The organism is Haemophilus paraphrohaemolyticus (assembly GCF_002015045.1).
GTDB classification, from domain to species: domain Bacteria; phylum Pseudomonadota; class Gammaproteobacteria; order Enterobacterales; family Pasteurellaceae; genus Haemophilus_A; species Haemophilus_A paraphrohaemolyticus.
Map to the genome: position 1 here is coordinate 1 of NZ_MUXX01000004.1, position 56310 is coordinate 56310.

Annotated in this window: 62 protein-coding genes and 1 pseudogene; 45 read left to right on the forward strand and 18 right to left on the reverse strand. The window is 41.9% G+C overall.

The window, feature by feature from the left end; genetic code table 11:
• Positions 1-230 precede the first annotated feature (230 nt).
• Positions 231-1502, forward strand: a complete 1272-nt coding sequence (locus tag B0184_RS03305; protein ID WP_005708092.1) for a hypothetical protein — start codon at positions 231-233, stop codon at positions 1500-1502.
• 119 nt (positions 1503-1621) lie between these two features.
• Here B0184_RS03305 and B0184_RS03310 read toward each other — a convergent pair whose 3' ends face one another.
• The gene (locus B0184_RS03310; RefSeq protein WP_005708117.1) at positions 1622-2251 is read right to left on the reverse strand and encodes a glutathione S-transferase family protein; all 630 of its coding nucleotides are present in this window, start codon (positions 2249-2251) and stop codon (positions 1622-1624) included.
• 109 nt (positions 2252-2360) lie between these two features.
• On the opposite strand from B0184_RS03310, the gene mutS reads away from it, so the two are divergent.
• The 11 genes from mutS (at position 2361) to tldD (ending at position 14975) form a co-directional block, all read left to right on the forward strand.
• Complete coding sequence (gene mutS, locus B0184_RS03315; RefSeq protein WP_005708108.1) at positions 2361-4967, forward strand: DNA mismatch repair protein MutS; 2607 nt, start codon at positions 2361-2363, stop codon at positions 4965-4967.
• A 139-nt stretch (positions 4968-5106) separates the two neighbouring features.
• Positions 5107-5421 carry a ribosome silencing factor gene (gene rsfS / locus B0184_RS03320; RefSeq protein ID WP_005708088.1) on the forward strand — a complete coding sequence of 105 codons (315 nt, stop codon included), beginning with the start codon at positions 5107-5109 and terminating at the stop codon, positions 5419-5421.
• 3 nt (positions 5422-5424) lie between these two features.
• Complete coding sequence (rlmH, locus tag B0184_RS03325; protein ID WP_005708096.1) at positions 5425-5892, forward strand: 23S rRNA (pseudouridine(1915)-N(3))-methyltransferase RlmH; 468 nt, start codon at positions 5425-5427, stop codon at positions 5890-5892.
• An 80-nt stretch (positions 5893-5972) separates the two neighbouring features.
• Positions 5973-7955 (forward strand): penicillin-binding protein 2, encoded by a 1983-nt coding sequence (mrdA, locus tag B0184_RS03330; RefSeq protein WP_005708107.1) that lies wholly within the window; start codon positions 5973-5975, stop codon positions 7953-7955.
• Positions 7948-9075: a rod shape-determining protein RodA gene (rodA, locus tag B0184_RS03335; RefSeq protein WP_005708095.1), complete on the forward strand. Its 1128-nt coding sequence runs from the start codon at positions 7948-7950 to the stop codon at positions 9073-9075. Before mrdA ends, rodA begins: the two co-directional genes overlap by 8 nt.
• Before the next feature lie 234 nt (positions 9076-9309).
• Positions 9310-9876, forward strand: a complete 567-nt coding sequence (locus B0184_RS03340; RefSeq protein WP_005708089.1) for a septal ring lytic transglycosylase RlpA family protein — start codon at positions 9310-9312, stop codon at positions 9874-9876.
• 106 nt (positions 9877-9982) lie between these two features.
• Positions 9983-11161: a D-alanyl-D-alanine carboxypeptidase family protein gene (locus B0184_RS03345; protein WP_005708111.1), complete on the forward strand. Its 1179-nt coding sequence runs from the start codon at positions 9983-9985 to the stop codon at positions 11159-11161.
• Positions 11162-11274: 113 nt separating this feature from the next.
• The gene (gene ybeD / locus B0184_RS03350) at positions 11275-11571 is read left to right on the forward strand and encodes a DUF493 family protein YbeD (RefSeq protein ID WP_005708074.1); all 297 of its coding nucleotides are present in this window, start codon (positions 11275-11277) and stop codon (positions 11569-11571) included.
• Positions 11572-11658: 87 nt separating this feature from the next.
• Positions 11659-12333, forward strand: coding sequence for a lipoyl(octanoyl) transferase LipB (gene lipB, locus B0184_RS03355; RefSeq protein WP_005708106.1), 675 nt, complete (start codon positions 11659-11661; stop codon positions 12331-12333).
• A complete protein-coding gene (gene lipA, locus B0184_RS03360) occupies positions 12333-13322 on the forward strand; it encodes a lipoyl synthase (protein WP_005708121.1) in 990 nt (329 codons plus the stop codon). The genes lipB and lipA overlap by 1 nt, the downstream gene beginning before the upstream one ends.
• A gap of 192 nt (positions 13323-13514) precedes the next feature.
• Complete coding sequence (tldD, locus tag B0184_RS03365; RefSeq protein WP_005708104.1) at positions 13515-14975, forward strand: metalloprotease TldD; 1461 nt, start codon at positions 13515-13517, stop codon at positions 14973-14975.
• A 32-nt stretch (positions 14976-15007) separates the two neighbouring features.
• Here the strand turns inward: tldD and B0184_RS03370 are convergent, their stop codons facing one another.
• Together B0184_RS03370 and azlC are read right to left on the reverse strand one after the other, a co-directional pair.
• On the reverse strand, positions 15008-15340 hold the full coding sequence (locus B0184_RS03370) for a branched-chain amino acid transporter permease (RefSeq protein WP_005708098.1): 333 nt from the start codon (positions 15338-15340) through the stop codon (positions 15008-15010).
• Positions 15337-16089 carry an azaleucine resistance protein AzlC gene (azlC, locus tag B0184_RS03375; protein WP_005708083.1) on the reverse strand — a complete coding sequence of 251 codons (753 nt, stop codon included), beginning with the start codon at positions 16087-16089 and terminating at the stop codon, positions 15337-15339. The genes B0184_RS03370 and azlC overlap by 4 nt, the downstream gene beginning before the upstream one ends.
• A 137-nt stretch (positions 16090-16226) precedes the next feature.
• Here azlC and prmA point away from each other — a divergent pair, with 137 nt between their 5' ends.
• Positions 16227-17108, forward strand: coding sequence for a 50S ribosomal protein L11 methyltransferase (gene prmA, locus B0184_RS03380; RefSeq protein ID WP_005708102.1), 882 nt, complete (start codon positions 16227-16229; stop codon positions 17106-17108).
• Positions 17109-17162: 54 nt separating this feature from the next.
• Here the strand turns inward: prmA and B0184_RS03385 are convergent, their stop codons facing one another.
• The 3 genes from B0184_RS03385 to B0184_RS03395 all read right to left on the reverse strand — a co-directional run bounded on the left by B0184_RS03385 (position 17163) and on the right by B0184_RS03395 (position 20612).
• The gene (locus B0184_RS03385; protein ID WP_005708073.1) at positions 17163-18131 is read right to left on the reverse strand and encodes a hypothetical protein; all 969 of its coding nucleotides are present in this window, start codon (positions 18129-18131) and stop codon (positions 17163-17165) included.
• A 149-nt stretch (positions 18132-18280) separates the two neighbouring features.
• Positions 18281-18748 carry a PTS sugar transporter subunit IIA gene (locus B0184_RS03390; RefSeq protein WP_005708120.1) on the reverse strand — a complete coding sequence of 156 codons (468 nt, stop codon included), beginning with the start codon at positions 18746-18748 and terminating at the stop codon, positions 18281-18283.
• Between the two features lie 79 nt (positions 18749-18827).
• The gene (locus B0184_RS03395) at positions 18828-20612 is read right to left on the reverse strand and encodes a PTS ascorbate-specific subunit IIBC (RefSeq protein WP_005708097.1); all 1785 of its coding nucleotides are present in this window, start codon (positions 20610-20612) and stop codon (positions 18828-18830) included.
• Positions 20613-21353: 741 nt separating this feature from the next.
• Between B0184_RS03395 and ulaR the strand changes: the two genes are divergently transcribed.
• On the forward strand, positions 21354-22100 hold the full coding sequence (gene ulaR, locus B0184_RS03400) for an HTH-type transcriptional regulator UlaR (RefSeq protein WP_005708091.1): 747 nt from the start codon (positions 21354-21356) through the stop codon (positions 22098-22100).
• A gap of 66 nt (positions 22101-22166) precedes the next feature.
• Positions 22167-22265: pseudogene (locus tag B0184_RS10365) on the forward strand (L-ribulose-5-phosphate 3-epimerase); the annotation flags it as partial.
• Here B0184_RS10365 and rfaD read toward each other — a convergent pair.
• Positions 22262-23188 carry an ADP-glyceromanno-heptose 6-epimerase gene (gene rfaD, locus B0184_RS03405; RefSeq protein ID WP_005708129.1) on the reverse strand — a complete coding sequence of 309 codons (927 nt, stop codon included), beginning with the start codon at positions 23186-23188 and terminating at the stop codon, positions 22262-22264. The pseudogene B0184_RS10365 and the gene rfaD sit on opposite strands and share 4 nt — an antisense overlap.
• Positions 23189-23199: 11 nt before the next feature.
• On the opposite strand from rfaD, the gene B0184_RS03410 reads away from it, so the two are divergent.
• Positions 23200-23460: a hypothetical protein gene (locus tag B0184_RS03410; protein WP_005708127.1), complete on the forward strand. Its 261-nt coding sequence runs from the start codon at positions 23200-23202 to the stop codon at positions 23458-23460.
• A gap of 221 nt (positions 23461-23681) precedes the next feature.
• On the opposite strand, the gene def is transcribed toward B0184_RS03410, so the two are convergent.
• Positions 23682-24194, reverse strand: coding sequence for a peptide deformylase (gene def / locus B0184_RS03415; protein ID WP_005708112.1), 513 nt, complete (start codon positions 24192-24194; stop codon positions 23682-23684).
• Positions 24195-24296: 102 nt separating this feature from the next.
• On the opposite strand from def, the gene dprA reads away from it, so the two are divergent.
• The 25 genes from dprA to rplQ all read left to right on the forward strand — a co-directional run bounded on the left by dprA (position 24297) and on the right by rplQ (position 39814).
• A complete protein-coding gene (gene dprA, locus B0184_RS03420) occupies positions 24297-25442 on the forward strand; it encodes a DNA-processing protein DprA (protein ID WP_005708079.1) in 1146 nt (381 codons plus the stop codon).
• A gap of 120 nt (positions 25443-25562) precedes the next feature.
• Complete coding sequence (gene secE / locus B0184_RS03425; protein ID WP_005708071.1) at positions 25563-25970, forward strand: preprotein translocase subunit SecE; 408 nt, start codon at positions 25563-25565, stop codon at positions 25968-25970.
• Positions 25971-25984: 14 nt separating this feature from the next.
• A complete protein-coding gene (gene nusG, locus B0184_RS03430) occupies positions 25985-26551 on the forward strand; it encodes a transcription termination/antitermination protein NusG (protein ID WP_005708110.1) in 567 nt (188 codons plus the stop codon).
• A gap of 199 nt (positions 26552-26750) precedes the next feature.
• On the forward strand, positions 26751-27179 hold the full coding sequence (gene rplK, locus B0184_RS03435) for a 50S ribosomal protein L11 (RefSeq protein WP_005542594.1): 429 nt from the start codon (positions 26751-26753) through the stop codon (positions 27177-27179).
• 4 nt (positions 27180-27183) lie between these two features.
• Positions 27184-27873, forward strand: a complete 690-nt coding sequence (gene rplA / locus B0184_RS03440; protein ID WP_005708068.1) for a 50S ribosomal protein L1 — start codon at positions 27184-27186, stop codon at positions 27871-27873.
• A 213-nt stretch (positions 27874-28086) separates the two neighbouring features.
• On the forward strand, positions 28087-29754 hold the full coding sequence (locus B0184_RS03445) for an anaerobic C4-dicarboxylate transporter (protein WP_005708099.1): 1668 nt from the start codon (positions 28087-28089) through the stop codon (positions 29752-29754).
• Between the two features lie 360 nt (positions 29755-30114).
• On the forward strand, positions 30115-30609 hold the full coding sequence (gene rplJ, locus B0184_RS03450) for a 50S ribosomal protein L10 (protein ID WP_005705978.1): 495 nt from the start codon (positions 30115-30117) through the stop codon (positions 30607-30609).
• A gap of 54 nt (positions 30610-30663) precedes the next feature.
• Positions 30664-31032 (forward strand): 50S ribosomal protein L7/L12, encoded by a 369-nt coding sequence (rplL, locus tag B0184_RS03455; RefSeq protein ID WP_005708114.1) that lies wholly within the window; start codon positions 30664-30666, stop codon positions 31030-31032.
• Positions 31033-31271: 239 nt separating this feature from the next.
• The gene (gene rplN / locus B0184_RS03460; RefSeq protein ID WP_005619403.1) at positions 31272-31643 is read left to right on the forward strand and encodes a 50S ribosomal protein L14; all 372 of its coding nucleotides are present in this window, start codon (positions 31272-31274) and stop codon (positions 31641-31643) included.
• Between the two features lie 10 nt (positions 31644-31653).
• Entirely contained in the window at positions 31654-31965 is a 312-nt protein-coding gene (rplX, locus tag B0184_RS03465) for a 50S ribosomal protein L24 (protein WP_005708126.1), read from the forward strand.
• Between the two features lie 19 nt (positions 31966-31984).
• Positions 31985-32524: a 50S ribosomal protein L5 gene (gene rplE / locus B0184_RS03470; RefSeq protein WP_005708082.1), complete on the forward strand. Its 540-nt coding sequence runs from the start codon at positions 31985-31987 to the stop codon at positions 32522-32524.
• Between the two features lie 11 nt (positions 32525-32535).
• Entirely contained in the window at positions 32536-32841 is a 306-nt protein-coding gene (gene rpsN / locus B0184_RS03475) for a 30S ribosomal protein S14 (RefSeq protein ID WP_005708075.1), read from the forward strand.
• 36 nt (positions 32842-32877) lie between these two features.
• Positions 32878-33270: a 30S ribosomal protein S8 gene (gene rpsH / locus B0184_RS03480; protein WP_005705955.1), complete on the forward strand. Its 393-nt coding sequence runs from the start codon at positions 32878-32880 to the stop codon at positions 33268-33270.
• Between the two features lie 16 nt (positions 33271-33286).
• Positions 33287-33820, forward strand: a complete 534-nt coding sequence (rplF, locus tag B0184_RS03485; RefSeq protein WP_005708081.1) for a 50S ribosomal protein L6 — start codon at positions 33287-33289, stop codon at positions 33818-33820.
• Between the two features lie 14 nt (positions 33821-33834).
• Entirely contained in the window at positions 33835-34188 is a 354-nt protein-coding gene (gene rplR / locus B0184_RS03490; protein WP_005706001.1) for a 50S ribosomal protein L18, read from the forward strand.
• Positions 34189-34202: 14 nt separating this feature from the next.
• A complete protein-coding gene (gene rpsE, locus B0184_RS03495) occupies positions 34203-34703 on the forward strand; it encodes a 30S ribosomal protein S5 (RefSeq protein ID WP_005705945.1) in 501 nt (166 codons plus the stop codon).
• A 6-nt stretch (positions 34704-34709) separates the two neighbouring features.
• Entirely contained in the window at positions 34710-34886 is a 177-nt protein-coding gene (rpmD, locus tag B0184_RS03500) for a 50S ribosomal protein L30 (RefSeq protein WP_005705941.1), read from the forward strand.
• Positions 34887-34890: 4 nt separating this feature from the next.
• Positions 34891-35325, forward strand: a complete 435-nt coding sequence (rplO, locus tag B0184_RS03505; RefSeq protein ID WP_005708122.1) for a 50S ribosomal protein L15 — start codon at positions 34891-34893, stop codon at positions 35323-35325.
• Between the two features lie 3 nt (positions 35326-35328).
• Positions 35329-36654 (forward strand): preprotein translocase subunit SecY, encoded by a 1326-nt coding sequence (secY, locus tag B0184_RS03510; protein ID WP_005705999.1) that lies wholly within the window; start codon positions 35329-35331, stop codon positions 36652-36654.
• Between the two features lie 20 nt (positions 36655-36674).
• Positions 36675-36788 carry a 50S ribosomal protein L36 gene (gene rpmJ / locus B0184_RS03515; protein WP_005705974.1) on the forward strand — a complete coding sequence of 38 codons (114 nt, stop codon included), beginning with the start codon at positions 36675-36677 and terminating at the stop codon, positions 36786-36788.
• Positions 36789-36923: 135 nt separating this feature from the next.
• Positions 36924-37280: a 30S ribosomal protein S13 gene (rpsM, locus tag B0184_RS03520; protein WP_005705966.1), complete on the forward strand. Its 357-nt coding sequence runs from the start codon at positions 36924-36926 to the stop codon at positions 37278-37280.
• A gap of 15 nt (positions 37281-37295) precedes the next feature.
• Positions 37296-37685 carry a 30S ribosomal protein S11 gene (gene rpsK / locus B0184_RS03525; protein WP_005705959.1) on the forward strand — a complete coding sequence of 130 codons (390 nt, stop codon included), beginning with the start codon at positions 37296-37298 and terminating at the stop codon, positions 37683-37685.
• Between the two features lie 28 nt (positions 37686-37713).
• Positions 37714-38340 carry a 30S ribosomal protein S4 gene (gene rpsD, locus B0184_RS03530; protein ID WP_005705947.1) on the forward strand — a complete coding sequence of 209 codons (627 nt, stop codon included), beginning with the start codon at positions 37714-37716 and terminating at the stop codon, positions 38338-38340.
• Between the two features lie 64 nt (positions 38341-38404).
• A complete protein-coding gene (locus B0184_RS03535; protein ID WP_005708109.1) occupies positions 38405-39394 on the forward strand; it encodes a DNA-directed RNA polymerase subunit alpha in 990 nt (329 codons plus the stop codon).
• A 36-nt stretch (positions 39395-39430) separates the two neighbouring features.
• Positions 39431-39814: a 50S ribosomal protein L17 gene (gene rplQ / locus B0184_RS03540; RefSeq protein WP_005708118.1), complete on the forward strand. Its 384-nt coding sequence runs from the start codon at positions 39431-39433 to the stop codon at positions 39812-39814.
• Between the two features lie 711 nt (positions 39815-40525).
• On the opposite strand, the gene ilvC is transcribed toward rplQ, so the two are convergent.
• Together ilvC and gshAB are read right to left on the reverse strand one after the other, a co-directional pair.
• Complete coding sequence (gene ilvC, locus B0184_RS03545) at positions 40526-42010, reverse strand: ketol-acid reductoisomerase (protein ID WP_005708080.1); 1485 nt, start codon at positions 42008-42010, stop codon at positions 40526-40528.
• A 168-nt stretch (positions 42011-42178) separates the two neighbouring features.
• Positions 42179-44464: a bifunctional glutamate--cysteine ligase GshA/glutathione synthetase GshB gene (gene gshAB / locus B0184_RS03550; protein WP_005708115.1), complete on the reverse strand. Its 2286-nt coding sequence runs from the start codon at positions 44462-44464 to the stop codon at positions 42179-42181.
• 212 nt (positions 44465-44676) lie between these two features.
• Here gshAB and B0184_RS03555 point away from each other — a divergent pair, with 212 nt between their 5' ends.
• Positions 44677-45057, forward strand: a complete 381-nt coding sequence (locus B0184_RS03555; RefSeq protein ID WP_005708066.1) for a cupin domain-containing protein — start codon at positions 44677-44679, stop codon at positions 45055-45057.
• A 72-nt stretch (positions 45058-45129) separates the two neighbouring features.
• Here B0184_RS03555 and B0184_RS03560 read toward each other — a convergent pair whose 3' ends face one another.
• The 7 genes from B0184_RS03560 to napF all read right to left on the reverse strand — a co-directional run bounded on the left by B0184_RS03560 (position 45130) and on the right by napF (position 51443).
• Positions 45130-45747: a NapC/NirT family cytochrome c gene (locus tag B0184_RS03560; RefSeq protein ID WP_005708067.1), complete on the reverse strand. Its 618-nt coding sequence runs from the start codon at positions 45745-45747 to the stop codon at positions 45130-45132.
• Between the two features lie 11 nt (positions 45748-45758).
• On the reverse strand, positions 45759-46187 hold the full coding sequence (locus tag B0184_RS03565) for a nitrate reductase cytochrome c-type subunit (RefSeq protein WP_005708072.1): 429 nt from the start codon (positions 46185-46187) through the stop codon (positions 45759-45761).
• Positions 46188-46206: 19 nt separating this feature from the next.
• Positions 46207-47103: a quinol dehydrogenase ferredoxin subunit NapH gene (napH, locus tag B0184_RS03570; protein WP_005708085.1), complete on the reverse strand. Its 897-nt coding sequence runs from the start codon at positions 47101-47103 to the stop codon at positions 46207-46209.
• Entirely contained in the window at positions 47103-48008 is a 906-nt protein-coding gene (napG, locus tag B0184_RS03575; RefSeq protein ID WP_005708078.1) for a ferredoxin-type protein NapG, read from the reverse strand. Before napG ends, napH begins: the two co-directional genes overlap by 1 nt.
• Positions 48009-48114: 106 nt before the next feature.
• Positions 48115-50616 (reverse strand): nitrate reductase catalytic subunit NapA, encoded by a 2502-nt coding sequence (napA, locus tag B0184_RS03580; protein WP_005708076.1) that lies wholly within the window; start codon positions 50614-50616, stop codon positions 48115-48117.
• A 17-nt stretch (positions 50617-50633) separates the two neighbouring features.
• A complete protein-coding gene (locus B0184_RS03585) occupies positions 50634-50897 on the reverse strand; it encodes a chaperone NapD (protein WP_005708087.1) in 264 nt (87 codons plus the stop codon).
• Positions 50898-50912: 15 nt separating this feature from the next.
• Entirely contained in the window at positions 50913-51443 is a 531-nt protein-coding gene (gene napF, locus B0184_RS03590; protein ID WP_005708090.1) for a ferredoxin-type protein NapF, read from the reverse strand.
• Positions 51444-51628: 185 nt separating this feature from the next.
• Here napF and B0184_RS03595 point away from each other — a divergent pair, with 185 nt between their 5' ends.
• The 3 genes from B0184_RS03595 (at position 51629) to rppH (ending at position 54526) form a co-directional block, all read left to right on the forward strand.
• Positions 51629-52420 carry a sulfite exporter TauE/SafE family protein gene (locus B0184_RS03595; protein ID WP_005708100.1) on the forward strand — a complete coding sequence of 264 codons (792 nt, stop codon included), beginning with the start codon at positions 51629-51631 and terminating at the stop codon, positions 52418-52420.
• A gap of 136 nt (positions 52421-52556) precedes the next feature.
• Positions 52557-53351 carry a prolipoprotein diacylglyceryl transferase gene (gene lgt / locus B0184_RS03600; RefSeq protein WP_005708123.1) on the forward strand — a complete coding sequence of 265 codons (795 nt, stop codon included), beginning with the start codon at positions 52557-52559 and terminating at the stop codon, positions 53349-53351.
• A gap of 518 nt (positions 53352-53869) precedes the next feature.
• Positions 53870-54526, forward strand: a complete 657-nt coding sequence (gene rppH, locus B0184_RS03605; RefSeq protein WP_005708116.1) for an RNA pyrophosphohydrolase — start codon at positions 53870-53872, stop codon at positions 54524-54526.
• 67 nt (positions 54527-54593) lie between these two features.
• Here the strand turns inward: rppH and rimO are convergent, their stop codons facing one another.
• Complete coding sequence (gene rimO / locus B0184_RS03610) at positions 54594-55925, reverse strand: 30S ribosomal protein S12 methylthiotransferase RimO (RefSeq protein WP_039851109.1); 1332 nt, start codon at positions 55923-55925, stop codon at positions 54594-54596.
• Between the last annotated feature and the right edge of the window lie 385 nt (positions 55926-56310).

The window sequence follows — 56310 nt, forward strand, 5'->3', positions numbered from 1 at the left end:
TAACCCCGTATCGTAAGGTGCGGGGTTTTTGCTTTTGTGGATTTTTATGTTTGTTTCTCAAGTTGGAAAACAACGACCTTTGTTAATTGCATTTTAAATGGAAATAGTATAAATTTTGCTTGTAAAAATGAAATGGAATAGAATTCTACTGCTTTTAGAATTTGGAATAATGGCGAGCTAGGTAATTCTCTCATAAAAAGTAACATTTATCCGCTTCAAGGACGTTCACCATGAGCCATCAAAAACAAGAAAGACTAGATCTAATTGATAAATTTAAGAGACTTGAACCTTTTTATCAGCAATATATGAAAGAGGATAGTGCATTTAGAAATTATCAAAATAATCTCGCAAACAGAGAACATAATCGCCAAATTATTAATAATTTACAGCAATATATTGAGAATGAAAATTTAGAACAAAAAGCCAAATTAGTTAAAAGTATTCGTGGAAATGGCTGGAAACGCTCTAAATATGTATTATTTAGATCTATTGTATTGTTTTTTATATTTTATAGTTTTTGGGGATTTTTGGGGTATGAACTGTTGAGTTTTTTACCACAGGATTTTGTTTATACCGAAACAATAAACTATAGAAATGAAAATTATACTTCGAGTACTTTATATCTGAAAGAATCTGTATCTTTTTATGGCTTTATTATTTGGGTATTTTTATCTATGTTATTGTCTATATATCTACCTATCTCTTATTATAATAGACATAACCTTGGCAAAGGTACATATTCGAATAAAAATATAAAAGGTTTTATTATATTGTTTATATTGTTAAGTGTAGTTATATCATTAGCCTATATTTACAAGTACAATTTCTCATTAGATACGCTGCTGTATTATCCGCTGGCTTATCTACAGTGGATGATATTGAATCCATATTTAATCGCTGCAGTTGTAGTGCAGGTTATTTATCTAAGTTATTTAGCTAAAAAAGTAGAGTCAAATTCTTATTATTCAAATAAACCGTATGATGGTTCTTTAGGTAGTTCTATAGAACAAGACTATCATTCTTCAATTAACAGACTTCAAGAAGCAAAAAAATGGTTTAATATCTACGATGATTATTGTAAAAAATATGAAGAGAGAAATGGAACTTCAATTTATGAAAACATATTGAACCATCCTATGTATAAAGAAATAAAGGATTCAATTCCTGAGTATTATTTACATCATAGTGCTTATGGAGATACTATTAAAGTTTCATCATCGTGGTTATCTGAGATCCTTTTTATATTACAGACTGGAAGAGCAGATACATTAAAAGAGGCGATCAATGTAAAAATAAGTGATGATAATAGAGATGAAATGCTAGGTAAGATTAAAGCGGCTGAAAGTGCTGCTAGTAGTGCTCAACGTCGAGCTATTCAAGCTGAATTAGATGCTGCTCGTGCAAGAAATGAGGCCCGTAATGCTCAAAATGCGGCGGATGCTGCTAATAGAAGAGCAAGTGATGCTGAGTGGAAAGCAAATCAATCCTATTACAGACAATAATAAACCTTACTCCAATGCTCGATATTTTCTTATTATCGAGCATTATTTATAATTAACGCCCATTATTTTATATACTTCAAATGAGAAACGAGTGAAAAAATTTATGTTTTAAAGTAGTTTTACCCCTTCAATCCTTCAATCTCTCTTACATTTTCTACCGCTTGATCAGCTTCAATGCGTTGCATAAAAGGTGAAAGTTGCGTTAAATGGTTGAAATCAATCCCTACTACACGACACCAATTCAGCATAATGTAAAGATACGCATCCGCAACCGAAATTGCTTCGCCAAAATAGATATGGCTTTCTAAATGCTCATTAGCAACCGCAAGTTGATCTAAAATCTGCTCTACTGCTTGTTGGCGAATGGTTTTGGTTAATTCCTCATTATCTTTTGCATAACTTGGTAAACGAAATAATGGTACGAATGATTTATGAATATCTGAATTGAAAAACGCTAACCAGCGAGCGGCTTTGGCTTTATCGCGGACGGTTTTACTACCAAACAGTTTTGCATTTGGATAAAGCTCATCCAAATAGTGCAAAATTGCCTGATTTTGTGAAAGCACTAAATCGCCATCGACCAATACTGGCACAGCCCCCCTCGGATTTAATGCTAAAAATTCAGGCGATTTAATTAATTCACGTGTTACCGCTTCAAATTCATAATCTGCATTTTCACGTGCTTTTAACCATTCTAATGCTACGTGCGGTACAAACGAGCATGCACCTGGTAAACCATATAATTTCATAAACACTCCTTCTGTTTACTCTAATAAATTGTCCAAATTATACTGCTTTGTACAGAGAATGGCTAATCTGATAAAATAGCTCTATTCTATCATTTCAATTACGCAAACTATGACCGTAACTCAAGACCTCTCTAACCACACGCCGATGATGGTGCAATATCTGCAGCTTAAAGCCCAAAATCCTGATATTTTACTCTTCTATCGAATGGGCGACTTTTATGAGCTTTTTTATGATGATGCGAAGAAAGCTGCAGCATTATTGGATATTTCACTGACCAAGCGTGGGCAATCAGCGGGCGAACCGATCCCTATGGCTGGTGTGCCGTATAATGCGGTAGAAGGTTATTTGGCAAAATTGGTCGCATTGGGGGAGAGCGTGGCAATTTGCGAACAGATTGGCGATCCCGCAGCATCGAAAGGTCCTGTGGAACGTAAAGTAGTTCGTATCGTCACACCAGGTACGGTGAGCGATGAGGCGTTACTGCCTGAGCGACAAGACAACCTCGTTGCGGCAATTTATGAGCACAAAGGCACTTTTGCGATTGCCACGCTCGATATGGCATCGGGGCGTTTTTTGATTAGTGAATTGCCAAGCCAAGAGGCGTTAAGTGCGGAATTGCAACGCTTGCAGCCTGCAGAAATTTTGTATGCGGAAGATTTTGCCTACGCAGGTATTCTCAATAATTACAAAGGCTTACGCCGTCGTCCAGTGTGGGAGTTTGAACTGACTACGGCAATTCAGTTGCTCAATCGTCAATTTGGGACGCAAAGTTTAGCAGGTTTTGGTGTGGAAAAAGCCACCACAGCGCTGTGTGCCGCAGGTTGTTTATTGCATTACGCCCAAGAAACGCAACGCACCGCCTTGCCGCATATCAACAGTATTCATCTTTCGCAAAATAGCGAAACAGTCTTGCTTGATGCCGCAACCCGTCGCAACTTAGAACTCACTCAAAACCTTGCAGGCGGTACGGAAAATACCCTTGCTTCTGTCTTAGATAAATGCGTGACCCCAATGGGCAGCCGTTTGTTAAAACGCTGGATTCATCAACCAATTCGTGATGTAAAAAAGCTCAAAGAGCGGCAGGATATTATTGAAAGTTTGCAAAAAAGCGAGCAAATTGCACCGCTTCAACAGGCGTTACAAAACGTAGGCGATATGGAGCGAATTTTGGCACGTGTGGCGTTGCGTTCGGCACGTCCACGTGATTTCACACGCTTGCGTTCAGCCTTGCAACAAATCCCTGAAATTAAACAACTTTCGCAACAATTAGCTCCAAATTTAGATCATTTATTAGCACAATTAGCCGATTTTGATGAACTAGCTGACTTACTCAAGCGGTCGATTATTGATAATCCTCCGCAACTGATCCGTGACGGTGGCGTAATTGCTGAAGGCTATAGTGCAGAGTTAGACGAATGGCGTTCGCTTTCCGCTGGGGCAACACAATATTTGGAAGATTTGGAAATCCGCGAGCGGGAAGCAACGGGCATTGATACGCTGAAAATCGGCTTTAATGCGGTACACGGCTATTACATTCAAATCAGCCAAGGGCAAGCACATAAAGCGCCGATTCACTATGTGCGTCGCCAAACGCTTAAAAATGCCGAGCGTTATATTATCCCTGAGTTGAAGACCTACGAAGACAAAGTGTTGAAAGCGAAAGGAGCATCATTGGCGTTGGAGAAGCAACTTTATGATGAGTTGTTTGACTTGTTAATGCCTCGCTTGGGCGAATTGCAATTAGCCGCGATGGTGCTTGCTGAATTGGATGTGTTGGTAAACCTTGCCGAACGTGCGGAGAATCTTGGGTATGTCCGTCCAACCTTTAGACCGCAACGCATTATCAATATCAAAGAGGGTCGCCATCCTGTAGTGGAACGGGTGATTAAAGATCCGTTTATTGCTAATCCTGTTTATCTGAACGCTCAACGTCATTTGTTGGTGGTAACTGGTCCGAATATGGGGGGAAAAAGTACCTATATGCGTCAAATTGCGTTAATCTCGTTGATGGCATATATTGGCAGTTTTGTACCAGCAGAGAGTGCGGAAATTGGGGTGATTGACCGTATTTTCACCCGCATTGGGGCAAGTGATGATTTGGCTTCGGGACGTTCGACCTTTATGGTGGAGATGACCGAAATGGCGAACATTCTCCATCAAGCCACAGAAAACAGCCTGGTACTGATTGATGAAATTGGGCGTGGCACGTCCACCTACGACGGGCTTTCGCTAGCGTGGGCGTGTGCAGAATGGTTGGCGAAGAAAACCCAATCATTGACCCTGTTTGCGACCCATTATTTTGAGCTAACCAGCTTGCCGAATCAGCTTAAAGGTGTCGCGAACGTGCATTTAGATGCCCGTGAACATAATGACACCATTGCCTTTATGCACTGCGTGCAAGAGGGGGCAGCAAGCAAAAGTTACGGCTTGGCAGTCGCGGCATTGGCAGGTGTGCCTAAGCCTGTTATTGCCTTGGCAAAACAGCGTTTGGCACATTTGGAAATTCTTTCCGAACAACAAAAAGTAGGCGAAGAAAACCCGCAGGCGGATTTACTCTTTTCGCAAGATGTTGTTGAAAATCCACCGTTTGTCGCACGAGAAAGTGCCGTAGAATTGGCATTGAGTGAGATTGACCCAGATGAGCTTACGCCCCGTCGAGCATTAGACGAATTGTATAAATTGAAGAGGTTGTTAAAAGGAGAGTTTCTTCGTTAATCACTTAACACTACCCATCATTTTACTCGTAAGCGGTCGAATTATGTAAAAGTTTTGCAAAATTCGACCGCTGATTTTTTTATCCCTTTTTAATCTATGGTAGAATTCCAAACTTTTACAGAATAATAATGGAAAAACAATGGAACGAAACTTAGTCGAATTTTTAACTAAAACTTTAGATGATTTAAAAGCGCAAGATATTTTGGCAATTGATGTGAAGGGTAAATCAAGCATTACCGATGCGATGATTATTGCTACAGGAACCTCGGTGCGTCACGTGGCTTCAACTGCAGATCGTTTAGCTCAAGAGGCAAAACAAGCGGGCTTTGAAGTGTTTGGTGATGAAGGTAAAGCGGTTGCCGATTGGATTGTAGTGGATTTCGGTCAGGCAATTGTACATTTATTGCAAGCAGATGCGCGTGAAATGTATCAACTTGAGAAACTCTGGGCGTAAGCGATGAAAATTCAGCTAATTGCTGTGGGCACAAAAATGCCCGATTGGGTGAAAACGGGCTTTGAGGAATATCAGCGTCGTTTTCCGAAAGATATGCCGTTTGAGCTGATTGAAATTCCTGCGGGCAAGCGGGGCAAAAATGCCGACATTAAACGTATTTTAGAACAAGAAGGCAAGGCGATGTTGGCAGCCGCAGGCAAAGGGAAAGTGATTACGCTAGATATTCCTGGAAAACCGTGGACAACCGAGCAATTAGCCAGCCAATTAGAAAGCTGGAAAAACGATGGGCGTGATGTGTGCTTGTTGATTGGTGGGCCTGAAGGTTTGTCGCTAGAGTGTAAACAAGTCGCAGAACAGAGCTGGTCGCTTTCACCGCTGACCTTACCTCACCCTATGGTGCGTGTGATTGTGGCGGAAAGTCTGTATCGTGCGTGGTCTCTGACGACGAATCATCCGTATCATCGAGAGTAAATCTTGCTCCCTCCGTAAATGGAGGGAGGGAATATAACAAGCGGTTAAAATCTTAGGAAATTCTGCAACCTGAGCAAAATATGTTTGGAAAACTAGTAAAATTAATGTCGCCAAAACCGAATGAAAAGGTGCGAAATGGGCAAGCGGAGAGCAATTTGTTTATCCGCCGTGCGGTGATTGCGTTCATTGGTGTGTTGGCATTAACGGGCGTGTTGCTTGCGAACCTCTATCACCTGCAAATCAGCAGTTATGAGGACTACCAAACACGCTCGAACGGTAATCGTATTAAGTTGTTGCCTGTGCCACCGACGAGGGGGCTTATTTATGACCGAAATGGGAAGGTGCTTGCCGAAAATATTACCTATTTTGGGCTGTTTATTGTACCTGAAAAAACGCAGGATTTAGAACAGACGTTAGTTGAGCTCAAAAGTATAGTGGGATTAACGGATGATGATATTGAAAACTTCCATAAAGAGAAAAAACTTGCTTCGCGCTATACCCCGATTTTGCTTAAAGCGGATATGAATGAAGAGCAGATAGCACGTTTTGCGGTGAACCAATATCGCTTCCCAAGTTTAGATGTGCAGGCGTATTACAAACGGAATTATCCCTATGGTGAAACGCTGACCCATATTTTGGGATATGTCGCGAAAATTAACGAAAAAGATAAGAAAAAGCTACAAGAAGACGGAAAATTCGGTAATTATGCGGGTTCGCACGATATGGGGAAACTCGGCATTGAGAAATATTACGAAGACCAATTGCACGGGCAAACCGGTTTTGAAGAGGTAGAGATTAACAATCGCGGTAAGGTGATCCGCAAGCTGCGAGACCAAGAGGGCGTAGCGGGCAGTTCCTTACGTTTAACCATTGATATTGAGTTACAACAATACGTTCAAGATTTATTGAAAGGGCAGAAAGGCTCGGTGGTGGTGTTGGATGCTCGTGACAGCAGCGTATTAGCGATGGTGACCAGCCCAAGCTACGACAACAATTTATTCGTGGGCGGTATTTCGGGCAAAGATTACAAAGCTTTGTTAGAAGATCCTGCTCGCCCGCTTTATAGCCGTGCGACACAAGGAACTTACCCACCTGCTTCTACCGTTAAGCCGTTCTATGCGGTAATGGGCTTGGCAGAGGGCAAAATTACGCCAAATACGACAGTGTTTGACCCTGGTTTCTGGATTTTACCGGGCACAACTCAGCGTTATCGTGACTGGAAGAAATCAGGGCACGGTTCAACCAATGTGAATAAGGCGATTACTGAGTCTTCTGATACGTTCTTCTACCAGCTTGCTTACGATACAGGAATCGACAAAATGGCGGAGTGGATGACCAAATTCGGCTTTGGGCAGAAAACGGGCATTGATTTGTTTGAGGAGTCAGCAGGCGTTTATCCAACCCGCGACTGGAAGCGAGCTCGCTACAAAAAACTATGGGTACAAGGCGATACTATCCCTGTTGGGATTGGGCAAGGTTACTGGATTGCTACGCCATTACAAGTGGCGAAAGCTTTGGCTGTATTGGTCAATAATGGGCGAGTGAATACACCGCATTTAATGAAAGAGATTATTCATGCGAACTCGGTTGAGCTGTATAAAGATCCGCTGCTTTACGAAGATATTACGAGCGTGCCAGAGCGTTTTTGGAACGTGGCGAAACTGGGCATGTATAACGTCATTAATGCAGGTAATGGTACGGGTAAAAAGGCGGGAGGCTCGTTCTACCGTGCGGCAGGGAAATCGGGGACAGCACAAGTGTTCAACTTGAAAGGTGGAAAATATGATAAAAACGCCTTGAAGAAAGAGTTGCACGATCACGCGTGGTTTATTGCTTACGCACCTTATGATAATCCGAAAGTTGTGGTTGCGACCATTTTAGAAAACGCAGGCGGTGGCGGAGCGAATGCAGCACCTGTGGTGCGCCAAGTGATGGATTTTGCTTTAACGCATACACTGAAAAATGAGGGTAATTTGCAATCTTCACCACAAAATTCACCGATTGTGTCTCCTGTACCTGCGTCCTCTGTGCCAGAAACGACTAAGGAAAATGTGAATGAGTAACCGATTTAGAAAGGTCTTTTGGAAAGTTTTTTCGCTCGATTTATGGCTCTTGTTGGGGTTGTTTGCGATTACGGGCTATGGCTTGTTGGTGTTGTATAGTGCCAGTGGTGGTAGCGAAAAAATGTTCACTAACCGTGTAATGCAGGTGTCTTTAGGCTTGGGAGTGATGTTTGTGATGGCGATGATCCCGCCTCGCACCTATAAGCAAATTTCGCCCTATTTGTATGCGGTCACTATCGTTATGTTGGTAATGGTGGATGTGTTCGGGGAAACCAGTAAAGGGGCTCAGCGTTGGCTGAATTTGGGCTTTGTCCGCTTTCAGCCGTCGGAGATTGCAAAATTGGCTGTGCCGCTGATGGTGGCGACTTTCTTGAGTAATCGACCGCTTCCACCGAATTTCCGCGACACAGCTATTGCGTTGGCGATTATTGTTTTTCCAACCTTACTTGTGGCAGCACAACCTGATTTGGGAACCTCAATTTTGGTTTGTGCCGCAGGAATTTTTGTGCTTTTCTTGGCAGGATTAAGCTGGAAATTGATTTCTGCAGGTGTGGTCTTTTTGGCGGGATTTATTCCGATAATGTGGTTTTTTTTGATGCACGATTATCAAAAAACGCGGGTAATGACCTTGATTGACCCTGAGAAAGATCCACTTGGTGCGGGCTACCATATTATTCAATCGAAAATTGCGATTGGTTCGGGAGGCTTGCACGGCAAGGGCTGGATGGAAGGCACTCAATCACAGCTGGAATTTCTGCCAGAACCGCATACCGACTTTATTTTTGCGGTGTTAAGCGAAGAGCTTGGAATGATAGGGGTGCTGATTCTGCTCGGCATTTATCTCTTTATCATTGCACGTGGTTTAATGCTAGGGGCGAAGTCAGATAATGCGTTTGGGCGCATTCTTTCGGGCGGCACGGCATTACTCTTTTTTGTGTATGTTTTTGTAAATATTGGGATGGTGAGTGGCATTTTGCCCGTAGTTGGTGTACCCTTACCGCTGTTTAGCTATGGTGGAACGTCTTATGTGACGTTGATGGCGGCGTTTGGATTGATGATGTCAAGCTATGTACATCGTAAAAAAACACACAGCGACAACCCCTATAATAAGCTAAAATAGTAAGAAAAACAAAGGCTTGGCTTACGTTGCCTTGAAGCTCGGCTTTTGTTTTTTGAATAAATTTAATCAAACATTAAACTTTTGCTTTTTTGCGGTATCAAAAAGCATAGACAAGGTCAGTTATCGATTAGATTAACAGTCACTATTTTCTCTATCAGTGATAACTTGTTGAGAAAATGGGCAATACAAACATCGTTACAAGCGAAACGATATCAAAATGAGGAATACATACTTATGCGATTAAGTAAAATTGTAACCCTGTTGTTAGCTGGATTCTTCACATTCGGAACATTGAATTCTGTTGCAGCAACTAAACACGCAAAAACGGCGATTGTGTCAAAACAGACAAAGGCACAAACTCCAAAGAAGACGCTAAAAGACGCTTCGAAAGCGACAAAACAAGCGGTGAAATCCGCAAAGAAAAATGTAAAGAAAACCCTTTCTTTAGCAGACAAGCATAAAGATACGCCACGTTCTCATTATCAATCTGGTATGGCAAGTTATTATGCGGATGAATTTAACGGTCGTCGCACAGCAAATGGTGAGCGTTTTGATAATACAGCGATGACAGCTGCTCATCCGTCTTTACCTTTTGGCACATTGATTGAAGTGACCAATATGCGTAACGGTAAGAAAGTTGTTGTTCGTGTGAATGATCGTGGTCCTTATACTCACGCTCGAGTGTTAGATTTATCGAGAAATGCAGCACGCCAATTAGGTATGCATAACACCGGCACAGCCAAAGTGAAAGTGGCTGTGTTAGACAAAAACAAACGCCTAGAATTAGCAGAAAAGAGTTAATTTTACGTAATTTGTTTTAATTCATCATAAAAGGGGTTGTTGAGCATTCAACAAGCCCTTGATTAGTTTATAGAGATTTTCAACCCAACGTTATCGGACACTTTATATGAAAAAAAGATTATTAAAACTTGCCGGCCTTTCTGCCTTAATCCTTTCTTCAACCGCTTTGGCAGATGCCACTACGGATTTTGGCATTGCCGCACCGCAATTGAATGCGCAAACTTATATTTTAATGGATTACAACTCTGGTGCGGTATTAGCGAGTCTTAATCCCGATCAACGTCAATATCCTGCCTCATTAACGAAAATGATGACCGCTTATGTTGTGGGTGAAGCAATAAAACAAGGAAAAGTACACAATAGTGATGTTTACACCGTGAATGAAAATTCATGGGCACAAAAATTCCCAGGTTCATCACTGATGTTCTTAGACTTGAATAAACAGGTGACTGTGGGCGAGTTAATGAGAGGCTTAATCATCGTTTCAGGTAACGATGCGGCAGTGGCTTTAGCAGAGCATACTTCAGGATCGCAAGCTTCTTTCATTGATGAAATGAATAAGCATGCTCAACGTTTCGGCTTACAAAACACGCACTTTACCACCGTGCACGGTTTGGATGACCCAAACCAATACTCTTCAGCACGAGATATGGCGATTATCGGCACTCATGTGATCCGCGATCAGCCAGAGGAGTACAAAATTTATTCAGAAAAAGAGTTCCAATATAACGTGAAAAAACCACAGCCAAACCGTAACGGTTTATTGTGGGATAAAACCATGAACGTGGATGGAATGAAAACAGGGCATACCGATAAAGCTGGCTATAACTTGGTGGCGTCAGCGACCAATTCAAATATGCGTTTGATTTCTGTGGTAATGGGCGTGCCGACTTATAAAGGTCGTGAAGTGGAAAGCAAAAAATTACTTCAATGGGGTTTTGCGAACTTTGAAACGGTGAAATCTCTACCAGCAGGTAAGGCGGTAAAAGAAGAGAGCGTGTACTACGGTGACGTAAACAAGGTACAATTAGGTTCTGTGCAAGATAGTTTTATCACGATTCCAAAAGGCAAAGCGGGCGAGCTTAAAGCACGTTATGAATTAGACAATAAAGGCTTAGAAGCCCCACTTACGCAAGGTCAAGTCGTTGGCAAAGTGATTTACCAATTAGATGGCAAAGATATTGCTTCAACACCACTTCAAACCTTACAAGCCGTAGGCGAAGCGGGTATTTTTGGTCGTGCGTGGGACTGGGTCGTACTCACTGTGAAAAGCTTGTTTAACTAATCAGCTCTTGCAACAGAAAATTTAGACCTTATATAGGCACGCAACAAGCGGTAGGATTTTTGCAAAAGTTTGCTAAAATCTTACCGCTTCATATATTAAAGAGAGGAAAGAATATGACAAATAAAACTGTAAACTTACAAGATTTACCCCAAGCAAAATTAAAAGATTTACTCGAATTCCCATGTGATTTTACCTTCAAAGTGGTAGGCACACATCGCGATGGTTTAGTGGATGATGTAGTCGCTGTGACTCAAATTCACGTAAAAGGCGATTATACTCCTCGCGAACAACGTAGTAGCAAAGGCACTTATAATTCGGTTTCGATTGATATTGTGGCTGAACACATCGGTCAAGTGGAAACCCTTTATGAAGAACTTGCGAAAATTGAAGGCGTAAGAATGGTGCTTTAATAAATTTCTTTTATTGCGGAGAATAAATCTCGTGAGATTTCCCTCTTCCATAAGGGGAATTAATATTTTCATCTCAAAATCCCCACTATGAACACAAAACTGATTATTCGCCAATTGGGCGTGCAACCTTATGAAAAAATCTGGCATAAAATGCAGGATTTCACCGACAACCGCACCGAAGAAACTCAAGATGAAATCTGGCTAGTGCAACACCCCAGCGTTTTTACACAAGGTTCAGCAGGCAAGCCAGAACACCTCATTCATCAAACTAATATTCCAGTCGTGCAATCGGATCGAGGCGGGCAGATTACCTATCACGGAATTGGTCAGCAGGTGATGTATGTGCTGATCGACATCAAGCGCTTAAAAGCCCAGGGGCACGACGTTTCTGTACGTGATTTAGTTACCGCACTTGAACAATGTGTGGTGAAAACCTTGGCGGATTATGGTGTGGAAAGCTACCCAAAACCAGATGCACCAGGGGTTTATGTGGAGGGGCGAAAAATTTGCTCATTAGGACTTCGTATTCGTAAAGGTTGTTCGTTCCATGGGCTAGCACTTAATATCAATATGGATTTATCACCGTTTCACAACATTAACCCGTGCGGTTATGCAGGGCTTGAAATGTGCCAATTAAGCGAATTGAATAATCAGAGTAATTTAACCTGTGAGGATGTCTCCCCAAAATTGGTCGCCCACTTTGCCGCGATTTTAGGCTATAATGTGCAACAATTTATTAACAACGAGGAAAACGAATTCTAATGACAACGGCAACGAATACGCCAGCGAAACTCGCACCGTTCAAAATGGAACGAGGCGTGAAATATCGTGATGCAGCGAAAACCTCTGTTATCCAAGTTCGCAATATCGACCCAGATCAAGAGTTACTCAAAAAACCGAGCTGGATGAAAATTAAACTACCAGCAAGTTCGGCAAAAATCGACAGTATTAAAAACGGGATGCGTCGCCACGGCTTACACTCAGTGTGTGAAGAAGCTTCTTGCCCTAACTTGCACGAATGCTTCAACCACGGCACGGCAACCTTTATGATTATGGGGGCAATTTGTACCCGCCGCTGCCCGTTCTGTGATGTAGCACACGGCAAACCGCTTCCGCTTGACCCAGATGAACCGCGTAAAGTGGCAGAAACTGTGCAAGATATGAGGCTTAAATATGTGGTAATTACTTCGGTAGACCGAGACGACTTGCCAGACCGCGGTGCAGCCCACTTTGCGGCAACCGTGCGAGAAATCAAGGCGTTAAATCCAGAGTGTAAAGTGGAAATTCTCGTGCCAGACTTCCGTGGACGTGTCGAACAAGCGGTCGCAATTTTAAAACAAAATCCACCTGATGTGTTCAACCACAATTTGGAAAATGTGCCACGCTTATACCGTGAGGTTCGCCCTGGAGCGGATTATCATTGGTCGCTCGAATTGCTTAAAATCTTTAAAGAAGAGTTCCCAGATATTCCAACTAAATCGGGCTTAATGGTCGGTTTAGGCGAAACTAACGAAGAGATTTTGGAAGTGATGCGTGACTTACGTGCTCAAGGCGTAACGATGCTCACCGTTGGCCAGTATCTCCAACCAAGCCGCCACCATTTAAAAGTTGAACGCTACGTGCCGCCTGAAGAGTTTGATATGTTCCGTGCTGAAGCCGAAAAAATGGGCTTCGAACACGCAGCCTGCGGACCATTCGTGCGTTCATCTTACCACGCCGATCTGCAAGCGAAAGGTGAGATTGTTAAATAGATAGGTGTGTAAACCTTTCACCAGCGGTCGAGATTTGCAAAAGTTTTGCAGATTTCGACCGCTTTGTTTTTGGATATGACCAGCGGAAATTACCCCATTAAGCGGTCGAATTTATGCTAAAATTCGCAAAATTTTATTTACTAAGATTTACTCTCTCCCACAAGGGGTGAGGAAAAATAATCAGGAACCCCTATGTTAAAACAAGTCTCAGAAAGCCTACTTGCCCCAACTGGCGTGGAGCTTTCACACCTTTCTCAAGTATTAGATCACTTCTCTAGCCGTCAAATTGACTATGCGGATCTCTATTTCCAACTCAGTCAAGATGAAAGTTGGGCGTTGGAAGATTCCATCATCAAAGAAGGTGGCTTTTATATCGACCGCGGTTTTGGCGTGCGTGCTGTTTCAGGCAAGAAAACGGGCTTTGCCTATGCTGACCAAATCGGTTTGAGTCAGCTCAATCAATGTGCTGAAGCGGCACGTTCTATCAGCAACGAAAGCGGTCAATTATTGGTAAAAAATTTCAAAGAAACGACCGCTTGTCAGCGTTATGCAGCGATCAATCCGCTTGAAACTTTAAGCCGTGAGCAGAAAGTGGACTTACTGTATTTAGTTGATAAAGTGGCTCGAGCCGAAGATCCTCGAGTGGTGCAAGTGAATGCGAATGTATCGGCGATTTATGAAGAGATGTTAGTCGCTGCAACCGATGGCACGTTAGCAGCAGATATTCGCCCGCTGGTGCGTTTGTCGGTGTCGGTATTGGTAGAGGAAAATGGCAAGCGTGAACGCGGTTCATCAGGAATGGGCGGTCGCTACGGCTTAAATTTCTTCTTAGAACCCCACATCATTAACGGCGAAATGGTTGGCTACAACCGTGCTGAATACTTGGCGAAAGAAGCGGTGCGAATGGCGTTGGTGAACTTGGGTGCAATGCCTGCTCCTGCGGGAACAATGCCAATTGTACTAGGTGCTGGTTGGCCAGGCATTTTACTCCACGAAGCGGTTGGACACGGGCTGGAAGGCGATTTCAACCGTAAAGAATCCTCGTTGTTTACAGGCAAAATTGGTGAGTTAGTGACTTCACCGCTTTGTACTATTGTCGATGACGGTACAATCCAGAATGCCCGCGGTTCAATGACGGTTGATGATGAAGGCGTGCCTTCTCAACGTAATGTGTTGATCGAAAACGGCATCTTGAAAGGCTACTTGCAAGATAAGCTCAACGCCCGCTTAATGGGCGTGGCTCCAACAGGCAACGGCAGACGTGAATCTTATGCCCACTTGCCAATGCCACGAATGACGAATACTTACCTTACCGAAGGTAACCATGAATTTGACGAGATGATCGAATCGGTCGAATACGGTATCTACGCCCCGCATTTTAGCGGCGGACAAGTGGACATTACCTCGGGCAAATTTGTGTTCTCCACCGCAGAAGCCTACTTAATTGAGAAAGGTAAAATCACTAAACCTGTAACGGGTGCAACTTTAATCGGTAGCGGGATTGATGCAATGCAACAAGTTTCAATGGTCGGCAAAAAAATGGAAATCGACCCAGGCATCGGTACTTGCGGCAAAGAAGGGCAAAGCGTGCCAGTGGGTGTCGGACAACCAACGGTGAAATTGGATAAAATTACCGTGGGGGGAAGGGGGTAGAATGTTTGTATGCCTAGGGCTTTCGCCCTAGGTTATGCAACAAACACCTGCTGCACTAACACCATATAAAACAGCGTGCCGACTGAAATGGAAATAAACATATTCTTTTTCCAAAAATGCAATGCCAACACTAATGCTCCTGCGATAAAGTCGGGCAAGCCACGGTGTCCTGCGAAAATATCGATATTTTTGTAGCAGTAAATCACCAACATTCCAAACATTGCAGCGGGTAGCACTTTGCCAAGGTAGCGGATATATTCGGGAATCGGGCGGTTGGCGGGGAAGAGCCAAAACGGCACCAAGCGGGTGATTTGCACCGCTAAAACACAAAGCCCGATGGTAATGATGTGTTCGGTAACGGTCATTTGCTTTCCTCCAATTTAACGGTCTCAAGTTTTCTTGCCTGCTGTGGGCGGCGTAGGGTTAAAATTACCCAAATACCAATCAATGTTGGGATTAAGAAATGCTCTCTCCCGACCACAATTAGCGATATAAACGCAATGCCTAAGCCGAGTAACGAGCTTTCGTGCGATTTTTCTTTCAGCCAATTTTCCGCAAAAATGACCAAGAAAAGGGCAGTCATCGCAAATTCTACGCCTGCTAAATTCACAGGCAACATACCTCCGAAGAGGTTGCCCAGTGTTGCACCAATCACCCAATATAAATGCAAGTAGAAAGTCACGAAGAACATATACCAGCCTTTGTCGATGCCTGCAGGGATTTGTGCCATATAGTTGAGTGAGAAGGATTCATCGACCAGCCCGCTAATCAAATACCACCGTTTTTTGCCAAGGTGTGCACCGTATTTTTCCAGCATTGAAATGGCGTAGAAAATCTGGCGACCGCTTACCATCAAAGCAATTAGAAATACGCTTAACGGTGAAAAGGGTGCGACTAACGCACCTGCGGCGATAAATTCGACCGAGCCTGCGTAGATGAGGAGTGCCATCAGCATAGGATATAACACACCAAAGCCGATTGCTTTCATATAAACCCCGTAGGCGATACCTAAAAAGAGAAAACCTGCGATCATCGGTGCACTATAAGGCAATGCTGCTTTCGCGGCAGTTTTGATGCGTTCGCCACGAGAAAGTTCAAGAGTTGTAGATTGCATAAGATTTTTTGGAGTGAAAATGAAGTGAAATATGATACACGAAAATGGTTTTGGGGGTAATGTGTTCGTATCGTTTAGGCAGAAAGTCCATTATAATATTGCAAAATTATCCGAAATTCTTAACAAAGGAACACAAAATGGCGTGGGTACAAATTCGTTTAAATAGTACAGATAAACAGGCTGAGCAAATCAGCGATTTTTTAACGGAAATTGGGGCGGTGTCGGTCACTTTCATGGATAGCCAAGACACCCCAATTTTTGAACCGCTTCCAGGCGAAACACGCTTGTGGGGGAATACGGATGTAGTCGGTTTATTCGATGCGGAAACTGATATGAGCGTGATTGTCGAGGCGTTGACTATCAGCCGTTTGGTCGCACCAGATTTTGCACATAAAATCGAGCAAATTGAAGATAAAGATTGGGAGCGTGAATGGATGGATAACTTCCACCCAATGCAGTTCGGCAAACGCCTGTGGATCTGCCCAAGCTGGCGTGAAGTGCCAGATCCGAATGCGGTGAACGTGATGTTAGACCCAGGCTTGGCGTTCGGCACAGGTACGCACCCAACCACAGCACTCTGCTTGCAATGGCTAGATAGCTTAGATTTAACGGGTAAAACGGTGATTGATTTCGGCTGCGGTTCGGGTATTCTCGCCATTGCTGCACTGAAACTGGGGGCGAAACGTGCGATTGGTATCGACATCGACCCGCAAGCGATTTTGGCTTCGACCAATAATGCTGAAGCGAATGGTGTGGCGGATCGCCTAGAGTTGTTCTTAGCTAAAGATCAGCCAGCAGATTTACAAGCCGATGTGGTGGTAGCGAACATTTTAGCGGGGCCGCTGAAGGAGTTAGCACCGAATATCATTACACTTGTAAAACTGCAAGGAGATTTAGGTTTGTCAGGTATTTTAGCCACGCAAGCCGAATCGGTCTGCGAAGCGTATGCTCATGATTTTAACCTCGATCCTGTGGTGGAAAAAGAAGAGTGGTGCCGCATTACGGGTGTGAAGAAATAATAAAATTAGCGGTGAAATTTGCATTTTATTTTGCTAATTTCACCGCTTGCTGTTTTAAAACACTGCTTCTAAACGCATAAACCCGTTGAAATAGTGCCCTCGATTATTATCTTTATCGTTATAAAGACTAATTTCAGGCTGAATAAAGAGCCATTTTCTTAAAATTGGTTGACGATAGGTAACAAAGGGCCCCCAAGTATTAAATTTTGAGCGGTCTTTATCGAATCGCCCCCCAGTAAATATGCCATAACTTAGGGTTTTAAAACCAGAAAAAGTATGTTGACGGTAAAGGCTATTGCCCCAGCCCGTTTCTTCTTCCTTATTATGTGTATATTGCAAGAAAGTATGGTTCATAATAAAAGTGCTGTCGCTATCAATATAGCGGTTTTCTAAGTTAGTTCGTAAATAGTGGCGACTACGTGAGCCATAACGGTAAATTTGTTCGAGACGCGTGCTGAAATTTTCTGTCCATTCCTGTTTTTTGCTGATTCGCAAACGTCCAAATATATCTCCCATTGAGCGTAAACCCACATCAAAATCTGTTTTCACACCAAATTCTTTTGCGGCATTTGACCAACGCAAAGCCATTGATGCGTTGTCATTTCTGGTTTGGCGAGCATCATAGTTGCGATTCCGTTCTAAATTTTCGTAGTTTTTCCCAACACGGTTTTTATCGCGGGATTGGTTCTCAATATCCTCGTCCCCGAAGACGACGCTCAAATGTTTTTTCAATACAGGTAATTTAATTTTACCGCGCACACGAGGTTTGTAAGTAAAGCGGCTGTAGCGGTTCCATTCCATATCCATCATTACGCGTAAGCTTGCTGAGGCGGGTTTGCTCTGGTCAGTTTCTCCTAACCAATCGTTAATATTATTTGACCAACTGTGAAGCGATTGTTTAACTGTTTTATGTTGTTGATCTGCCCAAGTGTTTTCGGGCTCTTCTACATTACTTTGTTCGGCATAGGCGGAAAGACTTGTTGCCGCAATAAGGGTTGGAATAAGGTAGTTGAGTTTGTTCATTGTGAATACTCTTTATTGAATATGATAGTCGAAATAATAATCCAAAATAGAGCAAGGTTCAAAAGGATTGAAACAAAAAGCGGTCTGATATGTAAAAAGTTTTGCAAAATCGACCGCTTGCGTAGGCTTTGCCCACACACCCTACAATGTTATGCATTTAATGCCGCATCAATCATCGCATACACATCCTCTGCGGTTTTGCAGGCGAGGAATTTATCGAGGTTCACGCCTGTTTCGCTCTCTTCGTCGTCAAGCACTTGGGTAATTTCTATTAAGCCTTCCATATGGCGGTCAGAATCGCTACCTGCAAGGGTGATGAAGACGCTCACGGGTTCGTCTTCGCCTTCAAAGGTCACAGGGTCTTTTAAGGTGACCAATGCAAAAGAGGTTTTAATCACGCCTTCTTCTGGACGAGCGTGTGGCATTGCTAAGCCTGGGGCTAGAATGATGTAAGGCCCCATTTTTTCGATATTGCTGATGATGTGGTCGTAGTAGCTAGGTTCGATAGTGCCCGCTTTAACGAGTAAGTCTGTGCCGATTTTGATGGCTTCTTTCCAAGAAGTAGCGGTTTGGTTGAGGGCGATGGAGTGATTTTCAATGAGGGATTCTTTTAACATAGAGTGTCCTTTTTGTTTAATCCCTAGGGCTTCCTCCCTAGGTTACGTATAAATGCGTCCCTAAAGGACGCCATAGGATTTATTGATATTTTTTAATCAACGTCAAGAGTTCTTCGCCGAAGGTATTCGGGTTCAGCATATTTTGTACGCCTAGCACAGAGACGCTACCTCCTTGAACGATTTCATCTTGTAAGTGTTTTGAGCAAACGATGATGTCCACGCCTGATACTTTACCTTTATGGTCGGTCACTGCGCAAGAGTCCATTACGTTTGGAATGCCTCGTTTATCAAGGTATTGTTTAATTTTCATTTTCATCATCATTGATGAGCCTTGACCTGAACCGCACACTGCAAGAATGTGCACAGGTTTTGCATAAACATTTGCAGAAGTTTCCGCTTTTTCGACCGCTTGTTCTGTCCCTGCTTGTGCTTGATCTAAGCCGTAGCCATCTAATTGTTCAAGGGTTAAGTCTTTGGCTTTCGCTTCTGCTTCTTCAGTACGTAATTGGCGAGATGCGAAGAACATATAAACTAATGCAAGGGCAACAATCACGAAGAAGAAGCCTGGTACGCTGATGATACCTTGTAGGATTGGTGGGAAGAATAACGCCCAGTCAGCCATACCCATCCAGCCGTTGAAAGTGGTACCTTGGCTGGCAAGCATTTGGATTACCCACGCAGAGCCGAACACTTCAATCATACCCATCACGAAACAGATTTTCATCACTGCTTTCCAGCCACCGAATTGGTTTGCGAACACGCCGATGGTAGCGTTTGAGAAGAACATCGGAATAAAGCCAGGGATAATTAAGATTGGTGAGCTAAAGCCGAGTAAGATACCCACAGCCACGAATTGACCGATTGCACCCCACATAAAGCCGAATACCATTGCATTTGGTGAGAAGGCATAAATTGCCGCACAGTCAATCGCAAGCACTGAGTTTGGTATTAAGTGTTCAGAGATACCTTTGAAGGCTTCGGACAATTCCGCCACGAACATACGCACACCCGTTACGATGATTTGAATCGCTACTGCGAATTTCAAGCCCATTTCAAGAATGTACATAGACCAGTGAGTTTTACCCGCCATTTGTTGCAGGTTGTCTAAACCGAATGAGAGAAGAATGATACCGAAGAAGATAGTCATGATGAGTGCGGTTGCAGAGATGCTGTCGTGGAAAATGTGTAACCATTTCGGTAATTTCATATGATCCACAGAGTCGTTTTTGTCGCCGAGTTTTGGTGCAAGTTTAGTTGCAATCCAAGAGGCAATTTGTTGTTGGTGACCGATAGAGAAACCTGCTCCGCCAGTAACAGCTTGCGTAGCTTTATACATAATGTTAGAAGAGATACCCCAATAGAGAGCCATTAGTACCGAGGTATAAATCACCGTTTCCCACATTGATGCACCAATGATCATGTAGAACACTGCCACCAAACCTGTTTGTTGGAACATAATATGTCCTGTCAGCATAATGGTACGAATACCAGTGAATTTTCTGAACACCACTAATAAGATATTAAGCAACAATGCACCGATTACTGCATACCCTACCCAAGCGTAGTTATCTGCCATGGTTTGAATAGTCGCTTGCATACTGGTGTATGGGTCAATCACCGCGCCAGTTAAGTGATGGAATTTGGATAAACCTTCAATCACCGGTTTGAAGTTGGTAACCAAGAAGCCTGAACCTGCTTGCACAAGCATAAAACCTACAATGGTTTTGATGGTGCCTTTAATAATGGTGGTGGAATCTTTTTTTAGCAGAATGTAGCCCAAGCAGGCAACAATACCAAGTAAGAAAGGTGCTTTATTTAACACCTGATCTTTTAAAAAGACCAGAATATCACTGAGCATTTCCATAAGAGAACCTGTTATTTTAAAATCAAATTACGTCAAAAAGACGCTGTTGATTGAGAGTATCATTCAGCAAATGTAATGGCTGCATGACAACTACCTTATTTTGATAAATAAAGATTATTTTTGATTATTTTTAGAATTGGACACATTTTATTTTTCAAGCGGTAGGATATAAACGATTTTTTGCAAATGAAGAAAATAAAAAGTCACAATATTCAATAAACTATGGCTTTTATAATAAGATAATTATTAAGTCAATCTGAGGCTCGAGCTTGATAAACATATCTAAAAGTGGGGCAAGCTCTACCACCTTTTCATTTCTCAATATATAACGAACCCTCCTTTTTTTCAAGTCCAAGCAGATAGAATCTTGTTTTGTCTGAATACATTAAAAATGAGAACTAGATCACAAAATCAATAAAAAGTATTTTACAAAATTTTGTGATTATTTATGATTCAAAATGATTGAATTTTTCTGTAATTGAATACAGAGATGAGCACACTATGGCTAACGTTAATGAAATCACTTATGAAAGTTGGATTCTTTCAATCCTATTTGCTAAATACGGTAAAATCACCCACGTGGTTCCAATGATAGCTTCTAACAAGCACTAAATATTCAGTTTAAATCAATATTGTAAAAACATTTCTTACCTCAATTCATTCCTTCTGTAAATGGAGGAAAGTATAGGCAAAAGTAAAGTTACAGTTCATTGATTAAACACCACAACAAAAGGATTACCAATGAACGAAACCTATAGACACAAACAATTACTTTCGTTACTGGAAGAAAAAAAGATACTTTCCACCAACGAAATTATCGATTTATTAGGCGTATCGCCCGCTACTGCTCGCCGCGATATTAGCAAACTACACGAGCAAGGCAAACTACGCAAAGTGCGTAATGGGGCGGAAGCGATTGAAACAGACTTTACCCAATTTTTCTCAAATAAAATCAACAACGTCAGCGAGAAACAACGGATTGCCGAAGCGGCAAGTAAATACTGTTTTGATGGTGCAAGTGTAATTTTAACTGCAGGTTCGACGATGCAACTACTCGGCAATCATCTGTGCGGTAAACATTTGCAAATCATCACCAATTTTCTACCGCTTACGAATTATCTGATTGAACATAATCACGAAAATATTGTGATTATAGGTGGGCAATATAATAAGAATAAACGCGTGACGCTCTCGTTAAACAATCAGCACGAAAACAACTATTTTGCGGATGTGATGTTCACCAGCGGAAAAGGTTTTACCCCTGAAGGCTTATATAAAACTGATATGATTTTAGCCAACTCCGAACAAGTCCTTGCCCGTAAGGCACACAAGTTTATCGCGTTAGTCGATAGTACTAAGCTCGGCAAACAGGTCGGGATGCTGTTTAGCGATTTGAGTGAAATTGACTTGCTAATTACAGGCAGAGAGGCGGATCCAGCGATAATTCAAGCCTTAAGAGAGAACGGGCTGGAAGTGGTGTTGGTGTAAGCGGTTGGATTTTAATTTTCTTTTGCAAAGAATTTGCCCCTACATCATTTCACTCAAGAGGCATTCATGAGAAAACACAACCTCAGTATCTACGAAAAAGCCTTGCCAAAAAATATTTCTTGGCAAGGCAGACTTTCCATCGCCAAAGCCTGTGGCCTTGATTATCGATTCAACCAAGCCATATAAGCCGCCGTGCCTTCCGCTACAGACTTAAATTCGCCTTTATAGCCAGCTGAACGCAAAGCGGTTAAGTCTGCTTGGGTGAAGGTTTGGTAGCGAGATTTCAAATGGTCTGGGAATGGAATGGTCTCAATTTCGCCTTTACCGTGGAATTTAATCACCGCTTCGGCAACCGCTTTGAACGATTCCGCTTTGCCTGTGCCAAGGTTGTAAATACCGGAAATGCCATTTTGCCACGCCCAGATATTTACTTTTGCGACATCTTCTACATACACGAAGTCGCGTAAAAACTCTTCTGAACCTTCAAAAAGTTTTGGGTTTTCGCCTTTCAACATTTGGTTGTTGAGGTGGAATGCTACGCTTGCCATTGAGCCTTTATGCTGTTCGCGCGGGCCGTAAACGTTGAAGTATTTGAAACCACATACAGGAGAATCCGCTTCAGGCAAGATTCTGCGCACATATTCATCAAATAAGAACTTTGAGTAGCCATACGCATTGAGCGGACCTTCAAATTCGCGTTTTTCGATAAAGTTATCTGAACGACCGCCATAGGTCGCCGCACTTGAAGCATAGAAGAACGGAATTTGGCGATCTAAGCAGAAATGCAACAACTCTTTGGAGTATTCGTAGTTGTTGTGCATTAGGTATTTGCCGTCCCATTCGGTAGTAGCTGAACAAGCCCCTTCGTGGAATACCGCATCAATGTCGCCAAAATCGTCGCCCGCGATAATTGAGGCGATGAAATCTTCTTTATCGCAATAATCTGCAATGTCTAAATCTACTAAATTGATGAATTTTTCCCCATTTTTGAGGTTGTCCACTACTAAAATATCTTTGCGACCCATCTCATTTAAGGCTTTGACAATATTGCTGCCGATCATACCAAAGCCGCCAGTTACGATAATCATAGGTTTTCCTTATGCTGATTAAAATTGCGGATATTATCGGTGGAACAAGGCGGATTTGCAAATTTTTGCCGAAAATTGACCGCTTGAAACGGAAAAAAGGTAAAATGAAAACTTATTTTTACTCTTATTTTATGGCTAAAGATCCTTTTGAAGAATATATCCGACACGTTGATGCCAGAAAAAAGAGAAGAGTGTCTATAGCAGAGCTCAATTGGTTTTTGCAAGATGTTGATGGATTAAAGCCTTCGAAATTTTACGTAATTTATTATTAGGCGAATAGCCTGAGCCAAGCAATCAGCGTTTGCATATTTGCAGTGCAGATTATCTTTAGAAGGAAAAGAAATCTTAACTTTTAAGCACCGAAAAAACCACCTAAATGGTGGTTTTTATTTACGATTAAACTTTAAACAGCAGAAGCGGTTAAAGTTTGTTGCTGATTTGCTTTCCATTTTCGGCTTATCATTCGACAAGCTTAGGAATCGTCTCAAAAAACTTACTTCGCTCTCGCAATTTGTTTTTTCAGCTTTTGCATTTTTTCTTTAATGCGTTGGCGTTTGAGGGCGGAAATGTGATCCACAAACAGCACACCGTTGAGGTGATCGATTTCGTGTTGAATGCAAATTGCAAACAAGCCATCGGCATCGTAAATCACCTCTTCACCTTGGCGGTTTAATGCTTTTACCTTCACTTTTTCTTTGCGTGGCACTAACGCACGATGCCCTGGAATAGACAAACAGCCTTCCTCGATACCCGTTTCGCCTTCGCTTTCCAAAATTTCTGGGTTGATTAACACCACTTGGTTTTTTTTATCGCCCTCAATGTCGATAGTAATTACACGACTTAACACACCCACTTGCGGTGCGGCAAGCCCAATGCCTTCATGTTCGTACATTGTCTCAAGCATATCGTCGATAAATTGGTTTAATTCTGCATCGACTTTTGCCACGGGTTCGCACACCGTCGCAAGTCGCTCATCTGGGTATAACACTACCTCTAATACTGCCATTTTTGTGATCTCGCTCGAAAATTTTAAAAGATTTAGTTGGCTATTTTAGCCTTTTTCTTATGATTAGGGAAATTTTCTTTTTTTTCTAGGCTTTATTTCGGAATGCGTCCAGTTTCTCTGCTCAAATTATTGCAAGTGCCACAAATCGGTGCTCAAAAAATCGCTCGCCTGTTGGCGGAAATCGACTTCGACCAATTTTGCCAATTCGACAAACAGCAACTTCGCCAAATTGGTTGGAACGAAAAGCAAATCCAGCGTTGGTTTCAGCCAGATATGGCGTGGATTAACACTGCTTTGGCGTGGGCGGAACAAGAAGGCAACCGCATTCTGACTTTATTTGATGTGGATTATCCTTTTCTGCTTCGCCAAATTAGCACCGCACCGCCTGTGTTGTTCGTACGAGGTTCGGTGGAAAGCTTGAGCTTGCCGCAGATTGCGATTGTCGGAAGCCGTGATTTTTCCCATTATGGCGAATACTGGGCAGGCTATTTTGCCTCGGAATTAGTTAAAAATGGCTTTGCGGTCACAAGCGGGTTGGCGATTGGTGTTGACGGCTTTTGTCATCAGCGGGTGGTGGCAGAAAAGGGCACCACAATTGCTGTACTTGGCTCTGGCTTGGCACAGGTTTACCCAGCACGACACAAAAAATTAGCAGAGCAGATAATTGAGACTGGCGGGGCATTAGTGTCGGAATTTTTCCCTAATCAGCCTCCAATTGCCGAGAATTTCCCGCGACGAAATCGCATTATCAGTGGACTTTCGTTAGGCACATTAGTGGTGGAAGCAACGATTAACAGCGGATCGCTCATTACTGCCCGTTATGCTTTGGAACAAGGTCGGGAGGTGTTTGCTCTACCAAATGCAGTGCAAAATCCTTATTCTGCGGGTTGCCATAAGCTGATTAAAGAAGGGGCGTTATTGACGGAAAGCATTGAAGACATTTTGCAAGCAGTACAATATCAGTTGCAAAAAGAGCCTATGCAAGCAGAGCTGTTTGACGGTGAAACGCAAGCGGTGGATTCTGTGCCACGTTTTGCAAAATCAGCAGTCATCTCTGCTGTAAAGACTTTACCAGAAATGACCGCTTGCCAGCAGCAGATTTTCGAACAGATTAGCTTTGAGCCGATAGCGATTGATGATATTGCCAAAGCGGTGGAGATGGATGTGTCGATGTTGTTGGTTGAACTTCTAAACTTGGAATTGTTAGGTGTAGTGAAATCGGTAAATGGCGGGTATGTTCTTGCTTAACCTTTTTCAGAGAGTGTATATATTTTTTACAAAAGATCGTGTTAAAAACTAAGAAAAATGCTACAATCTCTCGCTTTAAAAAATTAGACGTCTATTTTATACACAAATTTTAGGGTTTATATGGCTACTGAAAAAAAAGAAAAAGCGCCTGAACAGCTTGAAAAACCAGGCGTAAAAAGTAAAGGGTTAAATGCGACATTATGGGTTGTGGCGATTGTGCTTTTAGCAGTAGCGGCAATTGGTAATGCTTATTTCGCAGCTCACTTTGCACTGGTTGTGCGAGTGTTATTGTTAGTGGTATTGGTTGTTGGTGCAGTGGCAGTGGCAGCAATAACTAACCAAGGCCAAAAAGCGATTGGTTTTGCGAAAGAGTCACGCACTGAGTTACGCAAAATTATTTGGCCAACTCGCCCAGAAGCAACGCAAACTACGTTCATCGTGATCGCAATGTGTATCGTAGTTTCACTTGTATTATGGGGCTTTGATACTATTATCGTTGCGTTAATTAATTTCATTACTAATCTATAAGGCTAAGCATCAAAATGAGTGAAGTAGAAACAACAGAAGTAAGTAAAAAGCGTTGGTATGTACTCCAAGCATTTTCAGGTTTTGAAAATCGTGTTGCGGTAACCTTACGTGAATACATCAAATTACATAAAATGGAAGATCAGTTTGGTGAAGTGTTAGTGCCAACTGAAGAAATTATCGAAAACGTAGGCGGTAAACGTCGTAAAACAGAACGTAAATTCTTCCCAGGTTATGTATTAGTTGAAATGGAAATGAACGATTACACTTGGCAGCTTGTACGTAGCGTGCCACGTGTAATGGGCTTTATTGGCGGAACAGCGGATAAACCAGCACCAATTTCAAGAAAAGAAGCAGATCGAATTCTTAACCGTGTTCAAGAAACGGCAGAAAAACCACGTCATCGTAACGAATACTTCCCTGGCGAAAGTGTGCGTGTTACGGAAGGTCCATTTGCAGACTTTAGCGGTACGGTGGAAGAAGTGGATTACGAAAAAGGACGCATTAAGGTGTCTGTATCAATCTTCGGACGTGCAACGCCTGTTGAGCTTGAATTTAACCAAGTTGAGAAACAGCACGGGTAATAGATTATTTAGCGGTGGAAATTTATTAGAAATTTGTAAAAAGCGAAAACCGCTTGAAAAACGATCACAATTTCGATAAAATTCTCCATCAATTACGAGCCATTTTATATGGCTCGTATTTTTGTGTAGCACATCGTGCTTTTTATCATAGGGGAGCAAGTCTTACTTGCGTTATCACCCACTTAGAGGAAACTTAAAAATGGCAAAAAAAGTCCAAGCATACGTTAAGTTGCAAGTTGCAGCTGGTATGGCTAACCCATCACCACCAGTTGGTCCTGCATTAGGTCAACAAGGTGTGAACATTATGGAATTCTGTAAAGCATTCAACGCTCGTACTGAGAGCTTAGAAAAAGGTTTACCAATTCCAGTAGTTATCACTGTATATGCAGACCGTTCATTCACTTTCGTCACTAAAACTCCACCAGCAGCCGTATTATTGAAAAAAGCTGCAGGCATTAAATCTGGTTCAGGCAAACCGAACAAAGATAAAGTGGGTAAAGTAACTTTAGATCAAATCCGTCAAATCGCTGAAACTAAAGCAGCAGATATGACTGGTGCAACTATCGAAACGAAAATGAAATCAATCGCTGGTACTGCTCGTTCAATGGGCTTAGTGGTGGAGGAATAATACGATGGCTAAATTGACTAAAAAAATGAAAGCAATCAAAGCTGGCGTAGATTCTACTAAAGCATATGAAATCAACGAAGCAATCGCAGTATTAAAACAATTCGCGACAGCAAAATTCGTTGAAAGCGTTGACGTTGCAGTAAACCTAGGTATCGACCCTCGTAAATCAGATCAAAACGTACGTGGTGCAACTGTGTTACCACACGGCACAGGTCGTACAGCGCGCGTTGCTGTGTTCACACAAGGTGCGAACGCAGAAGCAGCGAAAGCAGCAGGTGCAGATTTAGTAGGTATGGAAGACCTTGCAGAGCAAGTGAAAAAAGGCGAAATGAACTTTGACGTTGTTATCGCTTCTCCAGATGCAATGCGTGTTGTAGGTCAATTAGGTCAAGTATTAGGTCCACGTGGCTTAATGCCAAACCCGAAAGTAGGTACTGTAACGCCAAACGTTGCTGAAGCAGTTAAAAATGCGAAATCTGGTCAGATTCGTTACCGCAATGATAAAAACGGTATCATCCACACTACAATCGGTAAAGCGAACTTCTCTGAAGAGCAATTAAAAGAAAACCTTCAAGCATTATTGGCTGCTTTAACTAAAGCAAAACCAACGACAGCAAAAGGTGTGTTCATCAAGAAAGTAAGCATCTCTACTACAATGGGTGCTGGTGTTGTTGTTGATCAAGCTTCATTATAATTGCTAGTTTAAATCACTAGTTTGATTTTAGAAAACCGTATGGGAGAAATCCTGTACGGTTTTTTTGTTTTTGACTTCTTCAAGCGGTTAAAAAATTCTCAAAATTGGTAAGAAATTTGATCCTAAATAAATAGTTTGAGTTTGATCACAAATTTTATGAGAAGTTTATGCTAAACTTGCTCCGTTTTTATTTGTAACTAGATGGAGGTATCTATGGATTTTCTAATGAACTTAGGGGAAGGGACGCAGTTTGCAATTCAGCTTGTGATTGTGTTGATCTGTTTGTTCTATGGAGCGAAAAAGGGAGGCATTGCACTTGGAATGCTTGGTGGGATTGGCTTAATCGTGTTGGTGTTTGGTTTTGGTATTGAACCAGGTAAACCAGCGATTGATGTAATGCTCACTATTCTTGCTGTGGTGGTAACTTCTGCAACCTTACAAGCCAGCGGTGGTTTGGATGTGATGTTGCAAATTGCGGAAAAATTACTGCGTAAAAACCCAAAATACGTGAGTATTTTTGCCCCGTTTGTGACTTGTACATTAACCATTCTTTGCGGTACAGGGCACGTGGTTTATACTATGTTGCCAATTATTTATGACATCGCGATTAAAAACGATATTCGTCCAGAGCGTCCGATGGCGGCCAGTTCAATTGCATCTCAATTGGGGATTATTGCTTCGCCTGTATCGGTTGCGGTGGTAACTTTAACTGCATTCTTAGTGAACTCAAAAACACCGCTTGCCGGTTTTGATGGTTACTTAGATTTATTAAAAATCACTGTGCCTTCAACTTTATGTGGGGTGTTAGCGATTGGTATTTTCAGCTGGTTCCGTGGTAAAGATTTAGACAAAGACCCAGAATTCCAAGCGAAAATTAAAGATCCAGAATTCAAAAAATATGTATATGGCGACAGTGCTTCACTTTTAGATAAAAAATTACCGCAATCTAGCTGGAATGCGATGTGGATTTTCTTCGGGGCGATTTTTGTGGTGGCACTTTTAGGTTACTTCAAAGATTTACGTCCGTCATTCGAAAAAAGCTCACCTGCTCAAATTGTGGAAGTAATGGTGGATAATAAAGCGGTGCAAACCATTAACGTGAAAGAGGGAAAAATTGTTGCTCAAGCTAAAGATGGTACGGTATTGCTTGACGTGAAAGATAACAAAGCCAGCACAAAAACCACTTTTGATAACGTTCAGATTTTGGATGCTAAAGGCAATGTGACGCAAACTGTAGTGTCTGAAGAGGGCAAAGTGGTGATTACTGCAGGCGAGAAAGTGGAATCTATCGATAATGCGACGATTGTGTTGAAAGATACAATGAAGAAAAAAACACCACTTGGTATGGTTCACGTGATTCAAATCTTTATGTTGCTTGCAGGTGCGTTGATTGTGATTTTCACAAAAACTGATGCCGGTAAAATCAGTAAAAATGAGATTTTCCGTTCAGGTATGATTGCCCTTGTTGCGGTGTTTGGTATCTCTTGGATGGCGGAAACAATGTTTACTGTTCACACTCCAATGATGAAAGCCGCTCTTGGTGATATTGTGCGTGCACACCCTTGGACTTATGCGGTAATGTTGTTATTGATTTCTAAATTTGTAAACTCTCAAGCAGCCGCACTTGTTGCCTTCGTGCCACTTGCGTTAAATATCGGAGTTGAACCAGGTATTATTCTTGCGTTTGCAAGTGCTTGTTATGGTTACTATATTTTACCTACTTACCCAAGTGACTTGGCGGCAATTCAATTCGACCGTTCAGGCACAACGCATATTGGTAAATTTGTGATTAACCACAGCTTTATCTTACCAGGTTTAATCGGTGTGTTTACTGCTTGCTTATTTGGTTACCTTTTTGCAGGTATTTACGGCTATCTATAACTATAAACTATAAATAGATAAGCATTTCCATACGCCACGGAAATCCAGCGTGGCGTTTTTTGATGTTCTTGTGATCATTTTTTAGATTATTACTTTACAAATAAACAAGGGCAGTCTATAATTCTGCTCTCATTTTGCACGGAAAACGTGTGAAAACTGATGGTGCTTGCCTCATCAAGCCCCATCGAAGACTGTAGGAGTGCTTGGCACTTAATTATCCTACATAGATGGTGAACAGACAGAATTTCTCTGCTTCTGGACACCTTAGGCTCAAGAAGATGCCGTGCAAGCGGTAAAATTTTTGAGGTTTTTTGTAATTCTGACTATGAAAATAGCAGAGTGTATCAGGAGCTAAAACCAATGGCATTAAATCTTCAAGACAAACAAGCAATTGTTGCTGAAGTAAATGAAGCTGCCAAAGGTGCCCTTTCAGCTGTTGTTGCGGATTCTCGTGGCGTAACAGTTGAGAAAATGACTGAGTTACGTAAAAATGCACGTGAAGCAGGTGTAACTATGCGCGTAGTACGTAATACTTTATTACGTCGTGCGGTAGAAGGCACTGAATTCGAATGCTTAAAAGATGCGTTTACTGGTCCAACTCTTATTGCTTTCTCTAACGAACACCCAGGTGCAGCAGCACGTTTGTTCACTGAGTTTGCAAAAGCAAACAAAGAGTTCGAAATTAAAGGTGCAGCCTTTGAAGGTAAAACACAAGATGTTGAATTCTTAGCAACATTACCAACTTACGAAGAAGCAATTGCACGTTTAATGGGCACAATGAAAGAAGCTGCGGCAGGCAAACTTGCTCGCACTCTTGCGGCATTACGCGACAAATTACAAGCAGAAGCGGCTTAATTTTCCGCTGTTTTCTCAAATCGTTTAACTTATTTACTTTAGGAATTGATTGTTATGTCATTAACTAACGAACAAATCATTGAAGCTATCGCTTCTAAATCAGTATCAGAAATCGTTGAATTAATCGCAGCGATGGAAGAAAAATTTGGTGTTTCAGCAGCGGCAGCAGTAGCAGCAGCTCCAGCAGCAGGCGCGGCAGCAGCAGAAGAAAAAACTGAATTCGACGTAGTTCTTGCTAACGCAGGTGCAAACAAAGTTGCTGTAATCAAAGCAGTACGTGGTGCAACTGGTTTAGGCTTAAAAGAAGCTAAAGACTTAGTAGAATCTGCTCCAGCTAACTTAAAAGAAGGCATCTCTAAAGCAGAAGCTGAAGCTCTTAAAAAAGAATTAGAAGAAGCTGGTGCACAAGTAGAAATCAAATAATTTTGATTTTAGCTTATAACCTATCTTCAGGTTCAAGAGAAAGCCAATGGTTATACCGTTGGCTTTTTCCTTTCATATGTTATAAAGCTAGCGTGATCAAATTTTCAACGCTTTATTTTCTTTCAATGAGTAAATAAAGTTGTGTTAGCTATATAAAATATGTATAATTGGCAAGCTATCTTTTTGGAAAGATAGTGTCGTCCCGAAAGGGTGTTTTTTTTATTTAACGGAGCACTAATATGATCCAAGAACAGACTATGCTGGATGTTGCTGATAACTCAGGGGCTCGTAGCGTAATGTGTATCAAGGTTCTAGGTGGATCGCACCGTCGTTACGCTGCTATTGGCGATATCATCAAAGTTACTGTAAAAGAAGCAATTCCACGCGGTAAAGTGAAAAAAGGTGATGTGTTAAAAGCAGTTGTTGTGCGCACCAAGAAGGGTGTTCGTCGCCCAGATGGCTCAGTTATTCGTTTCGATGGCAATGCTTGTGTAATTTTAAACAATAACACTGAGCAACCAATCGGTACTCGTATTTTTGGACCTGTGACTCGTGAACTTCGTTCTGAGAAATTCATGAAGATCATTTCTTTAGCTCCAGAAGTACTGTAAGGGGAATGTAATGGCTGCTAAAATCCGTCAAAATGATGAAGTAATTGTTCTTGCTGGTAAAGACAAGGGCAAACGTGGTAAGGTAACTCAAGTGTTACCAAACGGTAAAGTTGTTGTTGAAGGTATCAACATCATCACTAAACACGAAAAACCAGTTCCTGCTTTAGGTAAAGCTGGTGGCTTAGTGAAAAAAGAAGCTGCAATCGATGGTTCAAACATTGCAATCTTCAACCCGAAAACAAACAAAGCTGACCGTGTAGGTTTTAGATTCGAAGACGGTAAAAAAGTACGTTTCTTCAAATCTAATAATGAAATTATTTAATTAAAACTGGAGTAATGCGATGGCGAAACTGCATGATTACTACAGAGATACAGTAGTGAATGAATTAAAAGCAAAATTCAACTACTCATCTGTCATGCAAGTCCCACGAATCGAAAAGATTACCCTGAATATGGGTGTGGGTGAAGCATTGACCGACAAAAAACTTTTAGATAACGCAGTAGCAGATCTAACAGCAATCAGTGGTCAAAAACCTTTAATTACTAAAGCTCGTAAATCAGTTGCTGGCTTTAAAATCCGTCAGGGATATCCAATCGGATGTAAAGTAACTCTTCGCGGCGAACGCATGTGGGAGTTCTTTGAAAGATTGATTTCTATCGCTGTTCCACGTATCCGTGACTTCCGAGGTTTAAGTGCGAAGTCTTTCGACGGTCGTGGTAATTACAGTATGGGTGTTCGTGAACAAATCATTTTCCCAGAAATCGACTACGATAAAGTAGATCGTGTACGTGGTTTAGATATTACAATCACTACAACTGCGAAAAATGACGAAGAAGGTCAAGCTTTATTAGCGGCTTTCAATTTCCCATTCCGTAAATAAGGTAGGTTATCGTGGCAAAACAATCAATGATTGCACGTGATGTTAAACGTGCGAAATTAGCTGATAAATTCTACGCTAAACGTGAAGAATTAAAGAAAATCATCTCTGATGTAAATTCTTCAGACGAAGATCGTTGGGCAGCAGTGTTAAAATTACAAACTCTTCCACGCGATTCTAGTCCAATCCGTCAGCGTAACCGTTGCCGCCAAACTGGTCGTCCACACGGTGTACTTCGTAAGTTTGGTTTAAGCCGTATTAAGGTGCGTGAAGCTGCTATGCGCGGTGAAATTCCTGGCCTTAAGAAAGCAAGCTGGTAATAACCTCTTTTAATTTGGAATCATGGGAGTAAATACATGAGCATGCAAGATCCAATCGCAGATATGCTGACCCGTATTCGTAACGGTCAAGCTGCGAATAAAGTTGCAATCAGTATGCCTTCATCTAAGTTAAAAGTTGCTATTGCAAGCGTTTTAGCTGAAGAAGGTTATGTTGAGAGCTTCAAAGTTGTTGAAGGTTCAAAACCTGAGTTGGAAATCACTTTAAAATATTTCCAAAACAAACCAGTAGTAGAAAGTATCCAACGCGTAAGCCGTCCTGGTCTTCGTATTTACAAACGTAAAGACGAATTACCAAAAGTAATGGGTGGTTTAGGTATCGCAGTTGTTTCTACATCGAAAGGTGTTATGACCGACCGTGCTGCACGTCAAGCAGGTCTCGGCGGTGAAATCATCTGTTACGTAGCATAATAGAGAGGTAGGAAAAATGTCTCGTGTTGCAAAAGCACCTGTTAATGTTCCTGCCGGTGTTCAAGTTGCTTTGAACGGTCAGCTATTAACAGTTAAAGGTAAAAACGGCGAGTTATCTCGCGAAATTCATAATGCAGTTGAAGTAAAATACGAAGCTGATACATTAACTTTCGCACCACGCGAAGGTATTGCAAACGCAGATGCGCAAGCAGGTACTGCACGTGCATTAGTTAATGCGATGGTTATCGGTGTTACTGAAGGCTTTACGAAGAAATTGCAATTAGTTGGTGTTGGTTACAGAGCACAAATGAAAGGTAACGTGGTTGCTTTAAGTTTAGGTTTCTCACACCCAATTGAACATGCGTTGCCAGCAGGTGTAACTGGTGAATGTCCATCACAAACGGAGATCGTTCTCAAAAGTGCGGATAAACAGTTAATTGGCCAAGTGGCAGCAGACATTCGTGCATATCGCCGTCCAGAGCCTTATAAAGGCAAAGGTGTACGTTACGCTGATGAAGTTGTACGTACTAAAGAAGCGAAGAAAAAGTAAAGTAAGGTAACACTATGGATAAGAAAGTAGCTCGTATCCGTCGTGCAACCCGTGCACGTCATTTAATGAGAGAGCAAGGTGCAACACGTTTAGTTGTGCATCGCACACCTCGCCATATTTATGCGCAGGTAATTGCACCTAATGGCTCAGAAGTTTTAGCAGCAGCTTCAACTGTTGAAAAAGAAATTAAAGAGCAAGTTAAATACACTGGTAATAAAGACGCAGCTGCAGTAGTTGGTAAATTAGTTGCAGAACGTGCTTTAGCTAAAGGTGTTCAAGCGGTTGCATTTGATCGTTCAGGTTTCAAATACCACGGTCGTGTGCAAGCATTAGCAGACGCTGCTCGTGAAGCTGGTCTACAGTTCTAATAGAGGAATTTGAGATGTCAAACATCGAAAAACAAGCTGGTGAACTGCAAGAGAAGCTAATCGCGGTTAACCGTGTATCAAAAACCGTTAAAGGTGGTCGTATCATGAGTTTCACTGCTTTAACAGTAGTGGGCGATGGTAATGGTCGTGTAGGTTTTGGTTACGGTAAAGCACGTGAAGTTCCAGCAGCGATCCAAAAGGCGATGGAAAAAGCTCGTCGCAATATGATCAATGTAGCTTTAAACGAAGGTACATTACAACACCCTGTTAAAGGTTCACACACAGGTTCACGTGTATTCATGCAACCAGCAAGCGAAGGTACTGGTATCATCGCTGGTGGTGCAATGCGTGCAGTGTTAGAAGTGGCAGGTGTTCGTAACGTTCTTTCTAAAGCGTATGGTTCAACTAACCCAATTAACGTTGTTCGTGCAACAATTGATGCACTTGAGAACATGAAATCACCTGAAATGGTTGCTGCAAAACGTGGCAAAACAGTTGAAGAAATTTTGGGGTAATTGAATATGGCAAAAATTAAAGTAACTCAAACTCGTAGCTCTATCGCTCGTTTACCGAAACATAAAGCAACGTTAAAAGGCTTAGGTCTTCGTCATATTCGTCACACCGTAGAACTTGAAGATACTCCAGCAGTACGCGGTATGATCAATCAAGTTTACTATATGGTTAAAGTGGAGGAGTAATAGAATGCGTTTAAATACTCTTTCTCCAGCTGAAGGCGCTAAGCACAGTGCTAAACGTTTAGGTCGTGGTATTGGTTCTGGTTTAGGTAAAACTGGTGGTCGTGGTCATAAAGGTCAAAAATCTCGTACAGGTGGCGGTGTTCGTCGTGGTTTCGAGGGTGGTCAAATGCCTTTATACCGTCGTTTACCAAAATTTGGTTTTACTTCATTAAAATCATTCCGCGTTGCTGAAGTTCGTTTAAACGACTTAGCGAAAGTAGATGGCGAAGTTGTCACTTTAGAATCGTTAAAAGCGGCTAACGTAATCACTAAAGATATTTTATCTGCAAAAGTAATCTTGGCAGGTAAAATTGAAAAAGCGGTTAAAGTTAAAGGTTTAGGCGTAACTAAAGGTGCTAAAGCTGCTATCGAAGCTGCTGGTGGTTCTATCGAGGAATAATAAATGGCAAAGCAACCAGGGTACCAAGGTAGTACACAAAAAGGAACTGGCGAGCTTAAATCAAGATTATTATTTGTTTTAGGTGCGTTAATCGTATTCCGCATCGGTTCTTTTATACCTGTTCCTGGCATTGATGCTTCTGTTTTATCCGAGTTAGTTCGACAACAACAAGGCACCATCATTGATATGTTTAATATGTTCTCTGGTGGTGCATTAAGCAGAGCTTCTATATTTGCATTAGGTATTATGCCTTACATCTCTGCGTCAATTATTATCCAATTATTGACAGCAATTCACCCTCCTTTAGCTGAATTGAAAAAAGAAGGCGAAGCTGGGCGTCGTAAAATTAGCAAATATACACGCTATGCAACTTTGTTATTAGCATTTATTCAGTCTATTGGTATTTCAATTGCCCTTCCTAATATGTTGTCAGGATTAGTACCTAATCCGAACATGTTATTCTATATCACAGCCGTAATTAGTTTAGTAACAGGAACAATGTTCTTAATGTGGCTAGGTGAGCAAATTACAGAGCGTGGTATCGGTAATGGTATTTCTTTAATTATCTTTGCAGGTATCGTTGCAGGTCTTCCAGCAACAATCGGTCAAACAATTGAAGAAGCGAGACAAGGTGAGATTTCATTCCTTGTTTTACTACTAATAGCAATTATCGCATTTGCAGTAACATATTTCGTTGTCTTTGTTGAACGTGGACAAAGAAGAATTGTGGTAAACTATGCAAGTCGCCAACAAGGTAGAATGATGGCACCTGCAAGATCATCTCATTTACCATTAAAAGTAAATATGGCAGGTGTAATTCCTGCAATCTTTGCCTCTAGTATCATTTTATTCCCTGCAAGCATTACGCAGTGGTTTGGTCAAAGTAGCGAAGGTTTTGAATGGTTATTTGATTTATCTCAATTACTACAGCCAGGACAGCCGTTATACATCGTATTATTTACGATGGCTGTGATTTTCTTTGCTTTCTTTTATACAGGAATGCAGTATAATCCACGAGATACAGCGGATAATCTTAAGAAATCAGGTGCGTTTGTACCAGGTTATAGACCAGGCGAACAAACATCGCGTTATATTGATAGAGTAATGACACGTTTAACCTTAATCGGTGCGTTGTATATTACCTTTGTTTGTTTGGTTCCTTATATCATTACATCATTATGGAAAGTACCATTCCAGTTAGGCGGTACTTCATTATTAATTGTAGTGGTAGTTATTATGGATTTCATCGCACAGGTTCAAAGTCATATGATGTCTTTACAATATGACTCTGTGTTGAAGAAAGCCAATTTGAAAGGCTTAGGGCAATAGCCCTTAAAAAAGGATAAGCAATGAAAGTTCGTGCTTCAGTTAAAAGAATGTGCCGTAACTGTAAAGTTGTTAAGCGTGAAGGTGTTGTTCGCGTAATTTGTAGCGATCCTAAACACAAACAACGTCAAGGTTAATCGTATATTTCTTGCAAAGAACCCGCTGAGCAGGTATACTGCTCAGCTCATTCGTCCTGATATGCTGTTTGAGTATCCTGAAACGGGCTTTTCAAGATCAGCATATCAATAAACTTTAAATAATAGGAGTGCATAGTGGCCCGTATTGCAGGCATTAACATTCCTGATCAAAAACACACTGTAATCGCATTAACTGCAATTTACGGTATCGGTAAAACTCGTGCTAAAGCTATCTGTGCTGCGGCGGGTATTGCTGAAGATGTAAAGATCAGAGAATTGTCTGAAGAGCAGATTGAAAAACTGCGTGAAGAAGTTGGTAAATTTACTGTCGAAGGTGATTTACGTCGTGAAGTAACTTTAAGCATCAAACGTCTTTTAGACCTAGGTTGCTACCGTGGTTTACGTCATCGTCGTAGTTTACCAGTGCGTGGTCAACGTACTAAGACTAATGCGCGTACTCGTAAGGGTCCACGCAAACCGATCAAAAAATAATCGGAGTAGATAATAATGGCTAAAACACCAGTTCGCGCACGTAAGCGCGTTAAAAAACAGATTGCAGATGGCGTAGCTCATATCCACGCATCTTTCAATAACACAATCGTAACCATTACTGACCGTCAGGGTAACGCATTAGCATGGGCTACTGCAGGTGGTTCAGGTTTCCGCGGTTCTCGTAAATCAACTCCATTCGCTGCTCAAGTTGCTGCAGAGCGTTGTGCAGAAATGGTTAAAGAGTTTGGTTTAAAGAATTTGGAAGTTATGGTTAAAGGTCCGGGTCCAGGTCGTGAATCAACAATCCGTGCATTAAATGCAGCAGGTTTCCGTATCACGAATATTACAGATGTGACTCCGATTCCTCATAACGGTTGTCGTCCACCGAAAAAACGTCGCGTATAATTGACGTTAGAATAATTGGAGAAAGAAAATGGCAAGATATTTGGGTCCTAAGCTCAAGCTAAGCCGTCGTGAAGGTACTGATTTATTCTTAAAATCAGGCGTTCGTGCGATTGAATCAAAATGTAGAAATAGACTTGATGTAGCACCAGGTCAACACGGTGCTCGTAAGCCACGTTTATCTGACTATGGTAGTCAGTTACGTGAAAAACAAAAAGTTCGCCGCATCTATGGTATCTTAGAGCGTCAATTCCGCAACTATTACAAAGAAGCTAACCGCTTAAAAGGTAATACGGGTGAGAACTTATTAGTATTATTAGAAGGTCGTTTAGACAACGTAGTTTATCGTATGGGTTTTGCAGCTACTCGTGCTGAAGCACGTCAATTAGTAAGCCACAAATCTATCGTAGTAAACGGTCGTGTAGTAAATATTCCTTCATTCCAAGTTTCTGTTGATGATGTAGTTGCTGTTCGTGAAAAATCTAAAAAACAAGCACGTATTAAAGCGTCATTAGAATTAGCTACTCAACGTGAAAAACCAACTTGGTTGGAAGTTGATGCAACTAAAATGGAAGGTGTATTTAAACGTACCCCTGAACGCTCTGATTTATCAGCAGACATCAATGAACATCTGATCGTTGAGCTTTACTCTAAATAATAGTTAATTTATTTAACATATATTATTTAATTATTAGTAAGCTTATAAACAAAGAGAGGATAAAATGCAGGGTTCTGTGACAGAATTTTTAAAGCCGCACTTAGTGAATATTGAACAAATTAGTTTAACTCACGCAAAAGTGACCCTAGAGCCGTTAGAACGTGGTTTTGGCCATACATTAGGTAACGCACTCCGTCGCATTTTACTTTCGTCAATGCCAGGTTGTGCCGTCACTGAAGTTGAAATTGATGGTGTATTGCATGAATACAGCAGCAAGGAAGGCGTACAAGAAGATATTCTTGAAGTATTGTTAAACCTTAAAGGTCTAGCGGTAAAAGTGCAAAACAAAGATGATATTGTTTTGACACTGACTAAATCTGGAATTGGCCCTGTGACTGCAGGCGACATTACACACGATGGTGATGTTGAAATTGTAAATCCTAACCACGTTATCTGTCATTTGACAGATAAAAATGCGACCATCAATATGCGTATTCGCGTACAACGTGGTCGTGGTTATGTACCAGCATCAGCTCGTGTACACACTCAAGACGATGATCGTCCTATCGGTCGTTTACTTGTAGATGCACGTTTCAGCCCAATTGATCGCATTGCTTACAATGTAGAAGCTGCTCGTGTTGAACAACGTACAGACTTAGATAAACTCGTTATTGAGATGGAAACAAATGGCACAATCGATCCAGAAGAAGCCATCCGTCGTGCTGCAACGATTTTAGCTGAACAGTTAGACGCATTTGTTGATTTACGTGATGTTCGTCAACCAGAAGTGAAAGAAGAGAAACCAGAGTTTGATCCGATTTTACTCCGTCCAGTTGATGATCTTGAATTAACAGTTCGTTCTGCTAACTGTTTGAAAGCAGAGACAATTCACTATATCGGTGATTTAGTACAACGTACAGAAGTTGAGTTATTAAAAACGCCTAATCTTGGTAAGAAATCACTTACAGAGATTAAAGATGTTCTCGCTTCTCGTGGCTTATCACTGGGTATGCGCCTTGAAAATTGGCCACCAGCAAGCATTGCTGAAGACTAATTTCGGGTCAATAGATTTTCTAAGAAGGAATAGGTTATGCGCCATCGTAAGAGTGGACGTCAATTAAACCGTAACAGCAGCCATCGCCAAGCGATGTTCCGTAATATGGCAAGTTCTTTAGTTGAACACGAAATCATCAAAACAACATTGCCTAAAGCTAAAGAGTTACGTCGTGTAGTTGAACCATTAATTACTTTAGCAAAAGAAGACAGCGTTGCAAACCGTCGTTTAGCTTTTGCTCGTACACGCAACATTGAAACAGTTGCTAAATTATTCAATGAATTAGGTCCACGTTTTGCACAACGTGCGGGTGGTTATACTCGTATCTTAAAATGTGGTTTCCGTGCAGGCGACAACGCTCCAATGGCATACATTGAGCTTGTAGATCGTCCTGAAGTTTCAGCTGAAGCTGCAGAATAATTTAAACTCAGATTGAGTTAGCTTTTAGAGGTTGATTTTGGTATTCCAGAATCAACCTTTTTTATGCTTTTTATTGATATAGGGATGCATAATAAGACTTGAGCTTGCTTTTTTGATGTAGCCTATTTTGCCGTAATCGAGAGGAGTATCGTAGTTAGATAATGCTAATAGACAAAATTGTTGGTAAGAAAATGCTAGAGTTTTATAGTAAAAGAACCTAAGCCTATTTTTGCAATGTGAATAAAAAAAATTCCCTTATCGCTTAAATACAGAAATTTAAAAGAATGGTAGGAAACATCATCTTCAACGATATTTCTGTATCACCCATCATAAAATGTTTTTCTTTAGGCAATAATTAGATTTAATAAGAACTTAGATTAGTTGCACTTCTGGAAATACGCTTATCAATCACTTCCATAAATCTTAATGTTTAATCTAGGCGATACAGATATATTGGCAAAGTCTTTTTAAATAGCATTGACGCTTATCATTAATATTGCGTTTTTTATCTGTTATTTTTGTGTTTTAGTAATGCTTTGTTCTATTAGGGATGTCTACTACAAACCTATCTATATTCAATAACAAGCAATGGTAAAAATGAATAGATACATATGGAGCAATTTTATATAGATGCTGTGGGATTGGAAATTAAAAAACCACCGCTTGTTTCACAACAAGCGGTGGTTTTCTTAGGATGTTTTACTAATTAGATTAGCCAGCTACAGCAATACGTTTCATATCTGTCATATAACCGCGTAATTCCTGACCGATTAACTCAACAGGGTGGTTGCGGATTGCATCGTTGATGTCGCGTAAGTACACGTTATCAATTTCAACCGCTGGCGTTGGTTCGCCTAAGTCACCTTTTTGTAAGGTTGGAATTAATTGCTCTGCAAGAATTGGGGTTGCTACGTTTGCAAATAAGTAGTTACCGTATTCCGCAGTGTCTGAAATTACCACGTTCATTTCATATAAACGTTTACGTGCGATAGTATTTGCGATTAACGGTAATTCGTGTAATGACTCATAGTATGCAGATTCTTCGTAGATGCCACTTGCTACCATTGCATCGAACGCCATTTCTACGCCCGCTTTCACCATTGCAACCATCACTACACCGTTATCGAAGTATTCTTGTTCAGAAATTTTGATACCGTCTGCTTTTGGTGCGTTTTCGAATGCAGTTTTGCCTGTGGCTTCACGCCATGCGAATAAATCTTTGTCGCCGTTCGCCCAGTCTGCCATCATTGTTGCAGAGAAGTGGCCGCTGATGATGTCATCCATATGTTTTAAGTATAAGAAGTTTAATTGCTCTTTGATTTGCTCTGCTAATTCAAAGGCACGGATTTTCGCACTATTTGATAAGCGATCCATCATGAGTGTGATGCCGCCTTGTTTTAACGCTTCAGTGATGGTTTCCCAACCGTATTGGATTAATTTGCCTGCGTATGCAGGGTCTTTACCGTCTGCCACTAATTTGTCGTAGCACACGATTGAACCTGCTTGTAACATACCGCAAAGAATAGTTTGCTCACCCATTAAGTCAGATTTTACTTCTGCCACAAATGAAGACTCTAACACGCCTGCACGATCACCGCCAGTTGCTGATGCCCACGCTTTTGCAATCGCTAAGCCTTCACCTTGCGGATCGTTTTCAGGGTGAACCGCGATTAATGTTGGCACACCGAAACCACGTTTGTATTCTTCACGCACTTCAGTACCTGGGCATTTTGGTGCTACCATTACCACAGTAATGTCTTTACGGATCTCTTCGCCCACTTCAACAATGTTGAAACCGTGTGAATAACCGAATGCCGCACCTTGTTTCATTAAAGGAATCACATCTGCAACAACTTTAGAGTGTTGTTTGTCTGGGGTTAAGTTAATCACTAAATCTGCAGTTGGAATTAACTCTTCGTAAGTACCAACTTTGAAACCGTTTTCGGTTGCACGTTGGAATGATGCACGTTTTTCTGCAATCGCTTCAGCACGTAATGCGTAAGCGATATTTAAGCCAGAATCACGCATATTTAAACCTTGGTTTAAACCTTGAGCACCGCAACCCACGATCACGATTTTTTTATCTTTTAATACTTCGCAACCCTCTGCGAATTCGCTGCGATCCATAAAACGGCAGCGACCCAATTGGTCTAATTTTTGACGTAAATTTAATGTGTTGAAATAGTTATTAGCCATGTTTGCATTCCTTCTTTGAAATGGGTTTGTTTAAGTTGGAGGCAGTATAGTCCAATCATCTGGTTGCGTAAATTGATATTATTGCGATTTTATATTGCATTTTTTGCAATATTGGTTTTCGTTACAAAGCTGAAGGTTGGTTAGAAATAACCGCACTTTTTGTTATCACTATTTCACTTCAGGAAACAACATCTTAATCACATTCTTGGTCAGCCTTCTTGATTTGCCTTGATAGGGGAAGATGTGCATCATCATCATTGGGTTGAAGTTGGCTTCAATCACGCCCCACGAGCTAAGCGATGCTTCTGCTGGCTTGGTTAAATCAGGAATAATCAAATCCACACCGCACACTTTCGCACCCATGGCGTGGGCGATGCCGACGGCAAGTTGTTTGTAGCTGTCATGCATTTGGTCGGTCATATCAATAGAATCACCCCCCGTGCTGATATTGGAATTGGCACGCAGTTGCACAATTTGACCGCTTGTAGGCACGCTCTCTAGCGTTAAACCTTGTTCTTTGAGCTGCAACAATTCAATGTCTCCCAAGGCAATTTTTTTCAGTGGTGAACGGGAGCCGTCGCCACGCAGTGGATCGGTATTTTTCGCTGCCACTAATTCACGCACTGTTTGCACTCCGTCGCCTACGACATTTGCAGGCACGCGGAGTAATACTGCCAATGTTTCATCACCTAGCACGAAGAAACGATATTCTGTGCCAACCAAATAATCTTCCACCATCACTTCTTTATCTTCGCGGAAAGCAATTTCAATCGCTTTAGCGAAGTCTTCGCGGTTGGTTACGCCTTGTTGGAAAATCGTAATACCTAAGCCGTAGTTGGTTGATTTCGGCTTAATCACCACCGATCTGCCTTCAAACAACGGATAATGCGCCACCGCTTGTTCAGCGCTGGTAAATTCCACGCTTTTCGGCACGTTAAAGCCCGCTTTCGCCAACACTTTTTTAGTCACCACTTTGTTTTCCATAATCAGCGGCGAGATGTATTGATCGTGGCTGGTCATATTACCGTTTTTGACGTATTCGAGATGATCGCCAAATTTAAGAGCAAGAAACTGATCGTTTTCGTCCAGAATTTCGGTGCTGATGCCTTGTTGAATCAAATCGAATAGCAACGCTTGGGTGGAAAGCTCCATATTGTCGAATGCAGAAAGTGCATAAAAACGCTCAAAGGCTTGGGCCTTGTACTGCTTCGCAAGGCTTGCACCAAGGGCTTTGTAACTGCCTGCTTGCTCAATTGCTTTCAGCAGTTTGCCGTTCACAGTTTGGCTTGGGTTGGCAAGCTGTGCCAATTTTTCTTCCGCAGTTTTTACCACACTTTTGTCCGCATTGATGGTTTTCAACATCTCAATAATTTGGCGTAACACCGCTTCGCCTTCCGCCTGGAACGCTGTTGGCTCACGCGGATCTTCAAGGGCAACTTGATACAAACGCTGTTTGCCAAGTTCTACCTCTTTTTGACCGCTTGTTTCATCCAGCCAAAGCATTCCCAGCAAGAAGCCGTGGATAAATTTCGCATCTGCCAAGCTAATTCCATACGGCTCAAGCGGGTTTAAGTCAAATAGGCGGAATTCGGCATATTGCACGCCTTTTTCCAGTAATTCGCGTGCCTTTTTCGCCCCACGCAAGCGCACGTTGGAATAGAACTCTTTTTCCGCAATCAGGCGACCTGCTTTCACTTGTTCTTCTAAGGTTTCCACATAGCTTTCAAGGCTGTCGTGGTTCACCACTACATCAGGCGAATTGACATAACCATAAGGGCTAGAACGTAAACTCCGCACCAGTTGCCCTTCTGCAAGCGGTGAATTTTCAACACCATTTCGCGAAAAATAATTTGCTTCCACCATTGGCGTTGCTGCCAGCAGATAGACCAAAATCCATTGATAACGGAGGAAATTATTCGCCAATTTCATATATAAGGCGTTTTGGAAATCTTTGAGTTCCGTATACTCATTTTGTAAGCTGAATACTGCTTTCACAAATTCAGGCGAGAGCTGGAAGTTGTAATGAATGCCACTCACCATCTGTTTATATTTGCCGTAGTTGGTGGAAAGATGTTCGCGATATTTCACATCTTCGATGTTGTCGAGCTGGGCTTCTTGGATCGCATTTTCAGGCGGCAAACCTGCTGGCATACTGAACGGGAAAATGTATTCCTGTTCAGGCAGAGAACGCAACACCACTTCGTGAATGGCAGAAAGCCAACGCAGGCTGTCTTCAAGTTTGCCATTTGGTGGGGTAATCAGCTCAAGCTGGCTTTCTGCAAAATCGGTTTGAATGTAGGGGTGGTAGGAACGATTACCAAACACCGTAGGGTGAGGTGTAGTGACGATATTGCCGTTTTCATCAATACGTTGGCTCTCTTTTTCCAAGCCAAAACTGCCTTGTTGAAACAGTAATCCCAACTGATTTTGCTTAATCCATTGCTGTAATTTCATTGTGTGTCCTTTTAAGAGGAAAATTATTGTCCACATCATAGCACAATTAAAGGTAGAGTAAATTGCTCGGGTTTATAAGCAAATGGAACGGAATAGAATTTTGGGTTATATCAAGGTTTGCTTTTTATATTTGAGAATAATTTGCATTGAAATAGTTGAGTAAAAGTGTCAGAATTAGTGCGTCTAATTCAAAACACAAAAGGAGACTTGTTATGAAAAAAGTGTTATTAGCCTCATTACTTAGCTTTGGTATTGCCTCTATTGCACAAGCAGATATTGGTGTAGTAAAAGATGGCTTCGGTAAAATTATGCAAACGGAACAGTTTACCGTGGTGAAAAAAGCCTTGAAGAAAGGAGAGCAACTAAAACGTCATAACCACGAAGGCGATAGTGTGATTTTTACCGTACTAAGCGGAAAAATGAATGTGGTATTGAATGACAATGAAAAACATGAAATCAACGTAGGGCAAGTGCTTAACTTTGATGGAAAATATTTTATTCAAGGCGAAGCTGCAGAGGACTCAGTTATTATGGTGACTTTAGTTGAGGTAGATAATGCCCCACATGAGCATCATCACGATCACAAACACTAATTAAAGCAAAAGCGGTTCAAAATGGTAAAACTTTTACCAAATTGAACCGCTTGTTGTTTTAAGCGTTTAGACCTATTTTTTCTCTTCCGCTTTAATCATATCCGCAGGAATAAAGGATTTTTGTACTTTTTCCATATGTGGAAGATTGTGAGCAATCCCTTTGTGGCAGTCGATACAGGTTTTGTTTTGCTCTTGTGCCAAAGCGTGCATTTGCTGTGCTACGGTTTTTTGTTGGGTGAAGTCCATATCATCAAAGTTGTGGCAGTTACGACATTCTTTGGAATTGTTGGCTTTCATACGTGCCCATTCGCGTTCTGCCATTTCTAAGCGGTGTGCTTCGAATTTCTCTTTGGTATCTACTTTACCTGTAAAGTGAGCATAAACTTCAGTTGATGCCTGCATTTTACGAATCATTTTTGGTACAAATTCGTGTGGTACGTGGCAGTCTGAACAAATTGCTTTCACACCTGAACGGTTACTAAAGTGGATTGACGCTTGGTACTCAGGTACAACGTCATTAGTATGACAGTCTGAGCAGAATTGCTCTGTATTGGTTGTTGCCATTCCTGCATTAAACAGGTTAGTTCCAACGATAGTACCAATGATAGTTAATAAAATAACCCCACCAATTGCCATTTTGCTCGGAGAGCGTAACCAACGGCAAACTTTCTGAATGCTTGATTTAATCATGGTCTTGCTCCTTATTTACCTTGTGCCTGACGAATAGCGTCAAATTTGTTTTGAATAATTGGGTTTACGTTTGCTTGTTGCACGTGGCATTGTAAGCAGAAGTAACGGCGCGGTGATGTACCTTCCGTTTTTTGTCCATCACGTGTTAAAAAGTGGCTTTCTGGCACACGTGGTGCACCTGTAGTTGGGGCAACATCAGGTGAGTGGCAACCCAAACATTGGTTGGCGTTTTTCGTTACTTGTAAACCACGAACACTATGTGGCACAAGTGGCGGTTGATGTGGGAAGGTAATCGGAATATTGCCCACATCTTTAGGAGGGGAGGTAAAGGCTGGGGCGATGCTTTCTGTCGCACCTTCAATATTATTTGCCACTTTTGGGGCATCTGCTAAAGCCACACCCGAAAGTGCGACAAGCATTACAGCAAGGAATTTTTTCATAAATCACTCCATTACAATTTTACAAATTTTTAATGTTAATCTGCTTCTCAAACCGAGAACCAAATGCAAAAACATTTTCAGCGCAAACGTCAATACAACGTCCGCAAGTAATACAATCTTTTGCCAACACAATCGGGCTATCTTCAGGCTTGCCGTGCAAGGGAATGCGTAGCACTTGGGGTTCTGGGCAAACGTTGTAGCAGTCCATACAACGGTCGCAACGAGCACGATCCACCACATTCACTTTCACTAAACTTTTCGCCCCGATCAGTCCATACATTGCCCCAATCGGGCAGAGATGACCGCACCAGCCGTGTTCAGCAACCAATAAATCGAACAGGAAAATTACCGTAACTAGCCAGAGGGTTGCCCCTAAACCGTAAACGAAAATCCGTCCTAATGCAGCAACAGGGTTAATCCACTCCCACAATAGCGAGCCTGTAAAGGCACTGCCTACTAAAATCACACCTAGAATCACATAGCGTAATTCACGGGAAATTTTAAGCGATTGGCGAATCCCAAGTTTTCGGCGAAGCCACGCTGCTGCATCTGTAACCAGATTCATTGGGCAAACCCAACTACAAAAGGTTTTGCTAGCCACCACCGCATAAAACAGCACGATAATGAATGCCCCGATGAGCGTTGTCATTTCAGGCAAATAGCCTGTGGCTAAACTTTCTGCGGTAATCAGTGGATCAGTAAGTGGTACAGTGTCGAATAACATACTCGAGCTGTAATTACCTTTTAAGATCCAGAAATTCCACATTGGTCCGCTTAAAAACATCAAAATGATGCTGAGTTGGGTGATTCTGCGTAAAATCAAAAAGCGGTAAGCATGCCACCAACCGAGTTTTTGACGGGCTTCTAAGCCTGCATCTTTCGGTTTGTTTGGGGTATATTTTGGTGCAATTGCCATTATTTAACCCCCTTAATGTTTAAGTCCAAATTTGGGAAGTGCTCTGCTTCAGGCACCGTAGTTGAATTTGGTACATAATCCATCGTTGCACGGCTTGGGGTTGCCACTTTCTGATTTGGTTTCACCTGCATTGGTTTGTAGCTATCTTCGTGTAATCCTTCAGGCATTCTCGCTTCAAATTGAGGACGCAATCCATCAGGGTGTTTTTCCTCAATTAAAGATTTACCCGCATTCTGTTTCTCTTTCCAGCCGAGGCGGTAATGACGACCGAGCAAGCCTTTGGCTAAATCCATCGGTAGCACTTTAATTGCTGCCTCTTCCAACACACAAGCCTGCTCGCATTTGCCACAGCCTGTGCAGGCATCAGAATGCACGGTTGGAATCAGTTTGGCGTGAATGCCTGTGCGATCGTTATGGACATTCTCAAGCGTAATCGCCTTGTCAATCAGCGGACAAACTCGGTAGCACACGTCGCAACGCAAACCTTGCCAGTTGAGGCAGGTTTCGTGGTCAAGTAACACCGCCAAGCCCATACGGGCATCGTTGATATTTTTAAGCTCTTCGCTTAATGCACCACTCGGACAAGCATTCATACAAGGAATATCAGGACACATTTCGCAAGGCTTATCGCGTGCAATGAAATATGGCGTCCCAGCTTCCATCGGAGAAATCAGTGAAGCCAAGTGCAACATATCGTAAGGACACGCTTGCACGCACTGCCCACAACGGGTACAAGCCGCTAAGAACTCATTTTCAGGCAACGCTCCAGGAGGGCGAAGTGCCACGCCTTCTTTCGCTTTGGCTTGCTGCTGTTGTAGCCCTAAAATCACGCCAGCCCCACATACCCCAGCCGCAGTTCGTGTCACATTTTTCAAAAATTGACGGCGGTTTGGATCTAGTTTCATAGCGTTTCCTTTTTTCGTGGTTTTCAAGCGGTCGGATTTTGCAAAAGATTTGCAAATTTTGACCGCTTGGTCATAGATTCCCCTCTTTTCTAAAGAGGGGGTATATTTATGCCTTAACCACTTTCACCGCACATTTTTTGTAGTCGGTTTCGCCTGAAATCGGGTCAGTTGCGTCTAAGGTTAATTTATTGGCTAACTGACCTGCATCGAAGAAGGTGGTAAAAATCAAACCTTCTGGACATTTGTTACGACCGCGAGTGTCTAAGTGCGAAATCATTTCACCGCGACGGGTAATGAGTTTCACTTTATCACCGTGACGTAAGCCACGTTTTCTCGCATCCGCTGGGTGCATCCACACTAAGTTATTCGGGAAGGCACGGTGCAATTCAGGAACACGACGAGTCATTGTGCCTGTGTGCCAGTGTTCTAACACACGACCTGTACAGAGCCATAAATCGTACTCTTCGTCTGGGCTTTCCGCAGGACCTTCATAAGGTACACCTAAAATGATCGCCTTTTTGTCTGGATAACCATAGAACGCAACGTCTTCGCCTGCTTTTACATACGGGTCGAAGCCTTCGCGATAACGCCATAAGGTTTCTTTGAACTCGCCTGTTTTTTCATCTTTCACTACTGGCCAGCGTAAACCGCGCACTTGATGGTAAGTGTCGAATGAGGCTAAGTCGTGACCGTGACCGCGACCGAATGAAGCATATTCTTCAAACAAGCCTTTTTGTAAGTAGTAGCCGAAGTGTTCTGCTTCATCATTGATGTATCCTGGAACATCTGTTGGTACTTTAAATTTGTTTACTTCACCATTTTCGTAAAGCACTTCATAAAGCGTTTTGCCACGATATTCAGGCATTTGTGCTAATAATTCTTCGCCCCATACTTCGTCAGTTTTGAAGTATTTAGAGAATTCCACAATCTGCCATAAGTCTGAACGTGATTCACCTGGACCTTTCACCTGTTGACGCCATAATTGAGTACGGCGTTCCGCGTTACCGTAGCCCCCTTCTTTTTCTACCCACATACAGGTTGGCAGGATTAAGTCTGCTGCCACTGCTGAAACTGATGGGTAAGGGTCTGAAACCACGATGAAGTTTTCAGGATTACGCCAGCCTGGGAAGATCTCATCGTTAATATTCGGGCCGCCTTGCATGTTGTTGGTACACATTTGCCATAAGAAGTTTAATTTGCCATCTTTTAATGCACGGCTTTGTTGTACTGCTGGATAGCCAGGTACAGTTGGAATAGTGCCTTTTGGTAATTTCCATTTTTTCTCAGCAATTTCAACGTGTTTCGGATTGGTTACTACCATATCTGCAGGTAAACGGTGAACGAATGTTCCTACTTCACGAGCCGTACCACAAGCTGATGGCTGACCTGTTAGCGAGAACGGTCCACAACCAGGTTTAGAAATTTTACCGGTTAATAAGTGTACGTTATAGATCATTTGGTTAACCCATACACCACGAGTGTGTTGGTTAAAGCCCATTGTCCAGAAAGATACCATCGTTTGATCAGGGTCTGCATACATTTTCGCTAAAGTTTCAAGCTGATCTTTTGGCACTCCAGAAATTTCGTGTGCTTTTTCAAGCGTATAAGGTGCAACGATTTTCTTGAACTCTTCAAAGTCAGAATCGTACATTTTACCCGCGGTTTTCACGTTTTTCGCTGCTTTTTGAAGCGGGTGTTCTGGACGTAAACCATAACCGATGTCAGTCTCACCACGTTTAAATTTGGTGTGTTTGTTAACGAAATCCCAGTTTACTTTATCGTTTTGGATAATGTAGTTAGCGATATAGTTAAGAATTGCAAGGTCTGAATGCGGATTGAAGATAATTGGTGTATCTGCAAGTTCAAATGAGCGGTGTTCGAAAGTAGACATTACCACAACACGCACTTTGTCATTAGAAAGACGACGATCAGAAATACGGCTCCATAAAATAGGGTGCATTTCTGCCATGTTCGAACCCCAAAGCACAAACGCATCAGTTTTTTCGATGTCACTATAGCAGCCCATAGGTTCATCCATACCAAATGTACGCATAAACGCAACCGCTGCAGACGCCATACAGTGACGAGCATTAGGGTCGATAGTGTTAGAACGGAAACCAGCTTTCCAAAGTTTTACTTTTGCGTAACCTTCGTAGATGGTTGTTTGACCTGAAGAGAACATACCAACTGAATTTGGTTCTTTTTTCTTCAAGATATCTTTAATTTTTTCCGCCATGATAGTGAAAGCTTGATCCCAAGAAACAGGTGTAAAGTCACCTTCTTTATGGAATTTACCATCTTTCATACGTAATAACGGAGTTTGTACACGGTCTGCACCGTACATAATTTTTGAAAGGAAGTAGCCTTTGATACAGTTTAAACCACGGTTTACTTCTGCATCTGGGTCGCCTTGGGTTGCTACCACACGACCATCTTTGGTGCCCACCAATACGCTACAACCTGTTCCGCAGAAACGGCACGGGGCTTTGTCCCACTTAATGCCTATATCTTCCGCATAGACGTTTTTGACAGGAATTGTCATTCCTGCCGCTGCCGCTGCTGCCATCGCCGCATTGGCTTTCATAAAATCTCTACGATTGAGTTCCATCGTTTTTCCCCACGCTATTATTTTTCATCTAAATAATTTGAAATTAACGACACCACAATTACGCCTGAAATGTCTTTAATTTCATCCATTAAATCGGCAAGTGCTAATTGGTGATTGCTCTCAAGAGTGACTACCAACTTCCCTTCTTCGGGTTTTTCGCCGTGAATTTCCGCCGTTGGGATGGCTAAAATCTCGGCTTTCACTTGTTCTAATTTCTCTGGTCTGGCTTGCACCACAATGCTACACACATACCAATTTTCGTTTTCGCTAAATTGACTCATCAGAAATCACTAAAATTAAATACCACTAAGGCTAATCGCCTTGGTTGGACAAACGCTTAAACACGCCCCACAGCCGTTACAAGCGGTTAAATCTAAAGATAACGTTGCAATTCCGCCTAAACTTGGACGGAACCGAATCGCTCGCTCAGGGCAGTAATCACCACAGGAACGGCACTCAATTTTTTGTTGCAACAAACATTGCTCAGAAATTTCCACCTTATGCAACCAAGCCGCTTCGCTAGTTGGTAAGAAAACTGGTTCAGGACACGCCTGCACGCATTTTTCGCAGAAGGTGCACTCTTTGTCGCCAAGGGTAAAATCTATCTCGGGAAAACCACCCGTGCCTTGCTTAATAATCTTGGTTTCACAAGCTAATACACATTGCCCACAAGCGGTGCATTTTTCCAAGAAATTTGCTAAATCTGCCCAAGGTGGTCGGATTGCTTGATAACCTTGTAGTGCAACTTGTTCTGTTTTTAGCGTATTTAAAAATTGCCCACGCAGAAATGCACGGCGAGGCAAAGATTGATTGGTTAAATCACTCAAAACAGATTTTTCTCTTACAAAATATTAGATGGATATTATCCAATCTTTCCAATCTTTACCTTATTACCTAAAAGGGGTATTTGCAATGCTATTCCCACTTTTCTTGATACGTATCAAAGAACGATAGAGAAAATTTCGTTAAGAAGTTAAAATGTTGTTAATTATTCTTTAACGAAGGAACTATGATGATACTCTTTTTTATCAGCTGCCTAATACTCGGCTTATTCATCGGCTTTCTTGCAGGTTTATTTGGTATTGGTGGCGGGCTAATTATTGTGCCCGCGTTGGTTTATCTTTTCCCGATGGTGGGCGTGCCGCCTGAACATTTGATGTCGGCGGCACTTGGCACTTCCTTTGCAACCATCGTCATTACCGCTTTTTCTTCCGCACAACGCCATCATAAATTGGGCAACGTGGATTTGCGTGTGGCGAAAGTGTTGCTGCCTTCTATTATGATTTCCGTCTTTCTTTGTGGGCTATTTATCAGTGGTTTAGATGCCCAACTAGCAAAGAAACTCTTTGCGATGATGGTGGTCTATATGGCGGGCAGAATGATTTTCTCCTTGAAAAAATCAGGTAAAATTCGACCGCTTACCCAGAAAAGTATGGTAATTGCAGGTGGTGTGATTGGTGCACTCTCAAGCATTGCGGGCATTGGCGGTGGAGGTTTTATCGTGCCGTTTTTAAATGGCCGCGGTGTGGAGATGAAAACCGCAATCGGTACTTCCTCTTTCTGCGGGGCGTTTTTAGGCTTGGCGGGAATGTTTAGTTTTATCGCCAGCGGTTGGAATGTACCTGATTTGCCTGAATTTTCACTTGGTTATGTCTATTTACCCGCACTGGTTGGCATTACGTTAACGTCGTTTTTTACCTCAAAACTTGGAGCCAATGCGGCAAATAGCCTGCCTGTACCTATCCTCAAAAAAGGTTTTGCTTGCTTATTACTTGCGATGGCAGTGAAGATATTTTTGAGTTAGTTATTTACTGGGTTTCCTAAGAAATCCCGTCTTTACATACGGGTAGGTTGGCTTCTGCCAAATCTCCCCCCCCTCTTTACTAAAGAGGGGAAATATTTGAGAATTTTTATTACACGAAAATTCAAAAAGGAACTCTATGAACTCACAATTTTTAACTTTCCCACAAATCGATCCGATTATTTTCAGCATTGGCCCAATTTCATTGCGTTGGTACGGCTTGATGTACCTTATCGGCTTTGGTTTTGCCTATTGGCTTGGTATGCGTCGGGCAAAAAATTCGCACGGCGTTTGGACAAGCGAAAATGTCGATCAACTGCTTTACACAGGCTTTTGGGGCGTAGTATTGGGTGGCCGTATTGGCGATGTATTCTTTTACAGCTTCGATCACTTTTTACAAGATCCGCTCTATCTTTTCCGCATTTGGGAAGGTGGGATGTCATTCCACGGAGGCTTAATTGGCGTGATTGTTGCTATGCTCTGGGTTTCCCGCCGCCAAGATCGCTCATTCTGGCAAACGGCTGATTTTGTTGCACCCCTTATTCCGTTTGGATTAGGGGCTGGGCGAATTGGGAACTTTATCAACGACGAACTTTGGGGCAGAGTAACAGACGTACCTTGGGCTGTGATGTTCCCAAGCGGGGGTTATTTACCACGCCACCCTTCACAGCTTTATGAATTTTTCCTAGAAGGCGTAGTATTGTTTGTGATGCTTAATCTGTTTATCCGCAAACCACGCCCAGTGGGTTCGGTTGCAGGCTTGTTCTTGATTGGCTATGGCGTGTTCCGTTTCTTGGTGGAATATGTGCGCGATTTCGATCCAACGGTAAACACCGCAGCTGACTTAATCACCCGCGGTCAGTTGTTATCACTCCCGATGATTATTGGTGGGATTGTGATTATGCTTTGGGCGTATAAACGCAAAACAGCATAAATACAAATAATATCAGCAGGCGGGTTAATTCTCGCCTGCAAAATTGATTAAAAAACAACCTCTCCGCATCCTTATTTTTCCCCATCTTTTATTCACTACATAAGATCTTGTTTTCATTGGTCTTTTTGATACGCTTGCAAAGTTAATCTAAGTTATTCACTCACTTTCTGAATTTTTATCACATTTTTATCCACAACTGATGGGGATAATTTTTCTGCTTGTATGAATAAAGCCGAAAATTATGTTTTGAAAACAAAGATAAATGGATAGTTATCCAGATGCTTTCTATTTTCTGTTCAAAAATGAAGATCCATACAGTGATAAAAATAAACCAGAAGATCGATATTTTCTCTATTTCTAAAGTCAATGAAATAGCGGATTTACCTCATTTATCATCTGTTTTTTCACAAGGATCTTAAAAGTTATCCACAGCTTTATCCCCAATTTGTTTTAGGCTTGTCTAAATGGGCTATTTATGAAACAATCTCTCCATTTTTTAATAAGAAATAGGGAATGAAGTGATCGATTCCGATGGTTATCGCCCGAATGTGGGTATCGTCATCTGTAATAAGTACGGGCAGGTTCTCTGGGCAAAACGGTTTGGGCAAAATTCGTGGCAGTTTCCGCAAGGAGGCATTAACGAAGGCGAAAACATCGAAACAGCGATGTACCGTGAGCTTTTTGAAGAAGTCGGCTTAACCAGAAAAGATGTGCGATTGATTTGGGCATCAAAATATTGGCTGAAATATAAACTGCCAAGACGCTTAGTGCGTGAAAATTCGGGCAATCAGCCCGTCTGCATTGGGCAAAAGCAACGTTGGTTTTTGTTGCAATTTATTGGCGATGAGGCGAGCATCAATCTCAAAACCACCAAATCGCCTGAATTTGATGGCTGGCGCTGGGTGAGCTTTTGGTATCCTGTCCGTCAAGTTGTTTCGTTTAAGCGCGATGTTTATCGCAAAGCGATGAAAGAGTTTGCCAGCATTTTGCTAAACGAACCTTTTATGAAGCCGAAAGAAGAGAAACCACGAGAAGAGAAGCCAAAAGAAAAAGCCCATTTGCAAGAAAATACAAAAAAAGCACCGCTTGTAGTCTATAAGCCAAAGTCTGACAAGCCCGCTCATTTCAAATATAAAAAACGCAAAGGTGCTCGACCTAAAGGGTATCGGAAATAACTTATCAAATGGCATAAAAAAATCGGGGCGAATATTCGCCTCGATTTTTTATTACTTTAGAAACAAACTAACAGGTTCCCCACAGATCGTATTCATCTGCGTTGGTAATGGTCACAGAAATAATCTGCCCCACTTGAACAGGTTGGTTTGAAAGATTATCGACATATACTACGCCATCAATTTCTGGTGCGTCAGCCATTGAGCGGCCGATAATGCCTTCTTCGTCAATTTCATCGACAATGACTGCAAGGGTTTTGCCAATTTTTTGTTGTAATCGACCGCTTGAAATTTCTTGCTGTAACTGCATAAAGCGGTGGAAACGCTCTTCTTTTACCTCTTCTGGCACTTGGTCTGCCATATCGGTTGCAGGAGCGCCTTCCACAGGGCTAAATTTAAAGCAGCCTACACGGTCGAGCTGTGCTTCTTTTAAGAAATCTAACAACATTTGGAAATCTTCTTCCGTTTCACTAGGGAAGCCGACGATAAAGGTTGAACGAAGCGTCAATTCTGGGCAGGTTTCACGCCATTTTTTGATGCGTTCAAGCGTGCGTTCAATCGAGCCCGGGCGTTTCATCGCTTTTAAGATTTTCGGGCTGGCGTGTTGGAGTGGAATATCCAAATACGGCAGAATTTTGCCCTGTGCCATTAACGGAATTAAATTATCCACGTGCGGATAAGGGTAAACGTAGTGCAAACGCACCCAAACGCCTAATGAACCAAGTTGTTCACACAGGCTCATTAAATCATTTTTAATCGGCATTCCGTTCCAGAAAACCGTTTTTGTGCCCTCTTCTTTTTTCTTGTCTAAGGCATAAGCCGAAGTATCTTGCGAAACGACTAAAATCTCTTTCACACCCGCATCGACAAGGCGTTTGGCTTCGTCTAAAACTTGCACGATAGAACGGCTGTCTAAATCGCCACGCATTGAAGGGATAATGCAGAAGGTACAACGATGATCGCAACCTTCGGAGATTTTCAGATAAGCGTAATGCTTTGGTGTGAGTTTTACGCCTTGTTTTGGCACTAAACTCACGTAGGGGTTATATTCTGGTTTCGGCACATATTTGTGCACGTGTTTCATTACCGCTTCATAGCTGTGTGGGCCTGTAATTTCCAACACTTTCGGATGCACTTCACGGATCTGATTTTCTTTCGCACCAAGACAGCCTGTGACGATCACTTTGCCGTTTGCTTCTAAGGCTTCGCCAATGCTTTCAAGTGATTCTTGCACGGCACTATCAATAAAACCACAGGTGTTTACAATCACTAAATCCGCACCTTCATAGCTAGAAATAATGTTATAACCGTCTGAACGAAGTTCAGTCAAAATACGCTCGGAGTCCACTAAGTTTTTCGGGCAGCCAAGACTAATAAAGCCAATATTTGGGGTTGAGTTCATCATAAATAATAGGTTAATCAATTAAAAAAAGACCACTGCAAAAGCAGTGGCAAGAAATAGGCAAATATTATACAAAACAAGCGGTCAAATTTCATAAAAATTTTGCAAATTCGTTTGAATTCTCTGTTTAAAACTGTGCAAACGTTTGCTGTGGATTATCTGTCAAATTTTTGTGGCTATTTTATTAGTTTTGTATAAAAATGCGACTTTGCCAGTGTGAAATGTTGCCATTTTAAAATGTCAACTTTGTCAAGTTTTGTAGTAAATGCTCGTAAAATAGCTGTCTTTTGTATGGAAAGTGTAAATTCCTGGCGAGCTGTTTGATTTCCATCAAATTTCATTTGGAATAGATGTGAATTTGGGGCATAATTCTTTGGATTATCTT

What these genes read in the sequence shown, in the direction of transcription:
- B0184_RS03305 (WP_005708092.1), top strand. Translation starts at nt 231, where the DNA reads ATGAGCCATCAAAAACAAGAAAGACTAGATCTAATTGATAAATTTAAG.
- B0184_RS03310 (WP_005708117.1), bottom strand. Translation starts at nt 2,251, where the DNA reads ATGAAATTATATGGTTTACCAGGTGCATGCTCGTTTGTACCGCACGTA.
- mutS (WP_005708108.1), top strand. Translation starts at nt 2,361, where the DNA reads ATGACCGTAACTCAAGACCTCTCTAACCACACGCCGATGATGGTGCAA.
- rsfS (WP_005708088.1), top strand. Translation starts at nt 5,107, where the DNA reads ATGGAACGAAACTTAGTCGAATTTTTAACTAAAACTTTAGATGATTTA.
- rlmH (WP_005708096.1), top strand. Translation starts at nt 5,425, where the DNA reads ATGAAAATTCAGCTAATTGCTGTGGGCACAAAAATGCCCGATTGGGTG.
- mrdA (WP_005708107.1), top strand. Translation starts at nt 5,973, where the DNA reads ATGTTTGGAAAACTAGTAAAATTAATGTCGCCAAAACCGAATGAAAAG.
- rodA (WP_005708095.1), top strand. Translation starts at nt 7,948, where the DNA reads ATGAGTAACCGATTTAGAAAGGTCTTTTGGAAAGTTTTTTCGCTCGAT.
- B0184_RS03340 (WP_005708089.1), top strand. Translation starts at nt 9,310, where the DNA reads ATGCGATTAAGTAAAATTGTAACCCTGTTGTTAGCTGGATTCTTCACA.
- B0184_RS03345 (WP_005708111.1), top strand. Translation starts at nt 9,983, where the DNA reads ATGAAAAAAAGATTATTAAAACTTGCCGGCCTTTCTGCCTTAATCCTT.
- ybeD (WP_005708074.1), top strand. Translation starts at nt 11,275, where the DNA reads ATGACAAATAAAACTGTAAACTTACAAGATTTACCCCAAGCAAAATTA.
- lipB (WP_005708106.1), top strand. Translation starts at nt 11,659, where the DNA reads ATGAACACAAAACTGATTATTCGCCAATTGGGCGTGCAACCTTATGAA.
- lipA (WP_005708121.1), top strand. Translation starts at nt 12,333, where the DNA reads ATGACAACGGCAACGAATACGCCAGCGAAACTCGCACCGTTCAAAATG.
- tldD (WP_005708104.1), top strand. Translation starts at nt 13,515, where the DNA reads ATGTTAAAACAAGTCTCAGAAAGCCTACTTGCCCCAACTGGCGTGGAG.
- B0184_RS03370 (WP_005708098.1), bottom strand. Translation starts at nt 15,340, where the DNA reads ATGACCGTTACCGAACACATCATTACCATCGGGCTTTGTGTTTTAGCG.
- azlC (WP_005708083.1), bottom strand. Translation starts at nt 16,089, where the DNA reads ATGCAATCTACAACTCTTGAACTTTCTCGTGGCGAACGCATCAAAACT.
- prmA (WP_005708102.1), top strand. Translation starts at nt 16,227, where the DNA reads ATGGCGTGGGTACAAATTCGTTTAAATAGTACAGATAAACAGGCTGAG.
- B0184_RS03385 (WP_005708073.1), bottom strand. Translation starts at nt 18,131, where the DNA reads ATGAACAAACTCAACTACCTTATTCCAACCCTTATTGCGGCAACAAGT.
- B0184_RS03390 (WP_005708120.1), bottom strand. Translation starts at nt 18,748, where the DNA reads ATGTTAAAAGAATCCCTCATTGAAAATCACTCCATCGCCCTCAACCAA.
- B0184_RS03395 (WP_005708097.1), bottom strand. Translation starts at nt 20,612, where the DNA reads ATGGAAATGCTCAGTGATATTCTGGTCTTTTTAAAAGATCAGGTGTTA.
- ulaR (WP_005708091.1), top strand. Translation starts at nt 21,354, where the DNA reads ATGAACGAAACCTATAGACACAAACAATTACTTTCGTTACTGGAAGAA.
- rfaD (WP_005708129.1), bottom strand. Translation starts at nt 23,188, where the DNA reads ATGATTATCGTAACTGGCGGCTTTGGTATGATCGGCAGCAATATTGTC.
- B0184_RS03410 (WP_005708127.1), top strand. Translation starts at nt 23,200, where the DNA reads ATGCTGATTAAAATTGCGGATATTATCGGTGGAACAAGGCGGATTTGC.
- def (WP_005708112.1), bottom strand. Translation starts at nt 24,194, where the DNA reads ATGGCAGTATTAGAGGTAGTGTTATACCCAGATGAGCGACTTGCGACG.
- dprA (WP_005708079.1), top strand. Translation starts at nt 24,297, where the DNA reads ATGCGTCCAGTTTCTCTGCTCAAATTATTGCAAGTGCCACAAATCGGT.
- secE (WP_005708071.1), top strand. Translation starts at nt 25,563, where the DNA reads ATGGCTACTGAAAAAAAAGAAAAAGCGCCTGAACAGCTTGAAAAACCA.
- nusG (WP_005708110.1), top strand. Translation starts at nt 25,985, where the DNA reads ATGAGTGAAGTAGAAACAACAGAAGTAAGTAAAAAGCGTTGGTATGTA.
- rplK (WP_005542594.1), top strand. Translation starts at nt 26,751, where the DNA reads ATGGCAAAAAAAGTCCAAGCATACGTTAAGTTGCAAGTTGCAGCTGGT.
- rplA (WP_005708068.1), top strand. Translation starts at nt 27,184, where the DNA reads ATGGCTAAATTGACTAAAAAAATGAAAGCAATCAAAGCTGGCGTAGAT.
- B0184_RS03445 (WP_005708099.1), top strand. Translation starts at nt 28,087, where the DNA reads ATGGATTTTCTAATGAACTTAGGGGAAGGGACGCAGTTTGCAATTCAG.
- rplJ (WP_005705978.1), top strand. Translation starts at nt 30,115, where the DNA reads ATGGCATTAAATCTTCAAGACAAACAAGCAATTGTTGCTGAAGTAAAT.
- rplL (WP_005708114.1), top strand. Translation starts at nt 30,664, where the DNA reads ATGTCATTAACTAACGAACAAATCATTGAAGCTATCGCTTCTAAATCA.
- rplN (WP_005619403.1), top strand. Translation starts at nt 31,272, where the DNA reads ATGATCCAAGAACAGACTATGCTGGATGTTGCTGATAACTCAGGGGCT.
- rplX (WP_005708126.1), top strand. Translation starts at nt 31,654, where the DNA reads ATGGCTGCTAAAATCCGTCAAAATGATGAAGTAATTGTTCTTGCTGGT.
- rplE (WP_005708082.1), top strand. Translation starts at nt 31,985, where the DNA reads ATGGCGAAACTGCATGATTACTACAGAGATACAGTAGTGAATGAATTA.
- rpsH (WP_005705955.1), top strand. Translation starts at nt 32,878, where the DNA reads ATGAGCATGCAAGATCCAATCGCAGATATGCTGACCCGTATTCGTAAC.
- rplF (WP_005708081.1), top strand. Translation starts at nt 33,287, where the DNA reads ATGTCTCGTGTTGCAAAAGCACCTGTTAATGTTCCTGCCGGTGTTCAA.
- rplR (WP_005706001.1), top strand. Translation starts at nt 33,835, where the DNA reads ATGGATAAGAAAGTAGCTCGTATCCGTCGTGCAACCCGTGCACGTCAT.
- rpsE (WP_005705945.1), top strand. Translation starts at nt 34,203, where the DNA reads ATGTCAAACATCGAAAAACAAGCTGGTGAACTGCAAGAGAAGCTAATC.
- rpmD (WP_005705941.1), top strand. Translation starts at nt 34,710, where the DNA reads ATGGCAAAAATTAAAGTAACTCAAACTCGTAGCTCTATCGCTCGTTTA.
- rplO (WP_005708122.1), top strand. Translation starts at nt 34,891, where the DNA reads ATGCGTTTAAATACTCTTTCTCCAGCTGAAGGCGCTAAGCACAGTGCT.
- secY (WP_005705999.1), top strand. Translation starts at nt 35,329, where the DNA reads ATGGCAAAGCAACCAGGGTACCAAGGTAGTACACAAAAAGGAACTGGC.
- rpmJ (WP_005705974.1), top strand. Translation starts at nt 36,675, where the DNA reads ATGAAAGTTCGTGCTTCAGTTAAAAGAATGTGCCGTAACTGTAAAGTT.
- rpsK (WP_005705959.1), top strand. Translation starts at nt 37,296, where the DNA reads ATGGCTAAAACACCAGTTCGCGCACGTAAGCGCGTTAAAAAACAGATT.
- rpsD (WP_005705947.1), top strand. Translation starts at nt 37,714, where the DNA reads ATGGCAAGATATTTGGGTCCTAAGCTCAAGCTAAGCCGTCGTGAAGGT.
- B0184_RS03535 (WP_005708109.1), top strand. Translation starts at nt 38,405, where the DNA reads ATGCAGGGTTCTGTGACAGAATTTTTAAAGCCGCACTTAGTGAATATT.
- rplQ (WP_005708118.1), top strand. Translation starts at nt 39,431, where the DNA reads ATGCGCCATCGTAAGAGTGGACGTCAATTAAACCGTAACAGCAGCCAT.
- ilvC (WP_005708080.1), bottom strand. Translation starts at nt 42,010, where the DNA reads ATGGCTAATAACTATTTCAACACATTAAATTTACGTCAAAAATTAGAC.
- gshAB (WP_005708115.1), bottom strand. Translation starts at nt 44,464, where the DNA reads ATGAAATTACAGCAATGGATTAAGCAAAATCAGTTGGGATTACTGTTT.
- B0184_RS03555 (WP_005708066.1), top strand. Translation starts at nt 44,677, where the DNA reads ATGAAAAAAGTGTTATTAGCCTCATTACTTAGCTTTGGTATTGCCTCT.
- B0184_RS03560 (WP_005708067.1), bottom strand. Translation starts at nt 45,747, where the DNA reads ATGATTAAATCAAGCATTCAGAAAGTTTGCCGTTGGTTACGCTCTCCG.
- B0184_RS03565 (WP_005708072.1), bottom strand. Translation starts at nt 46,187, where the DNA reads ATGAAAAAATTCCTTGCTGTAATGCTTGTCGCACTTTCGGGTGTGGCT.
- napH (WP_005708085.1), bottom strand. Translation starts at nt 47,103, where the DNA reads ATGGCAATTGCACCAAAATATACCCCAAACAAACCGAAAGATGCAGGC.
- napG (WP_005708078.1), bottom strand. Translation starts at nt 48,008, where the DNA reads ATGAAACTAGATCCAAACCGCCGTCAATTTTTGAAAAATGTGACACGA.
- napA (WP_005708076.1), bottom strand. Translation starts at nt 50,616, where the DNA reads ATGGAACTCAATCGTAGAGATTTTATGAAAGCCAATGCGGCGATGGCA.
- B0184_RS03585 (WP_005708087.1), bottom strand. Translation starts at nt 50,897, where the DNA reads ATGAGTCAATTTAGCGAAAACGAAAATTGGTATGTGTGTAGCATTGTG.
- B0184_RS03595 (WP_005708100.1), top strand. Translation starts at nt 51,629, where the DNA reads ATGATACTCTTTTTTATCAGCTGCCTAATACTCGGCTTATTCATCGGC.
- lgt (WP_005708123.1), top strand. Translation starts at nt 52,557, where the DNA reads ATGAACTCACAATTTTTAACTTTCCCACAAATCGATCCGATTATTTTC.
- rimO (WP_039851109.1), bottom strand. Translation starts at nt 55,925, where the DNA reads ATGAACTCAACCCCAAATATTGGCTTTATTAGTCTTGGCTGCCCGAAA.